Origin of the sequence: Duganella sacchari (assembly GCF_900143065.1) — a bacterium.
GTDB lineage: Bacteria > Pseudomonadota > Gammaproteobacteria > Burkholderiales > Burkholderiaceae_D > Rugamonas > Rugamonas sacchari.
This window is the reverse complement of record NZ_FRCX01000013.1, coordinates 1-56,673: the sequence shown is the minus strand read 5'-3', so window position 1 is coordinate 56,673 and position 56,673 is coordinate 1. Positions and strand designations below refer to the sequence as shown.

The window sequence follows — 56,673 nt, the reverse complement described above, 5'->3', positions numbered from 1 at the left end:
TGGCGCCTCGTCGGTGTATTGCATGACCAGCGGGTCGCCGTAAATCTCTAACAGGGGTGTGGCGTCGTTGTCAGCTATTCCCCGCAGGATCAGGCGTTCGCCCTGCAGTGTAGGCAGTTCGTGCATCAGGTCACCATGTTGCGCGGCGCGCCGTGTTGCCAGGCTTCGATATTGTCGATGAGTTGATCGACCAGCGTCTGCATCGCCTGCGAACTGGCCCAGGCAGAGTGCGGCGTGAGGATGAAGTTGGGCAGGCGCAGGTTGAGCAGCACGTTGTCGGCTGGCGGCGGCTCGGTAATCAATACATCGAAGCCGGCGCCCGCGATCAGGCCAGTGCGCAGCGCGTCGGCCAGCGCCTCTTCGTCGACCAGGCCACCGCGCGCGGTGTTGATCAGCAGGGCGCTGCGTTTCATGCGAATCAGTTCTTTGGCGCTGATCATGTTGCGGGTTTTGTCGGTCAGCGGCAGGTGTAGGCTGATGACGTCTGATGTCTCCAGCACTTCGTCGAAGCTGGCTTCACGCACGCCATCTGCGGCGGCATCCGGCAGCGGTGAACGGTTGTGGACGATGACTTCCATGCCGAACGCGCGTGCGATCTGCGCGGTGGCTTTGCCCAGCGCGCCGTAGCCAAACAGTCCCAGACGGCTGCCCGCCAGGTCGGAGATCGGATGGCCGAACAGGCAGAAACGTTCGGACTTCTGCCACAGGCCTGCTTCAATATCCGCGCGGTAGGCGACCAGCTGGCGGCGCAGGGCGAGGATCAGCGCAAACGTATGCTCCGGCAGCGTATTGACGGCGTAGTTGCGGATGTTGGTCACCGTGATGCCGCGCTCCCTGGCGGCGGCGAGGTCGATGATGTTGGTGCCGGTGGCCGCGACGGCGATCAGCTTCAGGTCCGGCAGTTGTGCAAGGTCGCTGGCGCTCAAGGCCACTTTGTTGGTGATGCAGATGGTGGCGCGCGCGTCGCGCAGGCGCTGCACGGCGTCGCCTGCGCTGGTGGCAGGATATTCCGTCCATTCATGTGCAAAGCCAGGCTTGCGGACATTGGCAATGACGCTGTCGCGGTCGAGGAATACGATGCGGTGTGCTTGGCTCATATGGCTACCTCAAAAGATGGGGCACGCGCGACGTTCTTCGGCAGGCGCATGCCAGGGTGATTGGAAAACAGTTCGGCGACCCACTCGACAAACACGCGAACCTTGGCTGACAGATGGCGGTTCTGTGGATACACCACGTGAATCGGCAGGGGATCGCTGACCCAGTCGTCGAGCACCGATTCAAAGCGGCCGTCTTTCAGCATCGGCTCCATCATCAGTTTCGACATTTGTACAATGCCCAGTCCCGCCAGTCCCGCCGCTGTGTAGGCGTTGCTGTCGTTGAGCGCGATATGGCCGGGCAGGGCGACCTGTACCCGCTCGCCATCGCGGGTAAAGTCCCAGTCGTAGATTTTACCGGTACGCGCGGAAAAATAATTCACGCAGCGGTGACGCAGCAAATCATTTGGATGTGTGGGGCGGCCGAACTGGTTCAGGTAGCCCGGCGTGGCGCAGGTGACGAAATGCAGGATACCGACGCGCCGCGCAATCAGGCTGGAGTCCCCAAGCGCACCGCCGCGCACCGCGCAATCCACGCCTTCTTCAATCAGGTCGACCGGCCGGTCGCTGCAACCCAGTTCCAGCTGGATGTCCGGATAGCGGGCGAAAAAATCGGACAGGGCAGGGACGATCACCTCGCTGGCCAGGCCGGTGGGCGCATCGACCCGCAACCGTCCGCTGGGACTGAGCCGGGTGCGCGACAGCGATTCCTCGGCCTCGCGCACGTCGGACAGGATGCGCAGGCAGCGCTCATAGTAAGCCGCACCGTCGGCCGTCACGCTGACGTGGCGCGTAGTCCGGTGCAGCAGCTTGACCGCCAGCGAGGTCTCCAGCGACTGGATCAGCGTGGACACCGTGGCTTTAGGTAGTTTCATGTTTTCGGCAGCACGGGTGAAGCCACCGGCATCCACCACCTGCACAAACACTTCCATCGCTTGAAGTTTATTCATCTTTGAGCCCCATTGTTCGGTATTCTGAACAATCAATTCATCTTTACCGTATTTATCGGATTGTAGAACAAGTTTAAGATTGCTGTACTGCACAAAGTAAAAGACGAAGAAAGGAGGACTTATCATGAAATATCGGGATGCAATTTTCGCAACGATGGCACTGGCGGCGACGTCGGTTGCACTGGCAGGCGTGGTATATACCGATGCCTATTCACACGCCGCGAAAGCGGAAGTTCATGGCGTTCGCGCCCTCACGCTGGTGGCCAGCGGTGACGAGATCGCGTGCGATCCTGCTACCATGTTGTCCTCCAACGAATCGGGAACGGTGCAACAATGAACAATCCAGTAGAGAAGCTGCCGACGCTGTCGGATCAACTGAAAGTCCGCAGCCTTGAGGTCAAGGGCGCGGAAGGTCCGTTGTCGGCGCGTCTCTACACCAGTGGCGATGCCGGGCCTAAGCGCGATACGCTGCTGGTCTTCTTCCACGCTGGCGGCTTTGTCGGCGGCGACCTGGAAGATGCGGACCTGTTCCTGCGCCACATGGCGGACGATAGCCAGCATGTTGCCGTGCTGGCGTCGGCCTACACGCTGGCCACCGAAAAGCCATTCCCGGCTGCGGTAGAAGATGCACACGCGGTGCTGGTCTGGGCCAAGAAGAACAAGGCCAAACTGGGCTGGACCGGCAAGCAGCTGCTGGTCGCGGGTATCGAAGCGGGCGCCAATCTGGCAGCCGTCTGCGCGCTGATGTCGCGCGACCGCGGCGGTCCGGCACTCGGCGGGCAAATCCTCATCATGCCGATGCTGGATCCGGGCCTGACCACCTGCTCGATGCGCGAACTGCAAGCGCCGGAACTGCTGGACGTGGCTGACGCTTGCGCCAAGGCCTACCGCGGTTATCTGCCCAATGCTGCCGACCGCACGCACCCTTACGCATCGCCGCTGCAGTCGAGTCGTTTGAAAAACCTGCCGCCGGCCTTGATCCTGTCAACCGAAGACGATCCGCTGCGCGACGAAGCGGAACAATACGGCGCCAAGCTGATTGGCTGCGGCGTCAAAACCACTGTCCGGCGTATGCAACCGGCGCCCCTGAACGATGCGGGGGCACGCAACGAATGTGCTTGTCGATGTCAAGCGCTGGGAGAAATCGCCAGCTTCATCGCTGGCCTGGAACGGTCTGAGACACCGCCAGCCGCATAGGATTCCCCAAACCCTAAGCAGTATCTGAGTTACGTCCCCACTGGCTTGCCGGCGGGGCGCTAGTACCGTGTTTTCTCGATTTTTCCTGAGACCGCCCGGTGCCGCCTTTTCTATTAATTATTTTCATACAAAAAGGATTTTAAATGAAAAACATTAAATCAATGACCGCTGTAGCCCGGCCACTGGCCGCCGCTATGGCGCTGGCGGGCCTGGCCGCAATTTCCCTGTCTGGCTGCGGTGAAGCAAATAGCAAAGCAGCTGAGGCACCGGCAGGTGCGGGCGGTCCGCCGATTTCGGCAGCGGCCGTGGTCGAGAAAACCATCACTGAAACCCAGGAGTTCTCGGGCCGCCTGGAAGCGATTGAACAAGTGCAGATCCGTCCGCGCGTTGGCGGCTTTATCACCGCCATCAACTTCAAACCTGGTTCGCAGGTGAAGAAGGGCGACGTGCTGTTCGTGATCGATCCACGTCCATTCCAGGCCGAAGCCAATCGCGCCGAAGCGGCCGCCAACTCGGCGCGCGCCAAAGCCGATCTGGCCAAGGTTGAACTGGTACGTTCCGAGAAACTGCTGGCTGACAAAGCCATCGCCCAGCGCGAATACGACGCTTCGGCATCGAGCTACAAACAGCTGGATGCAGATGCCCGCGCCTCGCAAGCCCAGTATGAAGCCGCGAAGCTGAACCTGAGCTACACCCAGGTGACGTCGCCGATCAACGGCCGTGTGTCAAAAGCGGAAATCACGCTGGGTAACCTGGTGGATGCGTCGGCAGTGCTGACCTCCGTGGTGTCGCTGGAGCAGATCTACGCATCGTTTGACGGTGACGAAGAAACCTATCTGCGCGTTGGCGCCGCTGCCCACAAAGGCACGCCGGCCATCGTCAAGATCGGCCTGGCCAACGAAACCGGCTTCCCGCATGAAGGCAAGCTGGAATTCGTCGACAACCAGCTGGACCCACGCAGCGGTTCGGTGCGCATGCGCGCCACCCTGACTAACGCCGATGGCTTGCTGGTACCAGGCCTTTTCGCCCGCGTCCAACTGGCCGGCACCACTGGCGCCAAGCCTGCGGTGCTGATCAACGAGCGCGCTGTCAACACGGACCAGAACCGCAAGTTCGTGTTCGTGGTCGACAAGGACAACAAGGCTGAGTACCGTCCGGTCACGCTGGGCCAGCAGATTGATGGCCTGCGCATCGTGCGTGATGGCCTGAAACCGGGCGAGAAGATCGTCGTGAACGGCCTGCAACGCGTGAAGCCAGGTGCGCCGCTGACCCCGACCATCGTGCCGATGGATTCGGACCCGCTGGCAGCCAACGTGGCCAAAAAAGAAGAGAAAGTCGCCATCGCTAAGACTGGCACTACCAAGGAATAATTAAATGAATATCTCTCGATTTTTCGTCGACAAGCCGATCTTCGCGGCGGTACTGTCGATCGTTATCTTTGTCGCCGGCTTGATATCGATTTTCAAGCTACCGATCTCGGAGTACCCGGACGTGGTGCCGCCATCCGTGGTGGTGCGTGCGCAGTATCCTGGTGCGAATCCGAAGATCATTGCGGAAACCGTGGCTGCACCGCTTGAGGAACAGATCAACGGTGTCGAGAACATGCTGTACATGTCCTCGCAAAACACCTCGGATGGCGCGCTGGCGCTGACCGTCACCTTCAAGATCGGCACCAACGTCGAGCAGGCGGAAACGCAAGTGCAGAACCGCGTTCAGCGCGCGCTGCCACGCCTGCCGGAAGAAGTGCGCCAGATCGGTGTGACGACCGTCAAGTCGTCGCCTAACCTGACCATGGTGGTCCACCTGAATTCGCCGAACGGCCGTTACGACGACCTGTATCTGCGCAATTACGCGGTGCTTAACATCAAGGACCAGTTGGCGCGTCTGCCTGGCATGGGCGAGGTACAGCTGTTCGGTTCCGGCGACTACGCGATGCGCGTCTGGCTCGATCCACAGAAAGTCGCCCAACGCGGTCTGACCGCTGGCGACGTGGTGGCGTCGATCCGCGAGCAGAACGTTCAGGTGGCAGCCGGTGTGATCGGCCAGGGACCAGCAAAAAATGCTGACTTCCAGCTGACCGTGAACACGCAAGGCCGTCTGCAGTCGGAAGAAGAATTCGGCAACATCATCCTGAAGACCAATGCCGACGGCGCGGTAACGCTGCTGAAGGACGTGGCTCGCCTGGAGATGGGTTCGAACTCCTACGCACTGCGCTCGCTGCTGAACAACAAATCGGCGGTGGCGATTCCAATTTTCGAAGCACCTAACGCGAATGCACTGCAGCTGTCGCATGATGTGCGCGAAACCATGGCCCGCCTGTCGAAAGATTTCCCGGAAGGCGTCGAATACAGCGTTGTATACGACCCGACCCAATTCGTGCGTGAGTCGATCAACGCCGTGATCCACACCCTGGTCGAAGCGATCATTCTGGTGGCGCTGGTGGTGATCATCTTCCTGCAAACCTGGCGCGCATCGGTGATTCCGCTGCTGGCTGTTCCGGTGTCGGTGGTAGGTACCTTTGCCGTGATGCTGGCCTTTGGCTTCTCGATCAACACGCTGTCGCTGTTCGGCCTTGTGCTGGCCATCGGTATCGTGGTCGATGATGCGATCGTGGTGGTGGAAAACGTCGAACGTAATATTCACGACGGTCTGAATCCACGCGATGCGACCATCCAGGCGATGAAAGAGGTGAGTGGTCCGATCATCGCGATTGCACTGGTACTGTGCGCCGTGTTTGTGCCGATCGCTTTCGTATCCGGTCTGTCGGGCCAGTTCTACAAGCAGTTCGCACTGACCATCGCGATTTCGACCGTGATCTCGGCATTCAGCTCGCTGACCCTGGCGCCGGCGCTGGCCGCATCGCTGCTGAAATCGCACGATGCACCGAAAGACGTGGTGACCCGTGGCATGGACAAGGTGTTTGGCGGTTTCTTCGCCTGGTTCAACCGCTTCTTCAACCGTGCCTCGCACAGCTATGAAACTGGCGTGACTGGCGTGCTGAAACGCAAAGGCTCGTCGCTGGTGGTGTATGCCGTGCTGGCGGTTGCTGCTGGCTTCATGTTCAAGCTGGTGCCTCCAGGCTTCGTGCCATCGCAGGACAAGCAGTACCTGATCGGCTTCGCACAGCTGCCTGACGCTGCATCGCTGGACCGTACCGACGCCGTGATCCGCAAGATGTCGGACATCGCCAAGGATATCCCTGGCGTGGAGAACTCGATCTCCTTCCCTGGCCTGTCGATCAACGGCTTCACCAATGCGCCTAACGCCGGTATCGTGTTCGTCGGCCTGGCGCCGTTCGACAAGCGTACGACCAAGGAAACCTCGGCCGATGCGATTGCCGCTGAAATCAACAAGCGTATGGGTTCGATCGAAGGCGCGTTTGTGATGGTGCTGGGTCCTCCACCTGTGAGTGGCCTGGGTACCACCGGTGGCTTCAAGCTGATGGTCGAAGACCGCGACAACCTGGGTTACGACGCGCTGTACAAAGCGGTGCAGGCAGTGCAGATGAAAGCATGGCAGAACCCGAAACTGGCTGGCGTCTTCTCGAGCTACCAGATCAACGTGCCGCAGCTGTTTGCTGACATCGACCGCGCCAAAGCCAAGCAACTGGGCGTGCCGCTGAATACGATTTACCAGACCTTGCAGATCAATCTGGGCTCGCTGTATGTGAATGACTTCAACCAGTTTGGCCGTACCTACCAGGTGCGTGTGCAGGCTGACCAGCAGTTCCGTTCGCACGCAGAAGACATCGCCCAGCTGAAAGTCCGCAACGACAAGGGTGAAATGATTCCGCTGTCCTCGCTGATGCGTGTGAAAGACAGCTATGGCCCGGACCGTGTACAGCGCTACAACGCTTACGTGGCAGCAGAGATCAACGGTGCACCGGCGCCTGGCGTATCGACTGGCGAAGCACAGGCCGAGATGACCAAGATCGTCAACGAAGTCCTGCCGAAAGGTATCAGCTACGAATGGACTGAGCTGGTGTATCAGGACATCCTGTCGGGTAACACCATGATTTACGTGTTCCCACTGTGCGTGCTGCTGGTGTTCCTGGTGCTGGCTGCGCAGTACGAAAGCTGGACCCTGCCGCTGGCGGTGATCCTGATTGTGCCGATGTCGATTCTGTGCGCGCTGATTGGCGTGAAACTGACCCACGGCGACAACAACGTGTTCACCCAGATTGCGCTGTTCGTGCTGGTTGGTCTGGCGTCGAAGAATGCGATTCTGATTGTGGAGTTTGCACGTGAACTGGAACACCATGGCCGTTCGATCGTTGAAGCTGCGCTGGAAGCCTGCCGTCTGCGTCTGCGTCCGATTCTGATGACGTCGATCGCATTCATCATGGGCGTGCTGCCACTGGTGTTCTCGCACGGTGCAGGTTCGGAAATGCGTCATGCAATGGGTGTGGCGGTGTTTGCCGGCATGCTGGGCGTGACCTTCTTCGGCCTGTTCCTGACGCCGGTGTTCTACGTCCTGCTGCGTACCCTGGCTGTGCGTCTGGAAAAGAAAAAACCAGCCGTGGTGGCGGAAGCTGCTCCGGCCAAACTGGAAGGGACTCACTAATATGAACAAGCTGCATATGATCGCAAAAGGTGTCGCGCCTATCCTGGCGGCCTTGCTGATGACCGCGTGCGCCGCACCGGAATTCAAGCAGCCTGCGATGGAAGTGCCGACCGCGTTCAAGGAATCGCAAGCGCCGAAGGCTGCGGTGAAAACCGCTGCCGACGGTAGCACCTGGAAACAGGCGCAGGCTGCGGAAGCGCAGCCACGCGGCGAATGGTGGCTGGCGTTCAACGATCCAGCGCTCAATGAGCTGGTCAACGAAGCTACCCGCGCCAACGCCAACCTGGCCGTGGCTGCGGCCCGCGTCAAGCAGGCCCGCGCCATCGCCGGCATCGCTGAAGCGGACCGTATTCCACAGGTAGGCGTTGCAGCCGGTGCCCAGCGCCTGCAGCAGTCGGATGTGGCGCTGGGGCTGCCAGCTGGTACGCCAGTGTCGCCGTCCAAGGTATTCAACGCCAACCTGACGGCGAGCTACGAGGTTGACCTGTTCGGCCGCGTCTCGTCGAACGTGGCGGCTGCGCGCGGTGATGCGGCTTCGGTAGAAGCGAATTACCGTTCGGTGCTGCTGTCGGTGCAAGCGGATGTGGCGCAGACGTACTTCCGTCTGCGTTCCACCGACGCTGAGCTGGAAACCTTGAACCGCACGGTGCAGACCCGCGAAGAAAACGTCAAAGTCAACCAGCGCCGTTTCGACCTGGGCGACATTGGCGAGTTCGATCTGTCGCGCGCCAAGACCGAGCTGGCGACCGCGAAAGCGGAAGCCATCGGCTTGCAGCGTCAGCGTGCGACCACCGAGCATGCGCTGGCGGTCCTGCTGGGCAAACCAGCGGCCACCTATACGGCTGGTAACAGCCCGCTGCTGGACAGCACCCTGCTGCCAGTGATTCCTGCCGGCCTGCCATCGACCCTGCTGGAGCGCCGTCCGGACATCGCCGCCGCACAGCGCGCGATGGAAGCGTCGAATGCACGGATCGGTGTCGCCCGTTCGGCGATGTTCCCATCGCTGATGCTGAACGCGAATGCGGGCGGCACGTCGGGTAATACCGTGGCCGATGTGTTCAAGTGGAGCAGCCGTTCGTGGCTGCTGGGCGCAGCGCTGTCGATGCCGCTGATCGATGGTGGACGTAACAGGTCCAACATCCAGCGCAGTGAAGCGGCGCTGGAAGAGTCGATTGGTACTTACCGCCAGAATGTGCTGACGGCGTTTGCGGAAGTGGAAGACAATCTGGCAGGTTTGCGTGTTCTGGCTGGCCAGACGGCGCAGATTGATGATGCCGTGGTGTCAGCCCGCCGCTCGGCTGATCTGGCGCAGAAGCTGTACACGGCCGGCCGTTCGAGCTATCTGGATCTGCTGGATGCACAGCGCAATCTGGCGTCGGTGGAACGCAGTGCGGTGCAGCTGCGTGGTACTCGCGCAGTGACCACGGTGGCGCTGATCCGCGCGCTGGGCGGTGGCTGGGGTGATACAGTAACGTCGCCAACCACGTTGGCGCAGAAGTAAAAACAAAAAGCGAACCGAAAGGTTCGCTTTTTTTTCGCGCTATTCCCGCTGGCGCGGGAGCGACGATGATTACTTGGTGGTGACTGGTGCTGGAGTGGCTGCGGCTTCGGCTTTTTCAGCTTTGGCGTGGGCTTTGGATTTGGTTTTTGCGGCTTTGGCGTGAGCGTCGGCCTTGTCAGCTTTTTCTTCAGCCTTGGCGACGGCGACGTCTTTTTTTGCATCGGCTTCTGCCTTGGCGGTCTTGGCTTCGGCTTTTACTTCAGCCTTGGTTTCTTTGGCGTCTGCTTTGGCGACAGCTTTGGTTTCCTTGGCTTCTGCCTTGGCAGCGGCAGGGGTTGCAGGAGCAGGGGCTTGTGCGAATGCAGCGGTAGCGAACAGGCCAGCGATCAGGGTAGCGATAACTTTTTTCATGATGTAATCCTTTGTGGAGGTTCAGGGCCCAGGACAATTCCTGCGTCTCTGAGCGTAAAACGCGTCCCGGTTTCTCATCGTTGACGGGCTTTACAATCGCTTACATGTTCGCCATCGCACAGTGATGGCGGGCGGACAGGCCTAGTCTGGCGATATGAAAGGCTCGCTCAAAACTTACAAGGCCAAGCGCAACTTCGCTATCACGCCGGAACCCGCTGAGGGCGGCGAGGAGGGTAGGGAGGCGCTGACCTTCGTGATCCAGAAGCACTGGGCTTCGCGCCTGCATTACGACTTCCGGCTTGAACTCGATGGCGTCATGATGAGTTGGGCCGTGCCTAAAGGTCCCAGTTACGACACGCACGACAAGCGCATGGCCGTGCATGTGGAAGACCACCCGATTTCCTATAACGACTTTGAAGGCACGATACCGCCCAAGCAGTATGGCGCGGGTAAGGTCATCATCTGGGACAAGGGCACATGGCGCCCGCTTGACGATCCGCGCAAGGCGCTCAAGGCCGGCAATTTGAAGTTCGAGATCAACGGCCACAAGATGCACGGCCGCTGGGTGCTGGTGCGGATGAAAGGCAAAGGCGAAAAGCAGGAACCGTGGCTGCTCATCAAGGAGAACGACGAGTACGCGCGCTCCGCTGACGAGTTCAGTGTGGTCGATGAAATGCCGGACAGCGTCAAAGCGCTACCGATGCCGGACGCACCGGGCGCTCCCGCCGCTGTCTCCGCAACCGCCGCACCGGTGGATGGCGCGGCAGCCGAACGCGCAGCGCCCAAGGCCGCGTTGCCTGAGTCGCTGTCGCCACAACTGGCGACGCTGGTCGATGCACCGCCATCGGGACCTGCCGACTGGCTGTTCGAAGTCAAGTTTGACGGCTACCGCCTGCTGGCCCGCATCGACGGCAAGGACATCCGCCTCATCACCCGCAACGGCAACGACTGGACGCACAAGCTGCAGCCGCTGCGCGACGAACTGGCCAGGCTCAAATTCCCATCCGGTTGGTATGACGGCGAAATCGTCGTCCATGATGATGAGGGCCGACCGGATTTCGGCCTGCTGCAAAACGCCTTCGACGAAGACAATCCCGGTAACATCGTCTACTTCCTGTTTGATCTGCCGTTCCACAATGGTCACGACCTGCGCGATACGCCGCTGGAGCAGCGCCGCGCCATTCTGGAAAAAGTGCTGGTCAAACGCCAGACCGATAATGTGCGCTTCAGTACCGCGCTCAATGCGCCGCCGCAGGACATGATCGCCGCCGCCTGCCAGATGGGGCTTGAGGGCATCATCGGCAAACGGCGCGATGCGCCATATAGTTCGCGCCGCAACGGCGCCTGGATCAAACTCAAATGCGGTCTGCGGCAGGAGTTCGTCATCGGTGGATATACCGATCCGCAAGGCTCGCGCAGCGGTTTCGGCTCACTCCTGCTTGGAACCTATGACAAGGACGGCAAGCTGCACTACGCGGGCAATGTCGGCAGCGGTTTTACCGCTGCTTCATTGAATGCGCTGAAATCCAGAATGGACAAGCTGCACGCCGATAAAAGTCCTTTCGCCCCCAGCCGCGAGATCGACAAGAAAGCCCATTGGCTCAAGCCTGCACTGGTTGCGGAAGTGAGTTTCGGCGAGTGGACGCATTCGGGCTCCATCCGGCACGCTGTCTTCAAAGGACTGCGCAAGGACAAGAAGGCCAGCGTTATCGTGCGCGAGGAGCCCAGGCACATCAAGGAGGAACCGGTCATGCAAACTGCGCTCAGTTCCATGAAAATTACCAACCCTGATCGCGTTATCGACAAGGAAAGCGGTGCGACAAAAATCGCGCTGATACGCTACTACGCGCTGGTGGCGGACCTGATGATTCCGCATCTGAAAGGCCGCCCGGTCTCGCTGGTGCGGGCGCCGGAAGGCGTCGGCGGCGAGTTGTTCTTCCAGAAGCACGCCGAAATTTCTCGCATGCCTGGCGTGAAGCAGTTCAAGCAGTCGCTCGATCCCGCGCATCCGCCCATGCTGGAAGTGCCATCGGAACAAGCGCTGTTATCCGCCGCGCAGATGAATGTGGTGGAGCTGCATACGCAGAACGCCAATGGCAGCAGCTACGAGAAACCCAACCGCATGGTATTCGACCTCGATCCCGGCAAGGGCGTTACCTGGCGTCAGGTACAGGAGGCTGCGGTATTGCTGCGCGCTTTCCTGGACCAACTGGGCCTGGCGGCGTTCCTGAAAACCAGCGGCGGCAAGGGCTTGCATGTGGTGGTGCCGGTGAAACCGGGTTACGGCTGGGATGACGTGAAGGACTTCTCGCAGGCGATCGTCGCCCATATGGCGGAGACGATACCGGAACGGCTGGTGTTGAAAAGCGGCCCGCGCAATCGCGTCGGCAAAATCTTCATCGACTACTTGCGCAATGGACGCGGCGCGACGACGGTGGCCGCATGGTCAGCGCGCACGCGGCCAGGCCTGGGTATCTCGGTGCCGATCACGTGGGAGGAACTGGATAGCCTGCATGGCGCCGATCAGTGGAACGTCAGCAATGTGCACACGCGCCTGGATGCCGGCAACGCGCCGTGGGACGATTACGCCAAATCGGCCAAGGGCCTCTCTGCCGCCATGAAGCTGATGAAGTTCAAGCCGGGCGCCAGCTGAGGCAAGGATAGTGAAGCTGCGGCGCTTACGCCGCCTTGGCGCGCGTGGTGGCGGATTTGGTCCGGCGCGCAGCAGTATGAGCGGCGGTTTTGCTTGTGCTGCTGGTACGGCGTGTGGTGGTGGACTTGGTGCTGCGCTTTTTCGGTGGCGCTTCTTCTTCCTCGTCCTCGGCGGCGGCTCGGCGCGGCTTGCCGCGTTTGCCCAGGCTATCCTGCAACAGCGCCACCAGATCGACCACATTCGAAGCCTTGGGCGCCGCAGCCTCCTTCTCGGGTGCGGTGATGGTCTTGGTCTGTCCGGCCTTGATCTTTTTCTTTACCAGTGCGAGCACGTCTTCCTTGTAGGTGTCGTGGTACTGCTCCGGCTTCCATTCCGCGCTCATGCCTTCCACCAGCGACAGCGCCATTTTGAGTTCCTTATCGCTGATGCCGGCGGCCTTCAAGGTCGCCGGCGGCAGCTTCAACTCTTCCGCGCTACGGATCTCGGTCGCATAGCGCAGTGTATTCAACACGATCTTGTCTTCCACGCACACCAGCGCGCACAGATGCTGCTTGGTACGCATCACCACCGTGGCGATGCCCAGCTTGCCGGCCTTGCGCAGAGTCTCGCGCAGCAGCGCATACACCTTGCCGCCGCCGCGCGAGGGCGCGAGATAGTAGGGCGTTTCATAGTAGGTGAGCGGCACGTCGGCCGCATCGACGAAGGCCATGATGTCGATGGTCTGCGTGGCCTCGACATTGGCGCGTTTCAGGTCTTCGTCCGAAAGCACCACATACTCGTCGTCTTCATATTCGTAACCCTTGACGATGTGATCCCAGCTGACCTCCTTGCCGCTGCTTTTGTTATAGCGCTTGTAGCCGATGGGCGAGAAGTCGCGCTTGTCCAGCATGGTCAGATCCAGGTCGTGCTCCTGCACGGCCGTGTACATTTCAACCGGAATGTAGACCAGCCCGAAACTGATCGCCCCTTTCCACAACGCGCGCGCGGCCATGGTCAGCTCCCCACCGAGCCGGTGACCGGCAACACGATGCCGGTGATGTAGCTGGAGCAGCAGGGCGCCGCCAGGAACACATATGACGGCGACAGTTCCTGCGGCTGGGCCGGACGTTTCATGTCCGTGGTCGCGCCAAACTGCGCCACTTTCTCTGCCGGCGCATCGGCGGGATTCAACGGAGTCCACACCGGCCCCGGCGCCACCGCGTTGACGCGTATGCCTTGCTCCAGCAGGTTGGAGGCCAGCGACATCGTGAATGCATGGATCGCACCCTTGGTGGTCGAATAGTCCAGCAGATGCTTCGAGCCCTCCAGCCCTGTCACCGAGCCTGTATTGATGATTGAAGCGCCGCGCTTGAGGTAAGGCAGGACGGCTTTGGCCATGTGGAAGTAGCCGTAGACATTGGTCTTCATGGTCAGGTCAAAGCGGTCTTCCGTCAAGTCAGTCAGTTTTTCCGCGTGTTCCTGGAAGGCTGCGTTGTTGACCAGGATGTCCAGGCGGCCAAAGCGTTCATGCGCCTGATGGACAGCATCGCGGCAGAACGCTGCATCGCGCACGTCGCCGCGGATCAGCAGGCAGGCCTGGCCTTCCGCTTCCACATAGCGCTTGGTGTCTTCCGCATCCTGGTCCTCGTTCAGGTAGACGATGGCCACATCCGCGCCTTCGCGCGCATACAGCACGGCGACGGCGCGGCCGATGCCGGAGTCACCACCGGTAATGATGGCCGCCATGCCGGCCAGTTTGCCGCTGCCGCAGTAGTCCGGCGCGAGAAATTCCGGTTTCTGCTGCATATCGGCTTCCAGCCCCGGTTTTTCCAGGTGCTGGGCCGGTAGCGGCGTGCCGGGGTAAACGTGTTCGGTGGTCTGGACCGGGCCCTGGTCCTTGACGGTACTCGCGCGCTGAGCCTGCTGGTCGGTCTGGTCCTGGCGCTGCTGAATTTCACGCTGCAAGCTGGCCGCGCCCGGATCTGCGCGGTTTTCCGAATTTGACATGGTGTTCTCCTTAACCCTTGAGAACACAGTATTGGTGCCGCTCCCATGGTTGACGGTGCGCTTGTTAACACATGCAGGCAAACCACGGATCGCAAAAAAAAATCTGATCTATAATGCAAAAAATATTGCTATTTATGAACTTTATGGCACACTAGGCAGGAGAGACATTTTTATAATTAGATCTAAAAACCAAAGCAGGGAGTAACATCATGGCGGATGCATTCAGCCGACCGAATAGCACAGGCGTGTTTTTTAATCCGAGCAGTGATCGCCGCGCGGAGTTTCAGTCCTGCTGTGGGGAATTGTTTTCGCAATTTACCCTCTGCGATAGCGTCGACAGCGCTGCCACTGCGGTGGCCAAGCGCGACACCGATCTGCTGATCCTCGACCTCACCGGGTTTGAACACCTGAACCAGCTGGCCGGCGTGGGCGCGCTGATCCGTAGCCGGTCCGGCAAGCCGATTTTGCTGCTGTGCACCTATGAACATAGCGCCTGGCTGCCGGAGCTGATGGCGTATGGCACGTTCGATTACCGTATTTGCCCTGTGCTCAACGATGAACTGCAACAGGCCGTCAAGCAGGCGCTAACGGTGCCGGGAGACCCTGCCGCCGCCATGCAGCAAACGCTGCTGGACAAGGAAAAAGAGCTGCGCGACCTGCTGGGCGTGCAGCGCAGCCTGCAACGCGCATTGGGCGGTATCGACAACATCAACACCATGGCGTCGCAGATCTGTCTGGCGCTGTGCAATTTCCCGGGCGTGCGCCATACCTCGCTGCTGCACATCAAGGAGCGCGGCGACCTGCAACTGGTGGCGCAGGAAGCGCGTAATCACCTGGACCTGGCGCGGCTGCTGCAGCGCCGCGACCGTTTGCTGCAGTCGCCGTTGCGCGATGTGTTCCCGCCGCTGATGGCGGTGTCGCGCGGCGAGATGGTGCTGCTGGATGCGCCAGAGAAGTCGGGCGATCCGGAGCTGGCCATGGCGCTGCATGACCGCAATGTCCGCATGGTGCTGGCGCTGCCGCTGCGCGCGGAACCGGGCGGACCTGAAATCGGCGCCATCTGCCTGATGTTCGACCGCCACGTCACGTTCTCGCGCGAGCAGTTTGCCTGCTTTGCCAGCCTGGCGCAATTTGTCAGCTTTGGCCTGGGCATGAGCGAATTGAAGCACCAGAACGATGCGCTGTCCGGCCAGCTGTCGCAAATGAGCACCGTGGACGCGATCACCGGCGCCGCCAATCGCCGCGCGGGCGAGGACATGCTGGACAATGAAATCCGCCGCGCACGCCGTTATGGCTTGCCATTGGCCGTGCTGTCGTTTGACGTTGGCAGCTTCCATTCGTCCAATGATTTATACGGTTCCGCCGTCGGCGATCCTGTCTTGCGCAAGATTGCCGAAACGGTGATGGGCCGCCTGCGTACCTCCGATATGCTGGCGCGCATGCGCGGTGAAGAATTCCTGATCGTGGCCACGCATACCACCGCAGCGGATGCGGTCCGTCTGGCGGAAAAACTGCGCGGCGCAATTGCCGAGGCGGACCTGCCGAGCGCCGGTTATGGCGCCACGGTCAGCATCAGCCTGGGCGTGACGCAAGTGGCGCCGGATGAGGGCAGTGCCATTGTGCTGGATCGTCTCGATGCGGCGCTGCACCGCGCCAAGCGCGCTGGCCGCAACTGCATCGAGGTTGCTGCTTAAATCTTCTCCAGTATCGTCGCGATACCCTGGCCGCCGCCGATGCACTGGGCGGCCAGTGCGTAGCGGCCGCCTGTCCGCGCCAGTAGCGATGCCGCCTTGCCCGTGATGCGCGCACCCGTTGCGCCCAGTGGATGGCCGATCGCCATGCCGCCCCCATCCAGATTCAACACCTCCGGCCGGATCCCGAGTTCGCGCACGCAGGCCAGCGCCTGCGAGGCAAAGGCTTCGTTGATTTCCGCGACATCGATATCCTCCGCCGTCAGGCCCGCCAGCCGCAGGGCTTTTTGCGTGGCCGGAATCGGGCCTATGCCCATCAGTGCGGGATCGCAGCCGACAGCGGCCATCGAAACAATGCGCGCGGTCGGTTGCAGGCCGTGCTGGCGGGCGAATGCCTCGGATGTTACCAGCACCGCCGACGCGCCATCGGTCAGCGGCGACGAAGTGCCGGCCGTGACCACGCCATGTTCCGGATCGAATACCGGCTTGAGTGACGCCAGCGCTTCCAGCGTGGTGCCAGGGCGGATACAGCCATCTTCGGCGATGACGTCGCCGTTGGCTGTGGTGATGGCGACGATTTCGTCCTTCAAGCGGCCCGCTTCGCGCGCGGCGGCGGCCTTCTGGTGCGATTGCAGCGCCAGCAGCTCCTGATCGGCGCGCGCCACTTCGTATTTGCGGGCGACGTTTTCGGCGGTGTCCCCCATGCTGATGTAGGCATCGGTATCGGCCAGCAGTTGCGGGTGAGGGGAGAAGTTGAAGCCACCTTGCGGCACCATGGTCATCGACTCCACGCCTACGCACAGATAGGCCTCGCCCAGTCCCGCCTCGATATTCGCGGCGGCGATGTGGATTGCCGACATCGACGAGCCGCAGAAGCGATTGATGGTCATGGCGCTGACCGCATGCGGGAATCCCGCCAGCAGCGAGACGATGCGCGCCAGGTTATTGCCTTGCGAGGACTCGGGATAAGCGCAGCCGAGGATAACGTCGTCCAGCAAGGCGGGATCGACGCCGGTACGCTGCATCAGGCCCTTGACTACCTGCGCGCCGAGGTCGTCGGGACGCACCTCGGCCAGCTTGCCTTTGCGGGAGAAATGAAAGGGCGAACGGGCATAGCCACTGATAACTGCTTTCATGATGCACCTTTAAATGATGATCGTAATGTTTGATATATTACGCCCATAATATATACTGTCAATAGTGTAGAAGTGGGAGACGATCATGAAAGTCAGCAGGGAACAGGTAGCGCTCAACCGTGAGCGCATCGTGGAAACAGCCGCACGGCTGTTCCGTGAAAAAGGGTATGACGGCATTGGTGTCGCCGATTTGATGAAGAGCGCTGGGCTGACGCATGGCGGTTTCTACGGCCATTTCGCGTCCAAAGAAGACCTGCTGGCAGAGGCCACCGCGCATGCGCTGAAAAAATCGGTCGAGCGCTGGGAGGGCTATCTGGCCGAAGGCCGGGAGGCGGCGATGGAGAAAATCACCGATGGCTACCTGACCATCAAGCATCGCGACCATCCAGAGAAAGGCTGCTCCGTCACCGCGCTGGGCGCGGATATCGCCCGCCTTGGCGGCAAGGCCCGTCACGCGATCGCGGAGGGCGCGGTCGGCCAGATGGCAGTGCTGGAACAGCTGATGACCGGGGACGACGCGGCCGAGCGCCGCAAGCAGGCGATTGCCACCTACGCCGCCATGGTCGGCGCCATCGTCCTGTCACGCGCGGTGGATGACGAAGCGCTGTCGGTGGAAATCCTGGAAGCCGTCAAGCAGTCGCTGACCGCATGACGCATTACGATTACATGTGGGCGGCATCCCCAGTGGGCAAACTGCAGCTGGTGGCCAAAGGCGACGTGCTGGCCGCCATACTGTGGGAAAACGAGCGCCCGAACCGCGTGCGGCTGGAACCCATGATCGAAAACCGCAGCAGCGCCGTGCTGGCGAAAGTGGCCGAGCAACTGGCCGAATACTTTGCCGGCCAGCGCAGCAGGTTCGAGGTCAAACTGGACTTCAAAGGGACGGATTTCCAGCAGCAGGTCTGGGCGGCGTTGCTGACGATACCGTTCGGCGAAACCAGGACCTACTCCCAGATCGCCAGACAGATCGGCAAACCTGCGGCGGTACGCGCCGTGGGCGCGGCGAACGGCCGCAACCCCATCTCCATCATCGCCCCATGCCACCGCGTGATTGGCGCCAGCGGCGAGCTGACTGGCTTTGCCGGCGGCCTGGCCGCCAAGCAAACGCTGTTGACCATCGAAGGTGCGCTGACTTGCTGAAATGTGCTTCGGCATTTTCATGCAACCGTTAAGCTACCGTTACTCTGCTGAGGTCTTCCAGGATTTTTTCCAATCGCAAGGCATCTGACACCATGAGCCTCTACCTTAAAATTAGCGCCAATTTTCGAACAGGCGTAACTTTACCGACAATAGAAGATCAATATTACGATCTGTGGAAGCTAGCGTCAGTTCTAGCGACAATCGGTCTTCCGATTAGCGATTGGTGTCCTCCCGCTGACACCCCTGCCAATTCACGCCTAAACGCCGCTTTTAACACGACTGGCCCGACCGATGCGGCCCTTGCTATCGCCAGGGCAGATAAGGACAGCCACGCGTCGGATTTGCGCACACTTGGCGTTTGGAATGGACAAGAAAATGCGGGAGGAACAACACTTACGACGATGTATAACACGGGCCGTATTCCCTCAAATCTGTCCTTGATCGAAGACGGCATTCGGGCTTTTGAGGATTATCAAAACGTAGTCGAGCTGGTACGTGGAATCGTGGATATCTGGAATCCTATGCTAATAAAAGTGACGCCATGGGGATATGACGACCACAAAATTTTCCAGGATCGTCCGCCAGTGGGATGGATGATTTATCTTCCCTTTGAATTAACACCTCAACAGGTCCCAGAGGCAGCGCAAGTCATCGTCATTGCGGACAAGCAGAAGAAGGGCGTATCAGGCACGCTCCTCGTTTCCACTACCGACGTCTTCTCTGCCGAAAATCCAGCACATGTCCAGATCGCAAATGCAATCGAAACCCGGCTCGTCGATCAAGATCTTTTGCCTACGCTGAGAGAGTTCTTGACCCAGTTTTGAACCATCTACTTGCTGCTCCATATGACGGAGTAGGGTGATTCTTAGACCGCCATACTATTGCTTATGACTTTTTGAAATAAGCTTATGAAAAATAATTATTTACGGTAAACTGACGGCATTTCCAAGTTGAGCCGTAACGAACAAAATGTTGCAATGGTTGAAGCGATACCGGCGTCACCAGCTCCCGGGCGATATCAGTGCCGGGCTGGTGGTGGCGATGATGATGATTCCGCAAGGTATGGCCTATGCGCTGGTGGCGGGGCTGCCGCCGGTGGTCGGGATCTATGCCAGCATTGCGCCGCCCATTGTCTACGCGCTGTTCGGCAGCAGCATGACGCAGTCGGTCGGCCCGATGGCCATTATCTCGCTCATGACCGCCGCTGCGATCGGCCCCATGGCTGCGCCGGGTTCTGCCCTGGCGGGCGTGCTGGCGGCGCAGCTGGCGCTGGTGGCCGGCGCGGTGCTGCTGCTGTGCGGCTTGCTGCGCATGGGCTTTCTGGCCAACTTTTTCTCCCGTCCTGTGATGAGCGGCTTTACGGTCGGCTCGGCCATTGTCATCGCGACCGATCAGTTGCGTACCTTGCTTGGCGCAGCGCTGCCGCAGGCCCATCTGCCCAGCGCAGCGCTGGGTGTGGGCGCGCTGCTGGTGCTGGTGCTGGCGCGGATGTATGGCGCGGCGCTGCTCAAACGCTGCGGCCTGCCACCCGTCGCTGCCGATATTGGCGCCAAGCTGGCGCCGATGTTTGTGGTCCTGGGCGGCATTCTGCTGATGGCGACGACAGGGCTGGCCGAGATGGGCATACGCACCACCGGCGCCGTGCCGGCTGGCCTGCCGCATCTGAATCTGGCGTCCTCCAGCGCGCATTGGCGCGCCTTGCTGCAACCGGGTTTGCTGATCGGCTTTATCGTGTTCCTGATGTCGATGTCAGGCGCGCAGGCGCTGGCGCTCAAGCGCAATGAAAAGCTGGTCAGCAATCATGAGCTGATCGGCCTCGGTGCGGCCAATGTGGCGAGCGCGTTGTCTGGCGGTTTTCCGGTGACGGGCAGCCTGTCGCGTTCCGCCGTGAATTTCGCCGCTGGCGCCAACACGCCGCTGGCGAGTTTGATCACGGCGATGCTGCTGGCCTGCGCATTGTTGGCGCCAACCGGCTGGCTGTCGCTGCTACCGTTGCCGGTGCTGGCGGCCACCATCATCGTTGCCGTGCTGGGCATGCTGGAGATGGGGATTTTGCACACCGCCTGGCAGTATGACCGCGGCGATGCGCTGGCGTGGGGCGCGACCTGCCTCGGCGTGCTGGTGCTGGGGGTGGAGGCGGGTGTGATCATCGGCGTGGCGCTGTCCATGGGCACCCTGATCTGGCGCGCCAGCCGTCCGCATATCGCGGTGCTGGGGCGCATCGCCGGCACCGAGCATTTCCGCAATATCGAGCGCTATCCGGCCGAAACCCAGCCAGAATTGCTGGCGCTGCGCATCGATGCCAATTTGTTCTTCGGTAACGTGGAAGCGGTGAGCGAACGCATCGAATGCGAGCTGGCCACGCACCACAGCGCGCGCGACCTGGTGCTGGTGATGTCGGCGGTCAGCTCTATCGATACGACCGCGCTGATGTCGCTGTCGGAGTTGAATCAAAGCGTCAAGCGGCGCGGCATCGGCCTGCACCTGGCCGAGGTGAAAGGGCCGGTCATGGATCGTCTACGCAATAGTACGTTCCTGCAGGAATTGAACGGTAAAGTCTTCCTGAGTACCGCTAATGCGTTCGATCAATTACATACTCATAAGGATGTTGCTTGAGCGCAAATTTACATAGACTTCAAGCTGGATTGAACCTATGATCTAAGTCGTAGCAGCAAAGATTAACCCCCAAAGAATGGTTTTCCGATGTTGGTCCGACTTGCCCGCCGTGCAGGAAAAGTATCGATCGCCGTATTCGTCAGCGTGACGCTCACCGCCGTGGTGACACTGGTTTTGACGACGTTTGCGCTGTATTTCTACCAGGTCGAACGCGCACAGCGCTGGGAGCAGCTGCATAAGACACTGGCCAACAGCGCCGACGAGCTGGCGTCCGCCGTGGCGCTGCCAGCCTGGAATTTCGACGAAACCCAAATCGTCACCATCATGAAGAGCGGTCTGAGTAACCGCGACCTGTATGCCAGCGCGGTGGCGCCGGTGGCCAGCAACCATCCTTTTATCCTCACCCGTAATGAACAGGCGCAGCTGGTGCCGGCGGAGCGCTTGCCGTCCGATCCCGAGCTGCTGTCCGAGCAGCGGCCCATCGTGGCGGGTGGGCAGAATATCGGCACCATTACCGTGTATGCCTCGCCGGCGGTGCTGATCGAGCAGCTGCGCCAGCGCCTGTACACCATCGCCGGCCTGATTTTCGTGCTGGACGTGACGCTGGTGCTGAGCCTTTATCTGCTGCTATGGCAGCTCATCCTCAAGCCTCTGACCAATATCGAGCGTTACGCGGCCAGCGTGAAAGCGGGCCAGAACCCGGGCGCCTCGCCGCCGCGCGACTGGTACACGGGCGAACTGAAAACACTGAATGCCTCGATCCGCGAGATGGTGCGGCTCATGGAGAGCCGCTACGTGGCCATGCATGCGAGCGAAGAGCGCCTGCAGATCGCCTCCGGTGCGGCGGCCATCGGCATCTGGGACTGGAATATCGCCACGGACGAAATGGTGTGGGACGAGCAGATGTACCGGCTGCATGGCCTGGAAGGCCGCAAGCTGGAAAAGCCCATGCACAGCTGGCGCAGCATGATCCATCCGGACGACGCGATTCCTACCGAAATGCTGCTGCAGCAGGCACTCAACGGCAGCGCGGAATTTGATGTGGAGTTCCGCCTGATCTGGCCTGACGGTTCGCTGCACTATCTGAAAGCGGACGCCATGATCTTCCGCGATGCGGACGGCCACCCTCAGCGCATGGTCGGCGTGAATTACGACGTCACGGCCAGCCGCACGGCGGAAGCGGAACTGCGCCGCCACCGCATCCATCTTGAGGAGCTGGTGGCCGAGCGTACCAACGCGCTGTCGGTGGCGGTGCGCCAGGCGCAGGCGGCGAACCGCGCCAAGTCCACCTTCCTGGCAAATATGAGCCATGAGCTGCGCACGCCGCTGAACTCCGTGATCGGTTTCTCGCGCCTGATGGCGGACTCCAAGAACATGCTGCCGGAAGAGAAGCGCAACCTGGCCATCATCCATCGCTCCGGCCAGCATCTGCTCACGCTGATTAACGATATTCTTGAACTGTCCAAGATCGAGGCTGGCCGCGCCGTGCTGCAAACGGAGGTGGTCAACCTCAACGACATGCTGCAGGAAGTCATGGACATGGTCAGCATGCGCGCCGGCCAGACCGGCGTGGAGCTGGTGCTGGACAGCGTCGGCCTGCCGGCCAGCGCGCGGGTGGACGGCACCAAGCTGCGCCAGGTGCTGCTGAATCTGATGTCGAACGCGGTCAAGTTCACCGCGCAGGGCAAGGTGACGCTGAAAGTGCGCTGCAGCGCGCGCAACGGCGCCTGTGAGTTGACGTTTTCCGTGATCGACAATGGTCCCGGCATTGCCACCGAAGACCAGTCGCGCATCTTTGAACCGTTCATCCAGGCCGATGGTCCGGGGGCTAAAGAGGGCACCGGCCTGGGGCTGACCATCTCGCGCGAATTCGTGCAGCTGATGGGCGGCACGCTGGCGCTGCAATCGGCGCCGGGCGAGGGCGCTACATTCTCGTTCACGGTGGCGGTGCAGGTCGCGGATGAGGCGCCGGTGGCCGGCGAGGATGAAGTCAGCCCTCTGCAACCGCAGCAGCGCCGCCGCATCCTGGTCGCCGATGACAACGCCGACGGCTGCGCGCTGCTGGAAAGCCTGCTTAAACCGCTGGGCTTCGAGATTGCCGCAGTCGGCGATGGCGCGCAGGCGCTGGCCATGGTGGATGTATGGCAGCCGGACCTGGTGTTCATGGACTGGCGCATGCCGACGCTGGACGGCATCAGCGCTACACGCCAGATCCGCGCCAACCCGGATATTCAACAGCCGCGCATCGTCATGTTGACAGCGTCCGCATTCACCGAAGAGCGCGAGGAGGCGCTGCACGCCGGCGCCGATGAATTCCTGCGCAAGCCGGTGGAACAGGAGCAGCTGTACGCCGTGCTGGAGCAGCAGCTCGACCTGCAGTTCGTGCGCCGTCATCACGGCGTGCGCCAGGCCGCGCCGCAGCCGCTGGCGGCGGAAGACCTGCGCCAGCTGGCGCCCGTGCTGCGCGCCGAACTGAAAACGGCTCTGCAGGAGCTGAATCTGTCGCGCGTGGCGCAGTTGCTGGCGCCATTGCCGCCGGCGCTGGGCGATGTGGTGGCGCGCATCGAGCATATGATTCAGCTGCACCAGTACCCGCAACTCTGCGCATTGCTGGATCAGGCGGGTACTGAATTGGTGGCCTCGGCCTGACCGGTATATCATAGAGAATGCAGCTAATCAGGCGAGAGAGTTTTTACATGCATCGGGATTTGTCGGAACAACAGACCAAGGGCGAAGTGCTGATCGTGGAGGACACGCCGGCCTCGCTCAAGCTACTCAGCGACCTGCTGACGGAAGCGGGGTACTACGTGCGCCAGGCGCCAAACGGCGAACTGGCCCTGTGGACCGCGCAATCGCGTCCGCCGGAACTGATTCTGCTCGACATCCGCATGCCCGGCATCGACGGCTTTGAAGTCTGCCGCCGTCTGAAAGCCACGCCGGAACTGAACCAGGTGCCGGTGATCTTCCTGTCCGCCCAACACGACACCGACGACAAGGTGCGCGGTTTTGAACTGGGCGCGGTCGACTTTATCGCCAAGCCGTTCCAGGCCGAGGAAATCCTGGCCCGTACCGACGCTCACGTCAAACTGGGCCGGGCGCAGAAAGCGCTGGCGGAAGAACGCGCCTTGCTGGAGCAGCGCGTGGCGGAGCGTACCGCCGAACTGGCGCGGGAGGTCGAACAGCGCCGCGCCAACGAGGAATTCCTGCGTCTCGCCAGCCAGGTGTTTGAGGCGACGCAGGACGCGATTGTGGTCACCGACCGCGACGCCCGCATCGTCGCCACCAATCCCGCCTTTACGCAGATCTCCGGCTACACCGCGCAGGAGGTGCTGGGGCAGAGTGTCGGCCTGCTGCATGCGGGCGATATGGATGCCAGCTCCTTCGCCACCATGGTGACTTCGGTGGTCAAAACCGGCCACTGGTCGGGCGAAATCCTGGCGCGCCGCAAGAATGGCGACACCTTTCCCGGCCTGCTCAGCGCTTCCGTGGTACGGGATGAACAGGGCCATGTCATCAACCACGTGGCGGTGTTCATGGACATCACCGAGCGCAAGGCCGAGCAGCACCTGATCGACTTCCTGTCCAACCACGACGCGCTGACCGGACTGCCGAACCGCATGCTGGCGCGCGAACGCTTCGTGCAGGTGCTGTCCACCGCGCGCCGCGATGGCCGTTGCGTCGCGCTCATGTGCCTGGACCTGGACCGCTTCAAGAGCATCAATGACTCGTACGGCCATGACATGGGCGACAAGGCGCTGCAGGTGGTGGCCAAGTACCTGAGCGAGACTGTACGTGAAGGGGATATCGTCAGCCGTCATGGCGGCGATGAATTCCAGATCATTGTGGCTGACGACGCGCAACTCAATGACACCATCGCGCTGGCGCAGAAAATCCTGGCTGGCCTGCGCAAGGAACTCATGATCGACGGCCAGCAGATCACCGTCACTTCCAGCATCGGCATCGCCGTCAGCCTCACCGATGGCGAGAGCTTCGATGAACTGGTGCGCAATGCCGATACGGCGCTGTTCCGCGCCAAGGAGATCGGCCGTGACAACTACGCCTTCTTCACCGAGCGCATGGATGCGGAAATCCGCGACAAGCTGGCGATCCAGAGTCAGCTGCGTGGGGCCATTGCGCGCGACGAGTTTGAAGTCCACTACCAGCCGCAGGTCTGCCTGAAGACCGGCGCCATGGTTGGCGCGGAGGCGCTGCTGCGCTGGGATAACGCGGTGCTGGGCAAGGTGCCGCCCAACCGCTTCATTCCGTTGGCCGAGGAATATGGCCTGGTCAACTCGATCGGTGAATGGGTGCTGGAGAGCGTGTGCGCGCAGATGAAAGTGTGGCATGAACAGGGGCTGGGCCAGATCAAGGTCGCGGTCAACCTGGCGGCGGGGCAGTTCGCTCACGATGCCACCGTGCCCTATGTGGAAAGCACGTTGCGCAAATATGGCCTGGCGCCGGAATATCTGGGCCTGGAAATCACCGAAGGCACGGTGATGGGCGATCCGAATAAAGCCGTGGCATCGCTGCGCCGCTTGAAGGACATTGGCGTCCACATTTCGCTGGACGACTTTGGTACGGGCTATTCCAGTCTCAGTTATCTGAAGCGCTTTCCGATTGACGTGCTGAAGATCGATAAATCCTTCGTCGATGATGTGACCACCAACAGCGCGGATTCGGCCATCGCGTTGTCCGTCATCTCGCTGGCGCACAACCTGAATATGCGCGTGATTGCGGAAGGTGTCGAGACGCGCGAGCAGGTGCAGTTCCTCGCCGAACATGGTTGCGATGAGATGCAGGGCTACTATTTCAGCCGCCCGCTAAACGCCGAAGGATTCAGCGCGCTGCTGCGCGAGCGCCGTAATTTGCAGGATATGTAAACCAACCTTTCTCCCTGGAGTGCTATGGAAAAGAAGTTCAGCGCCGCGATAGCCGGTGCATGCATGCTGTTGTGTCTTGGTGTCGCCAACGCTGCGGCGACGGCGGTTAAAGCAGGTCCGGCGGACGCCCAGTTCAAGGCGATCTACACCCAGGAGTGGAAGTGGCGTCTGAGCCAGAAGCAGGAAGACGGCGAGGACGACGACGACAGCGGCGTATCGCCCGCGCTGCCGCGTATCGATCTCGCCACGCAGAACAGCCGTACCGCGTATTGGCAGGGCGTGATGAAAAAGCTGGAGGGGATCAAGGAGTCGAAACTGTCGGCGCCGGAGCGCATCAACTACCAGGTGTACAAGGCGCAGATTGCCGCCTTCCTCGCCGCCCAGCAGTTCCGCGAATTTGAAAAACCGCTCAACGCCGACAGCGCCTTCTGGTCGAACATGGCCGGCACCGCGCGCCGAACCATGGCCACCGAGGCTGAGTACCGCGATTATGTGAAACAGCTGGCTGACGTGCCACGCTACTTCAACGACGAAATCGTCAACATGCGTGCCGGCCTGGCGCGCGGCTTCACGCCGCCGAAGGTCACGCTGGTTGGCCGCGACGCGTCCATCACCTCGGTGAGCGATGCGAAGACGCCGCAGGACACGGTGTTCTACCTGCCATTCAAGACCATGCCGGCCAGTATGCCGGCCGCCAAGCAGGAAGAGCTGCGCGCGCAGGGCGTGAAAGCGATTGAAACGGCGGTGGTCCCGGCCTATAAAAACCTGCTGAAGTTCATGCGCGAAGAGTATGTGCCCAAAGCGCGCGAGGAGCTGGCGGCGGAAAGCCTGCCGGATGGTAAAGCCTACTACCAGTCGAAGATCGTGGAGTTCACCACCACCTCGCTGAGCGCGGACCAGATCCACAACATCGGCCTGGAAGAAATGGCCAAGATCCGCGCCGAGATGCAGGACGTGATCAAGCAGGTTGATTTTAAAGGCGATCTGCCGGCCTTCCTGCAATTCCTGCGTACCGATCCGCAGTTCTACGCCAAAACGCCGGAGGAACTGCTGATGCGCTCTGCCTGGGTCGCCAAGAAATTTGACGGCAAAGTGGCGCAGTACTTTGGCTATCTGCCGCGCCGCCGCTTTGCGGTGATACCGGTGCCGGACGACCAGGCGCCGTTCTACACTTCGGGCCGCGGCGGTCCTGGCGTCTACCTGGTCAACACCTACAACCTGCCATCGCGCGCGCTGTACAGCATGCCGGCGCTGACGCTGCACGAATCGGCGCCGGGCCACGCGTTCCAGATGCCGGTGGCGATGGAGCAGAAGGGACGTCCACCATTCCGCAATGCCTACATCTCGGCTTTCGGCGAAGGCTGGGCGCTGTACAGCGAACGCCTGGGCGCCGAAATGGGCATGTATGAAACGCCGTACGAAGTATTTGGCATGCTCAGTTATCAGGCCTGGCGTGCTTCCCGCCTGGTGGTGGACACCGGCATCCACAGCAAGGGCTGGACCCGCAAACAGGCGCAGGACTACCTGCATGCCAACACCGCGCTGTCGGACCATGAAATTGAAACGGAGGTGGACCGCTATATTTCGTGGCCGGGCCAGGCGCTGTCCTACTACCTGGGCGAAATGAGCATCATCAACGCACGCAAGAAAGCGGAAAAGGCGCTGGGACAGAAGTTCGATATCCGCGCCTTCCACGACACGGTGCTGCAACTGGGATCGGTGCCGCTGCCCGTGCTGGAGGCGCGCGTCGACCAGTTCATCGCGGATGGCGGCAAGAGCCCGTACTCTAGTCTTGAGTGACAAAGTGCGTATTTCTTGAGGGTAAAGCTTCAGTAGAATTGCGCTCTTTTGACATTCTCCTGGTCTTCCCTTGAAAAAAACTGCCCTCGCATTTGCAATGACCAGCGCCATGCTGGTCATTCCCGTTTACGCTGCCGATCCGGCTGCAACGCCAGCCCCACCGCAGCTGCCAGAATTTCTGACCCCGGCGACGCTTGAGACGCTCAAGCAGGCCAGCCAGGAACTGACTGCCGCAACGGGCAGCGAACGGAATGTGGCCAAAATCTGGGAAAAATACGCCAGCTTTGAATTCTCGCCGGCATTGCGGCCGAAGCTGAAAGAGATGTTCGGCGCCGAACGTCCGTTCCCGATCACGCGTACCGACGGTCCTAAAGGCCAGATCAATTACATCGGCAAGCTGGCGCCTTACCTATACGTACAAGGCAATGGCACGGACTTCAACTGGTCCGAGATGACGCTCAAGCTGTCGACCGAAAAGACAGGCCGTAGCCTGACCATGGACATGCAGTGGCCATCGCTGGTGATGGCGCGTCCCGATCTTTCGGTCAGTCTGGAAAACATGACGCTGGTGGCGAAGCAGCAGCGCGCAGCGGATGGCGTGGATTACGGCGTTGCCAATTTCGGCGTTGGGCTGGTCTCCGTGCGCGATGTGACGGTTGGCGACAAGGACGCCAAAAAGCTGATGCGCTTTGAAGGCATTACCGCGCGTTCGGAAACTTCCCGTCGCGGCAATAACGTGGAAATTGCCTACCGTTCGACGGTCAACGCCATGGCGATAGGTGACGAGCGCGTGGATCACGCCAACTTCGCTTTCCGCCTCACCAATGTGCCGGTGAAGGTGATGGCTGATTTCAGCCGTTCCATGCGTGAGCAGAACGCCCAGAAGCTGGACCCGAAAGCGCAGCAAGAGCTGATGTTGAAGAATATGAAGGACCTCGGCAAGCGCGCGCTCCAGTCGGGCGCGGTGCTGCTCATCGACGATATCAGTGTCGGCTATCGCGGCAACGTCGCTGCGATAAAAGGCCGTGTGTCCTTCGCGAAGACGGTGGATGCCGACTTCCAGGACATCAAAGCGATTATGAAAAAGATCGTGGCGCACTTTGAAGTACGGGTGCCGGTTGCCCTGATCCGCGATGTCGGGCGCGCCATCTCGGCCCGTAGCGTGGATGCCAGTGCCGCCGACGCCGCGCGTCAGATCGATGCCGGCGCCGACGCCATGGTCAGCTTCGTGGTGGGCAAAGCCGTCAGCAGCGGCTTTGCCGTGGTGGAGAAGGACGAGTTGCGCTCGACCATCGACATCAAGGACGACAAGCTGTCGATCAACGGCAAGTCGATGGAGCTGCCGAAGAACCTGGGCATTAAAGCCGCACCGGAAGCGAAACCGGCGCCAGCGCCGGAAACCAAGCCGAATCCTTGAACTCAGGTGCGCAGCATATCGTTCGCAATCCAGTCCAGCACTGGCGGGCGATGGGGCTGCCATCCCAGCTGCGTGCGTGCGCGTTGGCCACGTACGCGGCTGTTGGAACCGAGGCCGTAGGAGGCCATCTCGTAACCCCATTCTTCCTTGGCCTGTTCCAGCGGCCAGTCCTGCGGCGGCGCCAGGTCCAGTGCCCTGGCGATCGCCGCGCTCATCTCGTTGAATGCCGCTTCGCCGCTTTCGACAAAATAGAACGCGCCCGCTTCGGTGTTTTCCAGTGCCAGCAGATACAGGTCAACCACATCGTCGATGTGCACATTCGACCAGATGTTGCGGCCCGGGCCGACGTGGCGCACGATGCCGCTCTTGCGCGCCTGCTTGAGCAAACGTGGCAGCTGAACGGAGTCGCGCGGCAGCGCGCCGTGACCGTAGATCAGCGTGTTGCACAGCACTGCGGAGCGCACGCCCTGGCTGGCCGCGTCCAGTACCAGCTTGTCGATGGCGACACGCGCGGCCTTGTCGGCGGTCGGCGCCGGCAGCTTGTCTTCGTAGTAGATCTGATCGGTGCCTTCGCCGCCCGAGGCGTCGCCGACGATGCTGGAGCCGCTGGTGTGCAGGAACACCTTGCCGGAACCGGCAAGGGCGTCGATAAAGGCTTCCACCGCAGCGCGGTTGTCGCTGCTGGCGGCGTTGATGACGGCATCGGCCGCCCGGGCCTGGGCCATCAGCAGATCACGGTCGGTGAGTGTGCCGAGTACACCGGTGACGCCGATCGTTTTCACTTCTTCCAGCTGTTCCGGCTTGCGCACCAGGCCAACCACTTCATGGCCAGCCTTGACCAGGCCTGCCGCAATCGAACTGCCGATAAAACCGGCCGCACCGGTGACGAATACTTTCATGTTCTGCTCCGAGATTCATTTCCTGAAGCAGAGAGTATGGGGACGCGGGCAGTCCACACCAATAGGGCGCCGGGCAAAGCTCCCTTGCGTCCGTTTCAACAATCAAAAATAGACGGTCGCGGTGATGGTCGATTTGTAGGTGTCTGGCTGCGGCGTCGACTGGGCCGGGATCACGCCGTAGACGGTAAGGTTCTGCAGGGCGCCGGTGCCGGTGCCGGACAGCGTATCCGTACCCTGGGTATTGCCCCAGTTGCCGCCGCCTGCGGTCAGGTTCAGATTGAAGGCCACGGTGCTGGTATTGGCGCCGGTCCCGCTCATCTGACGTGCAGCGACGCTGGAACCGGTGCCTGTGCCGGCGTTGAGGCCGATGTTATACGGCGTGGTATTGGTGCAGGTGACATTGAGCGTGCTGTTGACGTTGACGGCGGTTGCCAGCACACCCTGCGACTGGCCGAAGTCCAGCGTATTGGCGGCGATGGTGCAGTCGGCGATGATTTTCAGCGTGACGTCGAAGGTCGTCGTTTTGTTGCCGTTGCTGTAGACAGCGGCGCCACCGACCATCGGGGCCAGCATGGCAAGAACGGTTGCTGCGGCGGCGATACGGGTAGCGATGCGCGGCATGGCAATTCTCCAGTAAATAAGCTCGAAGGTTATTTACCGCTACGCTGGGGCGGTTTAAAACGGTACAGGGGAAGCTTGGGCGCGGGCTGGGGCGCCAGGGAATGCAGGATCGCGTCTATCAGCCAAGATTGTGGGCTGACGGCGGAGTGGGGTGTTAGAAGTAGACGGTCGCGGTGATCGTCGACTTGTACGTATCCGGTTGCGGCGTTGCCTGTGCCGGGATGTTGCCGTACACAGTAATGGTCTGCGACGAACCGGTGCCGGTGCCGGACTTGGTGTCGGTACCTTGCGTGTTACCCCAGTTGGTGGTGCCGGCTGCCTGGAACAGATTGAACGCGACGGTGCTGGTATTGGCGCCGGTGCCGCTCATCAAACGGGCTGCCACGGTCGACCCGGTGCCGGTACCGGCATTGAGGCCGATGTTGTACGGCGTGGTGTTGGTGCAGGTGACGTTCAGCGTGGTGTTGACGTTGACTGCCGTCGCCAGCACGCCTTGCGACTGGCCGAAGTCCAGCGTATTGGCGGCGATGGTGCAGTCGGCGATGATTTTCAGCGTGACGTCGAAGGTGGTCGTTTTGCTGCCGTTGCTGTAGACCGCGGCACCGCTCAGTACCGGCAATAGCGCCGCGCCGAAGGCGGTGGCAAGTGCGACGCGGGTGAGGAACTTGCTTTTCATGATGCTCTCCATTGGTGGGTAACTCGGAGCATGTTCACGACAACTTTTGTTTCCATGCCTCAATGGAACCAATTATTCCTCAACCGTAAAAACGCTGCTTTTGCTGCACGAGGCAATACTTTTGGCGGCGTAGAAACCGCGAAAATTATTTGCTGCCCGGCACTTTTTTACAACAGCGAAGTTGTGCTGGCGTAGAGAAAACTTCTTACATCGTGAACTTGGCGTTGACGGGAAGTACATTTCGCACGGCTTAGCCTCCGCACAGGGCCAGCATGAAATGCTGACCGTCTCAAACGAAACCGATGTCTCTAAGCTCTGTATATAGGATCAAAATGAATCGCCAAATTTCAGAAGAAGTGCTCAAAACAATGTCAGACGTTTGTGAACGCCTGAATGACTCCCTTATCCGGGTAAAAGATACGTGCCCGGAAAACGAATTTAAGGAATACCGGGAAGAGGTTAGCAAGATCATGACGGAATTGTATTATTGCATCATCCGACCTATCCACGATGCATACCCGGAATTGGAGCCAGAAGCACTGAAAGACAGCCGCAAGCCCAGAACACCCGATTAAAGCTCTTGCGTCACTAACAAGCGCATCAAGGACAGGTTTGTCGCTGCGGGGGGCTTGAGCCTGTGGGATGCACCAAGTTGGTGCTGTTTGCCATATCTCGGTGCAGCCTGCGCGCGCAGGAAGGAATTTATGCTGGCACGCTGATTGCATAGATCAACGGTTATTTAGCATCTCTGTTTCTATGCCCGACTGCACCGCACCGCGCGACGTAAACGCCAGCACTGGCCACAGTGCCTGGCAGGCCAGTCTCACCCTCGGTTTTGCCGACGATGCAGGCACCACGCGGTTGTTCAATAAAATCCATCACGGCCCGCTGCGTGTGCAGAAGGCGCTGTATCCGGAAGACGCCAAAGTCTGCCAAGCCATCGTGGTTCATCCACCGGGTGGCGTGGTCGGTGGCGATCAGCTGGAAATCGATATTGGCGTGGGTGATCGCGCGCACGCGTTCATCACTACACCTGGCGCGGCCAAGTGGTACCAGGCTAATGGCAAGGTATCGCAACAGACCGTGCACCTGCATGTGAACCAGGACGCGGCACTGGAATGGCTGCCGCAGGAAACAATCTTTTTTGATACCGCTAACGTGGTCCTGGAGCAGCACATAGAGCTGGCTGCAGGCGCGACCTTTATCGGTTGCGAGATTCTCTGCATGGGCCGGCGTGGATCGGGAGAGACGTTCGATAGCGGCAGGATACGCCAGCGCAGCAGCATCCGCCGCGAGGGGCGTCTGCTGTGGTGGGAACAGGGCGACATGCTGGGCGGGCAGTTGGGCAGCCCGCTGGCGCTGGATGGCCACACAGTCTGCGCCACGCTGATCGCCGCCGGCAAGCCGCTGCCTGCCGCCGTATTGAACGAGATCCGCACCGCTGCCGCCACCGACGGCGCACACCGCTTCGGCGTAACGCAGACCAAGGGCGTGCTGGTGGCACGCCATCTGGGCGACGACAGCGAAACCGCGCGCCGCCTCATGCTCACCGTGTGGCGCCATCTGCGCCCGCACCTGCTGGCGCGAGAAGCCGTGACGCCGCGCATCTGGCAAACCTGAACAGGAAACCGAATATGGATCTGAGTCCACGCGAAAAAGACAAGCTGTTGATTTTTACCGCAGGCCTGGTGGCGGAACGCCGCCTGGCCCGCGGCCTGAAGTTGAACTACCCGGAAGCGGTGGCGCTGATTACCTGCGCCATCATGGAAGGTGCCCGCGACGGCAAAACTGTCGCCCAACTGATGTCCGACGGCACGCGCATACTCGCGCGCGCCGACGTCATGGAGGGTATCCCCGAAATGATCCCTGACATCCAGGTCGAAGCGACGTTCCCGGATGGGAGCAAGCTTGTGACTGTCCACAACCCCATCCCATAAAGGAGTTCATCGTGATCCCTGGCGAATACATACTGGAAGAGGGCGAGATCGGCATGAACGAAGGCCGCGAGACGGAGACCGTGGTGGTAACCAACCGCGGTGACCGTCCGGTGCAGGTCGGATCGCATTTCCATTTTTTTGAAGTCAACACCGAGCTCAAGTTCGAGCGCTGGAAGGCCTATGGCAAGCGGCTGAACATCGCTGCTGGCACCGCTGTGCGCTTTGAGCCGGGCCAGCAGCGCACGGTGGAACTGGTCAAGCTGGGCGGCGAGCAGAAGGTATATGGATTCAACGGCAAAGTCATGGGAAAGCTGAGTTGATATGGTGACGATTTCGCGCCGCGCTTACGCCGAGATGTTCGGTCCCACTACCGGGGACCGCATCCGCCTGGCGGACACTGAACTGTTTATCGAAATCGAGAAGGACTACGCCACTTATGGCGAGGAAGTGAAGTTCGGCGGCGGCAAAGTGATCCGCGATGGCATGGGCCAGTCGCAGCGCGTGGCTGCTGAGGTGATGGATACGGTGATTACCAACGCCGTGATCGTCGATCATTGGGGCATCGTCAAGGCGGACATCGGCCTGAAAAGCGGCATGATCGCGGCCATCGGCAAAGCGGGCAATCCCGACATCCAGCCGAATGTGACCATGGCGATCGGCGGCGCCACCGAAATCATCGCGGGCGAAGGCATGATCGTGACGGCCGGCGGCGTGGATACGCACATCCACTTCATCTGCCCGCAGCAGATCGAGGAGGCGCTCATGAGCGGCGTCACCACCATGATCGGCGGCGGTACCGGGCCATCGGCGGGAACCTCGGCCACCACCTGCACGCCGGGGCCGTGGCATCTGCACGCGATGCTGCAGGCGGCGGACGCATTTCCGATGAACCTGGGCTTTCTCGGCAAGGGCAATGTGAGTTTGCCTGAACCGCTGGAAGAACAGATCCGTGCCGGCGCCATCGGCCTGAAGCTGCATGAGGACTGGGGCAGCACGCCGGCCGCCATCGACAACTGCCTGAGTGTGGCCGACAGGATGGATATTCAGGTCGCCATCCACACCGATACGCTCAACGAAGGTGGCTACCTTGCCGATACGCTGGCGGCGTTCAAGGACCGCACCATCCATACCTTCCACACGGAAGGTGCGGGTGGCGGCCATGCGCCCGACATCATTGCCGCCGTGGGCGAGGGCAATGTGCTGCCGTCCTCCACCAACCCCACGCGGCCGTACACGGTGAACACGCTGGACGAGCATCTGGATATGCTCATGGTGTGCCATCACCTGGATGCGGCGATCACGGAGGATGTGGCGTTCGCCGAATCGCGCATCCGCCGCGAGACTATCGCGGCGGAAGACATCCTGCACGACATCGGCGCGATTTCGATGATGTCGTCCGACTCCCAGGCCATGGGGCGGGTGGGGGAGGTCATCATGCGTACCTGGCAGACGGCGCACAAGATGAAAGTGCAGCGCGGGCCGCTCGCACCCGATTCTTCGCGCAGCGACAACTTCCGCGTCAAACGCTATATCGCCAAGTACACCATCAACCCGGCCATCACCCACGGTGTCGCGCATGCGGTAGGTTCGGTGGAGGTGGGCAAGATTGCGGATCTGGTGCTGTGGAAGCCGGCGTTCTTTGGCGTCAAGCCGCAGACGATACTGAAGGGCGGCATGATTGCGGCGGCGTTGATGGGCGATCCCAATGCGTCTATCCCGACGCCGCAGCCGGTGCATTACCGCCCGATGTTTGGCTCTTTTGGCGGCGGCTTGAAGAAGTCGTTCACCTTTGTTTCGCAGTCTGCTTACGATGCGGGCATCGGCGACCAGCTCCGGTTGAACAAGACGCTGATCGTGGCCCGCGGCATGCGCGCGCTGCGCAAGTCCGACATGATCCACAACGACCTCACGCCCCGGATGGAGGTCAATCCTGAAACCTATGAAGTGCGTGCCAACGGCGAACTGCTGGTGTGCGAGCCCGCTTCCCAGCTGCCGATGGCGCAGCGCTATTTCCTGTTCTGATGATGCTGACACTACATACCAAAATCCCGCATGCTGACGCCATCGCCGCGCAACTGGTGCTGCCTTATGAACTGCGCGAGAAATGCCGCCTGCGTGCGATGCTCGATACCGGCGAGGAGGTCGCTGTGTTCACCGTGCGCGGCACCGTGCTGCGTGACGGCGACCTGCTGACAGGCGAGGACCAGCGGGTGGTGCGCGTCATCGCCGCGCCGGAGCCGACCTACAAAGTCACCTGCGCGAATGCTCATGCGCTGCTGCGTTGCGCTTTCCATCTCGGGAACCGTCATACACAGGCGCAGGTAGGCGACGGTTTTTTGCGCATCCGCGCGGATGAGGTGTTGAAGGAAATGCTGGCCGGCCTGGGGGCAAGCGTGGTGGAGGAAATGGCGGCGTTTGAGCCGGAGTCCGGCGCCTACGGCGGCGGCCACGGTCACCATCATGACCACGGCCAGGGACCGTTGGCGCCGATTCCGCTGCGCCAGAAGATCCACCGTCCGGGCGATCTGAAATAAATGCAGGCCGCCGCGCTCCTCAACCTGCTGCAGTTCGCCAGCCCCGCGCTGCCGATCGGCGCCTACAGCTATTCGCAAGGGCTGGAGGCGGCGCTGGAGAATGGCGCGGTGCGCGATGCCGACAGCGCGCGCGCATGGATCGTCCGCCACCTGCATGAAGTGGTGGCGCAGTGGGAGGCGCCGATAACGTGGCGGCTGATGCAGGCGTGGTCGCGCCGCGACTGGCACGCGGTCGCCGAGTGGAGCGAAAAATTCATCGCCTCGCGCGACAGCAGCGAGTTCCGCGCCGAGACCATCCAGATGGGCTACTCGCTGACCAAGCTGGTGGCCGAATTGGATATTGCCGATGCCGACATGCTGGCGCAGTTGCAAGGCAAGCCCGAAGTCGGATTGCCGACAGCCTTCAGTTGCGCCGTCGCTGCGCTGGGCATCCCGCACCAGGAAGCCTTGTTGGCCATGCTGTTTGCGTGGGCGGAGAACCAGGTGCTGGTGTGCGTGAAGTCCGTACCGCTAGGGCAGGTGGCCGGCCAGCGCATGCTGTTGTCGCTGCGCGCGGAGCTTGAAGCCGCGGCCCGCTACGCGCAAACCGTCAGCGACGACGATATGTGCAACTGGGCGCCGGGCCTGTCGCTGCTCTCGATGCAGCATGAAGTGCAATACAGCCGTTTATACAGATCCTGAAAGAGCATAAAAATGACTACCTCCAATCCACTCCGCGTCGGCATCGGCGGCCCTGTCGGTTCGGGCAAGACCGCGCTGTGCGAAATGCTGTGCAAGGGCATGCGTGACCACTACGACATGGCCGTCATCACCAACGACATCTACACCAAGGAGGACATGGAAATCCTGCTGCGCGCCGATGCGCTGCCGGCCGAACGCCTGATGGGCGTGGAGACCGGCGGCTGCCCGCATACGGCCATCCGCGAAGATGCGTCGATCAACCTGGAGGCCATCGCCCGCATGCAGGCGGATTTTCCGGCCCTGGACCTGATCCTGGTGGAATCCGGCGGCGACAACCTGGCGGCGACCTTTAGTCCGGAGCTGTCGGACCTGACCATCTACGTGATCGATGTCGCTGGCGGCGAGAAGATTCCGCGCAAGGGAGGTCCGGGCATCACGCGCTCCGATCTGCTCATCATCAACAAGACCGACCTCGCGCCGCATGTGGGCGCGGACCTCGACGTCATGGCGCGCGACGCCAGGCAGCAGCGTGGCAGCCGTCCTTTTGTCTTCACCAACCTGCGCAGCGGCGAGGGCGTGACCCAGGTCATTGACTTCATCCGCGAACAAGGCCTGCTGGGCCAAACCCCACACCAGGAGCATGTATGAAAAAAATCGCCACCGCATTGGCGCTCAGCGTCACCGCTACCGCTGCTTTCGCCCACACCGGAACGGGCGTCCACACGCACGGTTTCCTGTCCGGCTTTCTGCATCCGCTCACCGGCCTCGATCACTTGCTGGCGATGCTGGCTGTTGGTGCGTGGAGTGTGCGGCAGCAGGGCGCCCGCTGGCTGCCGCTGGCATTCGTCGGCATGCTGCTGGTGGGAGTCGCTACTGGCGCAGCGGGACTGGTGGTGCCGGGTCTGGAAACCGGCATCGCGCTGACAGTGGCGTTGATGGGCGTACTGCTTGCTGTCGCCGCACGTCTGCCGGCTGCGCCGGATGTCGCCATGGTCGGCGCGTTTGCGCTCCTGCATGGCAATGCGCATGGCCATGAACTGCCGCACATGGCAAGCGCCATCGGCCTGCTGCTGTCCAGCTCGCTGCTGGTGTATGGTGGGAGTGTGCTGGGCCGCGTGAGCCCGGCGTTGGCCGTCAAAGCTGCGGGCGCCGTCATCGCCGTCACCGGCGTGATGCTGGCGGCGACGGCGTAAGCGGAGTTACTTGCGCTCTTCGCTGCGGCGTTCCTGCAGCACGACGGGCGCTTGGTTTTTGGGATACAGGCCGTGGTGGCCGGAGTAGATGGCGCGGATGGCGGCCATGTCGGCCTCCTGGTCGCCCGTCAGGTGCAGGTGGTCGACCACGCCCAGCGTCTTGTTCGGATAGTCGATGTAGACCAGGCACAAGGGCACCTTGGCTTCCAGCGCCAGGTGATAGAAGCCGCTTTTCCAATGCGGGCGATAGCTGCGCGTGGCCTCCGGCGTGATGGCCAGCCAGTACCAGTCGGCCGCGTTCATGCGTTCGGCTTGCGCGCGTATCATGCCTTGCGGCGCGCTGCGGTCTACGGGTTCGCCGCCCAGCGAACGGAACCAGCCGCCCAGCGGCGTCTTGAACAGCGAATCCTTGGCCAGCCAGCGGAACGGCAGGTTCAGCGCCCATTTGCCAAGCAGGCCGACAATAAAGTCCCAGTTCGTTGTGTGCGGATAGACCACTAAAATGCCGCGCGGACCGGGCAGCGGACGGTACAGCATGCGCCAGCCGGACAGATTCAGCATGCGCAGCGCAGCCCGCTGGCTCCAGTTCGGCAAGGCCGCTGGCTTGAGTTCAAATTCATTCATCTCACTGCATCCCGTTGTGTTTTGTTTTATTTTTACTATTGACAGGCTGTTATTCGCCCGCTTAAAAAAGCAGCGCGCATTCTATATTGGCCTCGACCGTGGCACAAGCTTGAACTTTTCTCATCATTTCCCGTCCAATAAGCATGACGACGAAATCGATACTCTGCGTGGGTGCCGGCGAACCTGGCTTGCCGGCGGCCTGGGAGGTGGTCCGTGCAGCTACGCCAACCGAAGCGCGCCGTCACTACAAGACGCGGCCATGCGCGGTTGGCCTGCTGCTGGTGCAGGAGGCGGATAGCTGCGCGGAGCTCGGCACCTTCCTGCTGGAGCACTGGAATATACACTGGACGGCGGTACTGCCGCCGTCGCTGGTGGCGCACTCATCCTGGCGCCAGCTATTGCGCGATCACTGCCACGACTACCATACCTGGCCGGCGGACAGTGTGCGCCTGCGGCACACCCTGGGCCACGCGCTGGGTATGGCCGCCTTGCGCGCCGACGGCGAACTGCCGACAGCTGCCGAGGCCACGCTGACCGGAGCGAGCGCGGCCATCATGCGGCTGCGGCGGCAGATTACCAAAGTGGCGGCAGCCAGCGCGCCGGTACTGATCTGGGGCGAGAGTGGCAGCGGCAAGGAGCTGGCGGCACAGGCCGTGCATGCACATTCGCCGCGCCGCAAGGGACCGTTCGTACCGATTAACTGCGGCGCCATTCCTGCCTCGCTGATTCAATCAGAACTGTTTGGCCACGAACGCGGCGCCTTCACCGGCGCCCTGCGCGAAAAGCGCGGACTGCTAGAAAGCGCGCAGGGAGGCTCGGTCTTCCTGGATGAGATTGGCGATCTGCCCATGGAGCTGCAGGCCAACCTGCTGCGCTTTTTACAGGAAAAGACCATCTACCGTGTTGGCGGCACGCGCAGCATTGCGGTGGATGTGCGGGTGATCGCAGCGTCGCACGTCAATCTGCTGCAAGCGGTGCAGCGCGGCGCCTTTCGCGAAGACCTGTATTACCGCCTGAACGTGCTGGCGCTGGACGTGCCGCCGCTGCGCGAGCGCAGGGACGACTTGCTGCCGTTGGCCGAACACTTCTTCCATACTTTTTCCGATGAACGGGCGCCGCGCGTGAAGGGCTTCAGCAGCCGCGCTGCCCAGGCCATCCGGGACTACGGCTGGCCCGGCAATGTGCGCGAGCTGATCAACCGCGTGCGCCGCGCCATGGTCATGGCGGAAGGTCGTCTGATCCTGCCCCAGGACCTGGGCCTGGCTGCGGCCACGGCAAAATGCGCGCCGTTGCAATTGGACGACGCCCGCGTCCGCGCCGAACGCGACGCGATAGACGCCAGCCTGCTGCGCGCGGGCCGCAACATCACGGTGGCGGCGCGTGACCTGGGCGTGTCCCGCATGACGCTATATCGGCTACTGGCCAAACATGGGATTCCTGCGCCGTCTCATGCGCGTTACAACGGTGCTCCCAGTGAGTGATGCTGCGATGGCGGCCGGTTTGTCACAGCGGTGTGACATTTAGCGGCAGGGATGCCGTGCCACCAGTCCCCTGTTGCTGTACTTATCCAGTGATATCAAGCGCTTGGCGCAGGTGGCACCAAGTTTGCGAAAGCAGCGTAGCCAGGAGTGTGTGCTCCTGGCGCATATTTATTCCACACTCAATCCCTTTCTTCAGGCAGGAGCAACTATGAAAAAATCATTAATCGGTGCGGCTATCGCGTTGGCATTCAGCGCGCAGGCGTATGCGCAGACGGCGACTACGCAGTCCGGCGCCGGGGCGCACGCTACTGACTCATCCAGTGCGGTTCAGGATAGCAGCACGAAAAACCAGAATAACAATAACAACAGCACCGGTGGCGCTGCGGCCAACGCGGTTGGTGGCGTGGCGGCCAACAACGGCGGCACGGCCACTTCTACGCTCAGCAATGCGTACAACCAGTCCAGCGCCAACGCCACCACCACGCTGAATGGCGCGGTCACGGGTAACTCCATTCAAGACATCGGCAATCGCGCGATTAACAACGGCGGCAGCACTGGTGGTGCGGGTTACGGCGGTGTGGGCGGCAATGCCACCGGTGGGAATGCCGCGGCCAGCGGCGGCAGCGGCGGCGCCAGTTATGGCGGTAGCGGCGCGGCCGCTGGTGCGGGCGGCAGTGCCAGCAATGGCAGTGCCTTCAATGGTTCGCCGTCGGTGGGCGGCAGCACGGGCGGTAGCGGCGGCGCGGGCGGTATCGCTTCCGGCGCCTATACCGGCGCCGGTGGTGCGGGCGGCGCGGGCGGACTGGGCGGTGCAGGTGGTTCGGCCGGCGACAGCTACGGCGGTAACGGCGGTGCGGGCGGCGCGACTGGTGCGGCCAGCGGCGGTGCGGGTGGCGGTGTTGGCGGATCGACCGGTGGTAGCGGCGGCGCGAGCGGCGGCGCCTATGGCAGCAACGGCGGCAATGGTGGCGGATCGGGTTCTGCGGGAACTGGCTATGGCGGTGCTGGCGGGACGGCGGGCGTCGGCGGTGCAGGCGCCAGCGGCGGTGGGGCCGGTAGCGGCTCCGGTAGTGCCAACAGTAGCGCCAGTGGCGGCGGTGCCGGCAGCGGCACGGCCAGTTCGGCCAATAGCACGACGCCGGGCGGCGCGGGTGGCATGCCGGTGGCGCAAACCGGTACTGCGGGGTCGGGCGCTTCGACCGGGGGGGCGGGCACGGCGGGTGACGGCATGGCCACCAGCGGTACCGCCACCGGGGGGGCTGGCGGCAGCGGCGCGGCAGGCGGTGCCAGTGGCGCCGGGGCGGCTGGCAGCGGCGGCGCCAGCACGGCGGGCAACGGTGCGGCAGGTGGTGCAGCCACCAGTGGTGCTGGCGGTGCTGGTGCGGCCGTGACGCAAAATGGCGGCACCGGTGCGACAGGCACCAGTGGTGCGGGTGGTGCAGGTGCTGTGGGCGGAACCGCCAGCAGCACCGGTGCATCTGGCGGTGCAGGCGCGACAGGCGCAGCCGGCGCCAGCAGCGGTGCGGCATCGAATACGGCGGGTACCGGTGCGGCGGGCGGTGCAGCTACCGGCGGCACGGCCAGCAATGGCAGTCCGACCAACGGTAGTGCCACGGCAGGTGCTGGCGGCGCTGGTGGTGCGGGCGGCGGCGGCAACACCGGCGGTGCAGGTGGCGCGGGTGGCACCAACACGGGTGGCGCGGCGACCGCTGGCGCGGCCGCTGGCGGTACCGGTGGTGCAGGCGGCGCAATCGCAGTCAATGCCGGCACCTTCAATATGTCGAATACCATGAGCAGCGTTGGACAGTCCGCTGCGGGCATCATGGTCGCGGCGCAGAACAGCGGCATCGCCTCGCTGGTACAGCAAAGCGTTAACGTGCAGTCCAATTTATCGGTCGGCCACTAAGCGCAACGTGGGGCGCGTGCATTGTGACGCGCCCCACCGCGCCACTCTCAGGGAGACGCTATGCAATCACTCAGTAAATTTCTCGGTGCCGGACTGCTATGCACCACGTGCTGGCAGAGCGGTGCTGCCGGTCCATTGGCAGCCGTGTCCGAGCCTGCGGCGGCCAGGCCGCTGTTGGTGCCTGTCGTGGAGGTCAAGGTCGCCGACCCGCCGGGATTCGACAGTGCACCTGCACCAGCAACACGCCTGGCGCGTTTGCGCGGCGGCGCCGACACGGTCAGCAACGATATGCAGTTGAACGGCGCGGTCAGTGGCAATGCCGCAGTGAATGTGGTCACGGGCGCCAACACGATCGGCAATGCCTCATTCAGTAATGCGTCCGGACTGCCGGTCGCGATCCAGAATTCCGGCGCCAATGTGCTGATACAGAACGCCACCATCATCAACATCCAGATGCAATGAAATCACTATCCCTTATTTTGTTGACCGCAGCGCTGTGCATGGGAGCGGCGACTGCGGCGGACCTGCCCAGCGTTGGCGGCGCGGGCTTTACGCTGCATGTGACCAGCCTCAAGGAAGCGCGCTTCCGCTCGACGGTGCATCAGCAGCACGATTTCAGTTGCGGCTCAGCCGCGCTGGCGACGCTGCTGAGCTACCACTACGACAAGCCCGTCAGCGAGGAGCAGGTATTCTCGGCCATGTACGCCGAGGGCGACCAGCAAAAAATCCAGCGCGAAGGATTCTCGCTGCTGGACATGAAGCGCTACCTGGCGCAGCTGGGCTTTATCGCCGACGGCTATCAGCAGCCGCTGCAAAAGCTGGCCGAGGCGCGCTTTCCGGCAATTGTGCGGATCGTCGATAATGGCTATCTGCATTTTGTCGTCATCAAAGGCATGGACCAGCAACGGGTGCTGATCGGCGATCCGGCCGGCGGCACGCGGGCGCTGCGCCGGGATGCGTTTGAAGCGATGTGGCCAGACCGGCTGCTGTTTGTGATCCATAACTGGGCCGGCCAGCCACACTTTAACCAGGTAGCGGAGTGGCGGCTGGCGCCGCAGGCACCGCTGGATGCCGCGATCAACCGTGGCAGCCTGACCGACCTGACCCTGCCCAAGAATGGCAGTGGCAACTATTAATAGGGAGGACTTCTTATGCCTACCCGTCATTGGCCCTGGCTGATGCTGCTGTTTTGCGGTGCGATGGCCTCCGCTGGTGCTGGCACACCGGATCCAACGGATGACTGGACTGCGGTGGATGACAGCCAGCTGGCGCAAGCGCGCGGCGGTTTTTCGCTGGGCGGCGGCCTGCAGGTTTCGCTAGGTGTTGAACGTTTGGTTTCGATCAATGGCAGTGTTGTAGCCAGTACCCATTTTTCCATCGCCGATATGACACAGTTGAGTGCTGCGGAAGCCGCGATGGCCAGCGATGCGCTGGCTGCCGTGGTGGTACAGAATGGCGCCGGCAACCTGGCCGAGCCGCTGTCCCCGCAGGGACTGGGCGCGCTGGTCATACAGAACAGCGTCAACGATCAGGCGATACGCAGCCAGACGACGATTAGCACCACCGTCAGCAATCTGGCCATGCTCAAGGCGGTGAATTTTGAAAGCAGTCTGCGCGATGCCTTGAGCGCTGCAATCGTCAAGTAATCCATCAAGGAGCGGCGATGCGTTCGAGTACGAAGCGGCAAGCCAGTGTGCTGGCGATGTTGTCATGGTGTGTGTGGGCGCAGGCGCAAAATCAGGTGGGGGAGGCGCCGGCTGGCGACAGCCGGCCGCCCGCCGTCGCCCCGCTGTTCGAGCAGCCCGGCGTGCTGACGCCGCGCGGTAAACTGGTGCTGGAGCCATCACTGCAGTTTGGCTATGCCTCCAGCAACCGGGTGGTACTGGTCGGGTACACCATCATCCCGGCGTTGTTGATCGGCCTGGTGGATGTGCGCGAGGTCAAGCGCAATACCACCACGGCTGCGCTGACCCTCCGCTACGGCCTGAGCCGGCGCGCCGAACTGGAAATCAAGCTGCCGTATGTGTACCGCAGCGACTCCACCGTGAGCCGCGAAGTGTTCACCGGCACTGGCGTCGACAATGTATTCGACACCAGCGGCAAAGGCATGGGGGATGCTGAACTGGGGCTGCGCTATCAGTTGAATGAGGGCGGCGGCGACCAGGCTTTTTACGTCGCCGGACTGCGCGTCAAATCGCGCACCGGGATCGATCCTTTCAATGTGGTGACGGATTGCAGCCCACGCTGCATCGGCCCCAACGTCACCGGCACAGGACTGCCGCTGGAGCTGCCCACCGGCTCTGGCTTCTATGCCTTGCAACCGAGCGTGACGTGGCTCTATCCCAGCGACCCGGCGATACTGTTTGGCAGCGTCAGCTACCTGCACAACTTCAAGCGCAGCGGCGTCAACCGCAAGGTCTTGAATGGCCAGTGGGAGCCCTTGGGAACCGTGGCGCCTGGCGATGTGTTTGGCTTTAACTTTGGCGTAGGCCTGGCGCTCAACGACCGTGCACTGATCAGCTTTGGCTACGACCATAGTTCCATCGCCCGCACGCGGCAGAACGGCGTGACGGTACCGGGATCGGTGCGTACCCAGCTGGGTACGCTGCTGGTAGGCTTTTCCTACCGGATCAACGAGAAGCGCACCGTGAATGTCACGGTGGGCGCTGGTCTCACCCGCGACACGCCGGACGTGCAGTTGTCGCTCCGGCTGCCGCTGACGTTTTAAAGCTTGTAGTTCAGCGTCAACGTAGCATTGCGCGGCGCACCGTAGGTGTTGCCGCCACCGGTCCAGCCTATGCCCTGCAGGTAAGTCTTGTCGAACACATTATTCACATTCAGGCGCAGGCTGAGGTGATCGTCGAACTGGTAGCCAGCATGCAGGCCGACCACGGCATAACCGCCTTGCTGAACGCTGGCATCGTCGGACGAGTAGACGGCATTTTGCGTGGTCACCGAGCCGCCTACGCGCCAGCGCTGCAAGTCGCCTGGCAGGCGATAGCTGGTGGAGGCCTTGAACTGGTGGCGCGGCAAATCAGGATCAAACAGCTTGCCGATGTTGGCGGCATTGGAGTCGGTCACATATTTGGCCGACACATAAGCATAGCCGGCGGTCGCCTGCCAGCCCGGTGTCAGCTCGCCGCTGACTTCAAACTCCATGCCCTTGCTTTCCACTTTGCCTGAGGCGCGCGAGCAGAATGTCGCGCCGCTACCCGGGCAAGGCGATGGGCCGCTGCGGTCTGTCATCGCACGGTTTTCCTGGCTGACCTGGAACACCGCCAGGCTGGCATTCAGCAGGCCGCCGAAATACTCGCCTTTGACGCCGGCTTCGTAATTGGTGCCGGTGACCGGCTTGAGCAGGTTGCCGTTCACATCCACCGCGCTTTGCGGCTGGAAGATCTGCGTCCAGCTGGCGTACAGTGAGTGCGTGGTGTTGAGGTCGTAGACGGCGCCGGCATAGGGCGTGATTTCGCGTGTGACCTTGTAGCCGTCGTGGCTGCGCTCATTGGTGTAGTCATACCAGCTGCTGCGGGCGCCAACGATTACCGACAGCGGATCGGTAACGCTGAACCGCGCCGCGCCATACAGGCCGGTTTCGCGCAAGGTGCTGACGGTGGCCCAGCGGTCGTAGTTGGCCACCGGGCGCGACGCCGCATAAGGATCCCAGTGGAAGGGATCGAGCGCCAGCGGCGTATCGCGCACGCCCCAGTCGCCATAGTTATTGTTGAACGCCTTGCGGCGGCTGACGCCGATAGACACTTCATGCGCGCGCCCCAGCAAGGAGAATGGACCGCCAACATTGGCGTCGAAGCTGCTTTGCTGGTTATCCAGTTTGTAGGCCTGGCTGTTTTGCGTATAGGCGCCTTCGCTGCCGCCGAAGGACGAGAAGATGGTATCGAGGTCCTGCCACTTCTTGATGGCCGACAGTCTGGCCTTCCAGCCCTTGCCAAAGCGCTGCTCCAGTTCTGCAAAGATGGTCTTGTCGGTCTGGTGCCAGAAATCGTAGGCGTTGCCCAGTGTGGTGGAGCGTGGCAGATTCAGTTGCGCGCCATTGTCGTGGGTCGGAAATTCCTGGTAGCCGCCAATATTTTTCAGCTTGCGATAATGCGCGCCGACGGTCAGCGTGGCGCCCGGCGCAATGTCGGCTTCGATAATGCCGTAGACATGTTGTATGCGGTCGTGCGCGACATCGTAGAAATTGTCTTTGTCCTGTACGCTGATGACGGTGCGGCCGCGCAGGGTTTTGGCTTCATTGAGCGCGTTGGCGGCGTCGAGCTGCAACTGGTAGTCGTTCCAGCGGCCGGCGCTGGCCGTCAGCGAGACTTGCTGATCGGCCGTCGGACGCTTGCGCACCATGTTGATGGCGGCAGACGGATTGCCGCTGCCGCTGGTCAGGCCATTGGCGCCGCGCACCACTTCAATGCGGTCGTAGATGACCAGATCGGCATTGTCGGCGTTGAACGTGCCATTGGCGCCCATGCTGGTGGGCAGGCCGTCAAGCAGCATATTGGTGATCGGGAAGCCGCGCGCACTGAAGCTGCCGGAATTGCCCGAGTAATAGCCTTTCTGCATCACCAGGCCGGTGATGTTTTTAACCGCATCGTCCAGCGTGACCAGTCCCTGGTCGTCAATCTGGTGGCGCGTCAGCACGCTGACCGATTGCGGCGTTTCGCGCAGCGACAATTCCATGCGGGTTGCCGTGGTCGCCGCCGATGCCGTGTACGAGCCCGTGCCTTCCGTTGTCAGTGGACGGCTGGCGCTGACGGTCACTGCCGGCAAGGCGGTTTCGTGGCCCGCTTGCGCTGCGGCCGTGACCGGACGCAGCACATAGCCATTCTCCACGCGCGCCGCTTCCAGGCCCGAGCCGGCCAGCAGTTCGGCAAAGCCATCTGGCACGAGGTAGACGCCGCGCAGGCCGGCGGTGTTTTTATAGTCAGTCTGCTCGGGTGTAAAAATCAGCGTCACGCCGGCCGTCATGGCAAAGCTGCGCAGGGCAGGGGCCAGCTGACCTGCCGGGATATTGAACTCCTGCACCTGCGCGCGCAATGCCGGCGTGTTCTGCGCTTGCGCTTGCGGCATGCTTGCACCCAGGCACAACATCAGGGAAATGGCGCAGGCAATCGGGCTGCGCTTGAAATGGTTTTGCATCGCTATTCCTCAAGTAAAAAACGGTCTTACTTGATAGGTGCCGCGAGATTTGAAATCGGGCAGAAAATAATTATTTTTTATCGACCGTGATCCAATACCGGCTCACCGAGCGGATCCGCACGGGCAAGGACGCTGGCAGCATGGCCAGAATCGCACTGGTGTCCTTGAGCGGGAATACGCCGGACAAGCGCAGCCCGGCGACGGCCGGATCGCAACGCAGGACGCCGCAGCGATAGCGGCCCAGCTCCATCAGGAAATCGTCCAGGCGCATATTGTCGGCAACCATGGCCCCCAGCGTCCAGGCGGCATGGTCGGCGGATGCGGGCAGGGCCGGGCCGATGTCGGCGGCGGTGAACCACGCGCGCTGGCCGGCACGCAGCAGGCGCACACTGCCCGTTGCGGCGGCGGGTGTCATTTCCACGGCGCTTTGCTGCACGGCGACCTCGGTGCGGCCATCCTGCTGACGCACGGTAAATGCGGTTCCCAGGGCGCGCACCCGGCCTTCTGCCGTCTGCACCAGCAAAGGCCGTTCTTTGTCGGTGGTGCGATGGCCGCTGATGACCCGGATCTCGCCAGCCACCAGCGTGAGCAGACGCTGCTTGCCGTCAAACCGCACGTTGACCGCACTACTGGTATTCAACAGCACGCGGGTGCCATCGGACAGCGTCCACTCCCGCTGCTCGCCCACGCCGGTATGTAGATCGGCAGCCAGCTGCTGCCATGGCTGCGAACGGGATCCGAACACGCCAGCACCGCCAGCGGCGCCGAGGCCCAGCAGCAATGCGATGCTTTTGCGCCGGCCCGGCGAAGCCGGTTTGCGCATCGGCGACAAGGCCTGATAGGCGGCAGCACCATGCAGCTGGTTGAAGCGCTCGCACACGGAATCGATGCACTGCCGGTTCGCGCGCGCCAGGTACTGCTTGACTGAACTGGTCGACACGTCGAGGCGCGCGGCAATCTGCTCATACGTCAGGCCTTCGAGCTGCGCCAGCAGAAAGGTTTCTTTGACGGCGGGCGGCAAGCCAGCCAGTGCCTGGTCGACTTCCTGCAGTGCCTGCAACGCCATCAGGCGCATTTCCGGTGCGGGCGTGCAGTCTGGTGGCAGGGCGGCGAGCGCCTCCAGGTAAGCGCTTTCCAGGATGTGGCGGCGATGGTGGTGGGCCAGCAGGCGCCTGGCGATCGTCGCCAGGAATGGCCGTGGTTCACGTATCTCCTCGACGTAGCCGGTGGTGATGACATTGACGAAGGTATCCTGCGCCAGATCCGACGCTTCGCTGCTGTTGTCGAGGCGACGGTGCAGCCAGCTTCTGAGCCAGGCGTGATGATCAAGATACAGCGTCTCGAAGGTAGGGGAGGGAAGCGGATTGACAGACACCGGCAAAAACGTAATGAGAATTATTTGCATTCATGTTAAGCGAGATCCGGCCGTTTGTCGATAGCAGAATGTGCAAGCAATGCTTTTGAGGTATGGTAGTGTTTCTGACATCAATCAAAAATAAGGGAAGTCATGTCCACGAGTATTTTGAAGCCTTTGGCCCTCATCGCCACCTTGCTGGCCGCGACAGCCGCGCACGCCGCCGCGCCGATGGCCCGTTTCCAGGCGCCTGGTTTTTATCGCACCACGCTGGGCGATTTTGAAGTCACGGTGCTCAACGACGGCACGCTGGACCTGCCGGTGGAAAAACTGCTGAAACAGCCGCCGGCCAAGACCATCGCTGCGCTGGACAAGTCGTTCCAGAAAAGCCCTTTGCAAACCTCGGTCAACGGCTTCCTGATTAACACGGGTACCAAGCTGGTGTTGATCGACACCGGCGCCGCCAGCCTGTTCGGCCCAACGCTGGGCCAGCTTGTGACCAATCTGAAAGCGTCCGGCTACAAGCCGGAGCAGGTCGATGAAGTCTACATCAGCCATATGCATGGCGACCACGTCGGTGGGTTGGCGTCCAATGAACAGCGCGTGTTCCCGAATGCGGTGGTGCGCGCGGGCAAGCTGGATGCGGACTACTATTTGAACCAGACCAATCTGGACAAGGCTTCCGGCGAAGCCAAGGATAATTTCCAGGGGCCGATGATGTCGATTAATCCCTACGTCAAGGCCGGCAAGTTCCAGCCTATCGTCGCCAATACCGAGCTGGTGCCGGGGATTAAATCCTACTTCAACGGCGGGCATACGCCAGGCCACATCACGTATGTGGTGGAAAGCAAAGGGCAGAAGCTGGTGTTACTGGGTGACCTGTTGCACGTGCAGGCGGTGCAGTTTGAAGATCCGGGCGTCGGCATCCAGTTCGACATGGACAGCAAAATTGCAATTGCCGAACGCAAGGAAGCGTTTGCCGCAGCGGCCAAGGATGGCTATTTGATTGGCGCGCCGCACCTGTCGTTCCCGGCGCTGGGCCATGTGCGCGTGAGCAGCAAAGGCGGCTACGTGTTCGTACCAGTGAACTACACGCAACCGCGTTAACCCTCAGCGATGGAGGGGGCTGACCCCGGACGGGGTCAGACCCCGCAGCCGTGCGGGCTGCGGGGTACTAATCAAGCCAGGGCAGGGTAGTCGGTATAACCAACTTCGCCCGGTGCATAGAAAGTATCGGCATTCCACTTGTTCAGCGGCGCATCGATTTCCAGGCGGCGCACCAGATCCGGGTTGGAAATGTAGTCCTTGCCAAATGCGATCGCATCCGCGTTGCCGCTATCCAGCACCTGCTGCGCAACGGACTTGTCCATCTTCTCATTCGCGATAAACACGCCGCCAAATTCCTTCTTCAGCAGCGGGCCCAGGCTATCGTCACCCACCGCTTCACGCGCAGCGATGAACGCAATCTTGCGCTTGCCCAGTTCGCGCGCCACATAGCCGAAGGTCTCGGCCGGGTTGGCATCGCCCATATCGTGCGAATCGCGGCGCGGCGCCAGGTGCATGCCGACACGGTCAGCGCCCCAGACTTCAATCACAGCATCGGTGACTTCCAGCATCAGACGTGCACGGTTTTCAACCGAACCGCCGTAGTTATCGGTACGCTGGTTGGTTTTACTTTGCAGGAACTGGTCCAGCAGATAGCCGTTGGCGCCGTGAATTTGTACGCCATCAAAGCCAGCCTTCTTGGCGTTCTCGGCAGCTTTTTTATAAGCAGCCACCACACCGGCCAGTTCCGAAGTCTCCAGCGCGCGCGGCACCGGGTACGGGCGTTGCGGACGCAGCAGGCTCACATGGCCTTCCGCTGCAATCGCGCTGGCCGACACGGGCGCTTCGCCGTTCAGGAAGCTTGGATCCGAGATACGGCCCACATGCCACAGCTGCGCGAAAATCACGCCGCCCTTGGCGTGCACGGCGGCGGTGACTTGCTTCCAGCCTTCCACCTGCTCATCGGACCACAGGCCCGGCGTATCGGCATAGCCCACGCCTTGTGGCGTGACGGCAGTGGCTTCGCTCAGGATCAGGCCGGCGGTAGCGCGTTGCTCGTAATACTTGGCCATCAGCGCGTTCGGCACGCGGCCGCCACCGATGGCGCGGGCACGGGTCAGGGGCGCCATGATGACGCGGTTTTTCAGTGTGATATCGCCGATGGTGATTGGATCGAACAGAGTTGGCATGGTAAGGCTCCCTATAGTTGCATTTGGTCGATGAAGGCCTTGATGACTTCTTCATCACGTTTAAAGTAATTCCACTGGCCTACGCGCTGCGACGTGACCAGCCCGGCCTTGACCAGCACGGCCAGGTGGGCAGACATCGTCGATTGCGACAGCCCGGCACGACGGTCAATCATGCCGGCGCATACGCCCAGGCTCAGCGGGTGTTGCTGTTCCGCGAAATACACCTCGGGCTCCTTCAGCCACGCCAGAATCTGGCGCCGCATCGGGTTGGCGAGGGCTTTGTGGATGGCGTCTATGTCCATGGTGGTCTATATGTATCGTGTTTTTCCGATTTCAATATCGGAATTCTACGATATAAATAAAAAGCGTGCTGGCGGCCAAAAAATCCTTTATGTTGTGAGAACATTGCTGGAAATTTAACGAGGATGGAATGTCGAGTCATTATCTGGATGTGGCGATAGGCCTGGCCTACACTTTCATGGCCACAAGCTTGCTGTGCAGTGCTACGCGGGAAGCGATCGCCTCGCTGTTCCAGACACGCGCCAAGATGCTGCTGGATGGGGTACTGACGCTGCTGCACGAACCGGAAGACAAGGCGCGGCTGCGCGGCATCTGGCCATCGGTCCAACGGCTGCTGCGACTGGAAGGCGGTTTCGGGCTGCAGAAGCTCAGTGACAAATCACTGACTGCCGAGGTGATGCAGCATCCCCTGATCACCGGGCTGGCGCAGCAAGGGCGCATGCCGTCCTACATTCCATCGGCGATTTTCGCGCGGGCGTTTGTATCCACGCTGACCACGCGTTACGGTAAAGGGCAGACAGCCGCCGTGTTGTTGAACAGCGTCGGCAATGAAGGGCTGACGCGCACGCTGCAAGCGATTATGGGAGAAGGGGAAGATGACGCGGCGGCGCTGGAAAATGCCGTCCGCATCTGGTACGACACCGTGATGGAGCGCACCAGTGGCTGGTACAAGCGCCGCTCGCAGTTCGTACTGTTCCTGATCGGCCTGTTTTACGCGAGCGCGATGAACATTGATGCGCTGCAGTTGTCGCAGCGTTTGTGGAACGATTCAGCGTTGACCGCGCAACTGGTGCAGAAGGCGCAAGCAGTCCAACCACCGGCACCTCCTGCCGTGCCGGCTGATACGACGGCTCAATCACAAGCCAAGCAGGCCAAGGCCCAAGCCCAGGAACTGCAAACGCTGCCAATCGGCTGGCCAGCCACGCGTTTCGACGAAGTAAGCGGCAAAGGCGCCGCAGCATTCATGATCGCACTGGTCTTCGCGTTGATGGGCTGGATGGCGACCGCATTTGCCGCTTCGCTCGGATCGCCATTCTGGTTCGACGGCATCGGCTGGCTGCTGGCGCTGCGCGGCACCGGCGCCAAGCCAGCCTCAGAGACAGCATCGTCTTCTGCACCGACGCTTACGCTGCCTAGCCTGCGTAGCTAGGTCGGCTGCTCAGACTAGACTGAGCGTCTACTATCTAAATTAAATGAATAGATCAGCGTGTACCATTGCCCACTTCACTTTCTGGCCCGCCAGCGACGGCAGCACAGTCAGCAGGTACCAATTCCTGCATGATAGGAGTGAATTGAACGTCTCTGACTTTCTCCGATAAGGCGACGACGATGATGGCGTCGGATGACTTCTTATTTGTAAAAAATGGGATGCGCATGTAGAGCTCCTTATCCTTGGGGGGCATTTTCAACTTGAGGGGCGCCAGCGATAAACGCATACTCTTTAACTTTCAGCGGCTGAACATTAGCTAAAGAAATTGATGACGCACTGACGCTCGCTACGACCTGCGTGAAGAATTGTTTTATTTCTTTGATGAAAAATGGGATAGGCATGTCAACCTCCTTTATCAATCCGGTTCATTTTCGAGCTGTGGAGCGCCAGCGATAAACGCATATTCTTCAGATTTCAGAGGCTGAACATTAGCTAAAGAAGTTGATGGCTCAGCGGCGCTGGTTGCGGTTGGCGTGAAGAATTGTTTTACTTCTTTGATGAAAAGTGGGATACGCAAAATTGGCCCTCAGTTTTAGCGCTGCGGAACTCAAGCTAGTAAAACTCAGGCTGGTTCCGAACGTGAATTGTTTGAAATGACAAATTATGTTTTTATAAATAGAGCGTAGCAGAGCTCTGCTGCAGATGCAACGAGGAAATTTGCATTGCGGAAAAATATCAATTCCGGTAGCATATAAGCAACTCAGTGGACGCGTGTGCGTCCACTTTTTTTGCCAGTGAAGAAAGAGTCTTGATGAGTCAATTGTTCCGGCCGGAAGCGGTTGCGCATAAGAACCAACGGCTACACGGAGCCATTGTCCTGGCAAGTACCTGGTCGTATCTGGCATTGACTTTGTTCTTCTGTATTATCGTCGTAGCAGTATTTATCTTTGCTTTTACTCACGGATTTACGCGTAAGGAAACCGTCAGCGGTATCGTGGTGCCTGATCGCGGAGTTGTACGCATCGCTGCGCCGCAATCAGGCGTCATCACCGGAATTCAGGCCAAAGAGGGGGATTTGCTACAGGTTGGCGATCCTGTGTTCGTGCTGACCAGCGAGCGCACCAGCACCAAAGGCGACACTCAAGCCGCGATCAATGAGGCGTTATCCTCCCGGATGGGGTATCTAAACAAAGAAATCCAACATCAGGGAGTGCAAAGCGGTAACAAAGAGAAAGAGATACATCAGCGCCTGGATAATCTTAATGCCAGTCTGAAACAACTGGACGGTGAATTGGCTTTACAACGGCGCAAAGCCGACATCCTGCGCGAGCTCGCCGCCAACTTAAATAGCCTTGCGGTTGAGGGCACTATTTCCCGAAATTCCGCCAGCCAAAAGACCGCAGAAATGCTTGAGCAGCAGGCCCGCATTTCTGCGATCGAAGGCCAGCGCCTGACCACTCAGCGCGAAATCGCTGCGCTAACCGCCTTGCAAGCAGATCTTCCATTGCAAAGTAGTCGCGAAGCCTCCACGCTCAAACGGAATATGGAAGAACTCAGGCAGGAAGCCAGCGAAAACGAAGCCAAACGTCAATTGGTCGTTCGGGCAGATGCAAGTGGCCGTCTGGCAGGCATCGTTGTCGACCAGGGGCAGCCAGTATCAATGGAGCAGCGCCTTGGAAGTTTGCTGCCTGCAGACAGCAAACTGGAAGCTGAACTGTATGTGCCTACTCGCGCCGCCGGCTTCATCCGCCCTGGCACGGAAGTCCTGTTGCGTTACGATGCTTTCCCCTATCAGAAATTTGGTCAGTTCCATGGCCGAATACGCGAGGTATCGATGACAACGATCTCGCCAATAGAATTGCAGCCAGCAGGCGCTGTGCAAGCTGGCCCAGGACATTCTGCAATGTTGACTGAACCAGTCTATCGTGTACGCGTTAGTCTGCATGCGCAGGACGTCGTCGCAGGGGGGCGATCATACTTGCTTAAACCGGGCATGCAGTTGTCCGCCACTTTAGTGCTTGAACATCGCACCTTGGTCGAATGGATATTAGAGCCGCTGCTCGGCATCACCAGCCGTTTATGATGGAGTTGTATTGAATGGATCGGATCGGATTGCGCCGCAAGGTGCCGATTTATTTGCAAACGGAAGCCAGCGAATGTGGTCTTTGTAGTTTGGCGATGGTGGCAGACTATCACGGCTATGAAACAGACTTGGCATCCTTGCGCTTACGCTTTTCTATTTCGCGCAAAGGGGCAACGCTCGAAAGCCTTATCCGAATCGCGCAGGCACTTAAACTTAGTACGCGGCCAGTCAAACTGGATATGCATAATTTGCCTCAGTTGAGGCTGCCGTGCATTATCCATTGGGACATGGATCACTTTGTCGTGCTGGTCTCCGTATCAGGGCGCCGCGCGGTTGTGCATGACCCTGCAATTGGCGTGCGTAGTTTTACGATGGCGGAGTTCAGCAAACACTTCACCGGTGTGGCAATGGAGTTGAGCCCTGCATCGGATTTTGTACCGGCTAAGCAAAAGCTGCACTTCACGCTGCGTGGTTTAATGGGCCATATCACTGGCCTCAAGCGTGGCCTGACGCAGATATTGCTGCTGGCATTGGGCCTGGAGGCAATATCGATTACTTTGCCGTTCTTCCTTCAATGGGTTGTGGACAATGCTCTGCTATCGGCTGATAAGGACTTGCTCACCACATTGGCTTTGGGCTTTGGACTGCTGATTCTGATTCAAGGCGCCATCGGTGCCGTACGCAACTGGTTCGTCGCTGCAATTAGCACGCAGCTTAACTTCCAATGGCTAGGTAACGTATTTGGGCACATGGTGAAGTTGCCGCTCGAATATTTTGAAAAGCGCCACGTCGGCAATATCATGTCGCGCTTCGGTTCCATCACCACTATTCAGAAGACTCTGACCGGTGGTTTTGTGCAAGCAATGGTGGACGGTGTCATGGTGGCCGGTACGTTTGGCATGATGCTGCTGTATAGCCAGCGACTCGCAGCTGTTTCCTTGCTCGCCGTGATCGTGTATGCCTTGATGCGCTGGGCCTTATTCCACGGCATGCGTACTGCAACCGCAGAGCAAATTATTCATGCGGCTAAGCAGACCACGCACTTCTTTGAAACCGCGAACGGTATCCAAAGCGTGCGACTGTTTGGCAAAGGCGAGCAGCGTCGCTCAGGTTGGTTGAATATCCTGGCCGAGCAATTCAATGCCGAACTACGAATCCACCGCATTCGGATCAGCCATGAAACTGCGCAGACCTTGCTGTTTGGCCTGGAGCGCGTGCTGATCGTATGGCTTGCTGCAATGGCAGTGCTGGACGGGGCGTTTACGACGGGCATGCTGTTTGCGTTTATCGCTTACAAGGATCAGTTCTCGACTCGTCTTGCAGCGTTAATTGATAAGGTCGTGGAATTCAACATGCTGAAGCTGCATGGTGAACGTGTGGCTGACATTGTATTGGCGGAAGCTGAGGCAGTCGGCCTGCACGACGCTGACGAAGTTGAGCTGGACGATGTCCCCCCTGGCATTGAGCTACGCGATATCGCATTCCGCTATTCACCCACGGAGCCTTATGTCTTTGAGAAGATCAATCTCAAAATTGAGGCTGGCGAGAGCGTGGCAATTACCGGCAGCTCAGGTGGGGGAAAAACCACTTTGGTTAAAGTAATGCTCGGCTTACTAACGCCCACACACGGTGAAGTGCTGGTTGGTGGACAGCCGATACATCGGGTCGGCCTCACCACCTATCGAAATATGGTTGCCACCGTCATGCAGGAAGACAGATTGTTCTCTGGCTCTGTGGCCGAGAACATCAGCTTCTTTGATCCTGTGCCGGAGTGGAATCGCATCAAGGAGTGCGCCCGGCTGGCTGCGGTGGCGACAGAAATCGAGAGTATGCCGATGGGCTACAACACGATTACTGGCGATAGCGGTGTCGGCATTAGCGGCGGGCAAAAACAGCGCATCTTGCTGGCGCGTGCACTCTACCGCCAGCCACGTATTTTGGTGCTGGATGAGGCCACCAGTGAACTCGACATCGATAACGAGAAAAGCGTCAATGCCACCATCCAGGCCATGGGGTTGACACGGATTGTGATTGCCCATCGCCCAGAAACCATAGCGAGCGCTGGGCGCATTGTCTTGCTCAAAGATGGCAAGCTGATCGATCCGAGCAAATCAGCTGCGAACAATGAAGGTGCCACCGCCCGTGCTGATCTTGTCGAGCCCGCATAAGATTATTTACTACGATGCGAGCATTGCGAGGACTGAATGGCGCGCTCGGTGATGCTGTCCATGCGCTTGATGGCCTCCGGCGTACAGGAGGCTTCGTTCACCAGATGCGGCTGCGGTTTTGCGTGCATCTCCTTGTAGCCCGTGACGACCAGCGCCGCTGCTGCGCAGGCCAGCAGTATCCAATTGAATTTTGTTTGCATTGTCAGGCGGCGAAGTGCAGCGCCAATCCGATCATGGCAGGCAGGGTTTGAATCAGCAGGATAGAGCGCTTCACCGTGACACCACCCCAGATACCCGCCACAGCAACGCAAGCCAGGCCGAACACCGTGAACGCCGAGGCGATCGCCGCATCCGGATGCAGAAGGCCGATCACCAGCGCCGCCACCAGGAAGCCGTTGTAGCAGCCTTGATTCGACATCGCCGGCTGGACGATATGAGCCTTCTCCTTACTCAGTCCAAAGACACGGCGACCGCGCGTATTGAACAATACTGTTTCCAGCAAGACGATGTAGACGTGTATCAGCGCCACGAGCGCGGTGACGATCTGTGCTGCTAACCCCGTTGGCCACTTCAAATTCCCCCACCCTTGGCCGGGTCAAATTCCCCCAGGCAGGACAGTCGGATTGTAGTTTAATCGACCGCAGCCGGG

Annotated in this window: 54 protein-coding genes and 1 pseudogene (1 of these 55 only partly in view); 35 read left to right on the top strand and 20 right to left on the bottom strand. The window is 60.8% G+C overall.

Annotated features, from left to right (window positions below; all coding sequences use genetic code 11):
- The 3 genes in view from BUA36_RS24290 to BUA36_RS24280 are tightly spaced (each overlapping or abutting the next) and all read right to left on the bottom strand, a layout consistent with a single transcriptional unit that may run on beyond the window.
- Window positions 1-126, bottom strand: the start of a protein-coding gene (locus tag BUA36_RS24290) for a GNAT family N-acetyltransferase (protein WP_072788362.1). It extends 423 nt beyond the left edge of the window; the window shows 126 of its 549 coding nt (coding positions 1-126); its start codon is at window positions 124-126; its stop codon lies off the left edge, out of view.
- Window positions 126-1,097 (bottom strand): D-2-hydroxyacid dehydrogenase, encoded by a 972-nt coding sequence (locus BUA36_RS24285; RefSeq protein WP_072788361.1) that lies wholly within the window; start codon window positions 1,095-1,097, stop codon window positions 126-128. Before BUA36_RS24285 ends, BUA36_RS24290 begins: the two co-directional genes overlap by 1 nt.
- Window positions 1,094-2,044 carry a LysR family transcriptional regulator gene (locus BUA36_RS24280; protein WP_072788360.1) on the bottom strand — a complete coding sequence of 317 codons (951 nt, stop codon included), beginning with the start codon at window positions 2,042-2,044 and terminating at the stop codon, window positions 1,094-1,096. The genes BUA36_RS24285 and BUA36_RS24280 overlap by 4 nt, the downstream gene beginning before the upstream one ends.
- Before the next feature lie 124 nt (window positions 2,045-2,168).
- Between BUA36_RS24280 and BUA36_RS24275 the strand changes: the two genes are divergently transcribed.
- From BUA36_RS24275 to BUA36_RS24255, 5 genes are all read left to right on the top strand, one after another.
- The gene (locus tag BUA36_RS24275) at window positions 2,169-2,381 is read left to right on the top strand and encodes a hypothetical protein (RefSeq protein WP_072788359.1); all 213 of its coding nucleotides are present in this window, start codon (window positions 2,169-2,171) and stop codon (window positions 2,379-2,381) included.
- Window positions 2,378-3,241: an alpha/beta hydrolase gene (locus BUA36_RS24270; RefSeq protein WP_072788358.1), complete on the top strand. Its 864-nt coding sequence runs from the start codon at window positions 2,378-2,380 to the stop codon at window positions 3,239-3,241. Before BUA36_RS24275 ends, BUA36_RS24270 begins: the two co-directional genes overlap by 4 nt.
- Before the next feature lie 143 nt (window positions 3,242-3,384).
- Entirely contained in the window at window positions 3,385-4,611 is a 1,227-nt protein-coding gene (locus BUA36_RS24265; RefSeq protein ID WP_072788356.1) for an efflux RND transporter periplasmic adaptor subunit, read from the top strand.
- A gap of 4 nt (window positions 4,612-4,615) precedes the next feature.
- The gene (locus BUA36_RS24260) at window positions 4,616-7,804 is read left to right on the top strand and encodes an efflux RND transporter permease subunit (protein WP_072788353.1); all 3,189 of its coding nucleotides are present in this window, start codon (window positions 4,616-4,618) and stop codon (window positions 7,802-7,804) included.
- 1 nt (window position 7,805) lies between these two features.
- Complete coding sequence (locus BUA36_RS24255; RefSeq protein ID WP_072788351.1) at window positions 7,806-9,305, top strand: efflux transporter outer membrane subunit; 1,500 nt, start codon at window positions 7,806-7,808, stop codon at window positions 9,303-9,305.
- Between the two features lie 69 nt (window positions 9,306-9,374).
- Here BUA36_RS24255 and BUA36_RS24250 read toward each other — a convergent pair whose 3' ends face one another.
- Window positions 9,375-9,716, bottom strand: coding sequence for a hypothetical protein (locus BUA36_RS24250; protein WP_072788349.1), 342 nt, complete (start codon window positions 9,714-9,716; stop codon window positions 9,375-9,377).
- 154 nt (window positions 9,717-9,870) lie between these two features.
- On the opposite strand from BUA36_RS24250, the gene ligD reads away from it, so the two are divergent.
- Window positions 9,871-12,369 carry a DNA ligase D gene (gene ligD, locus BUA36_RS24245; protein ID WP_072788347.1) on the top strand — a complete coding sequence of 833 codons (2,499 nt, stop codon included), beginning with the start codon at window positions 9,871-9,873 and terminating at the stop codon, window positions 12,367-12,369.
- Window positions 12,370-12,394: 25 nt separating this feature from the next.
- On the opposite strand, the gene ku is transcribed toward ligD, so the two are convergent.
- Together ku and BUA36_RS24235 are read right to left on the bottom strand one after the other, a co-directional pair.
- Window positions 12,395-13,360 (bottom strand): non-homologous end joining protein Ku, encoded by a 966-nt coding sequence (ku, locus tag BUA36_RS24240; RefSeq protein ID WP_072788345.1) that lies wholly within the window; start codon window positions 13,358-13,360, stop codon window positions 12,395-12,397.
- A gap of 2 nt (window positions 13,361-13,362) precedes the next feature.
- Window positions 13,363-14,355, bottom strand: a complete 993-nt coding sequence (locus BUA36_RS24235; RefSeq protein WP_072788342.1) for an SDR family oxidoreductase — start codon at window positions 14,353-14,355, stop codon at window positions 13,363-13,365.
- Between the two features lie 302 nt (window positions 14,356-14,657).
- Between BUA36_RS24235 and BUA36_RS24230 the strand changes: the two genes are divergently transcribed.
- Window positions 14,658-16,049, top strand: coding sequence for a GGDEF domain-containing response regulator (locus BUA36_RS24230; protein ID WP_229255797.1), 1,392 nt, complete (start codon window positions 14,658-14,660; stop codon window positions 16,047-16,049).
- Here BUA36_RS24230 and BUA36_RS24225 read toward each other — a convergent pair.
- The gene (locus tag BUA36_RS24225; RefSeq protein ID WP_072788336.1) at window positions 16,046-17,182 is read right to left on the bottom strand and encodes a thiolase family protein; all 1,137 of its coding nucleotides are present in this window, start codon (window positions 17,180-17,182) and stop codon (window positions 16,046-16,048) included. The genes BUA36_RS24230 and BUA36_RS24225 overlap by 4 nt on opposite strands.
- An 85-nt stretch (window positions 17,183-17,267) precedes the next feature.
- Between BUA36_RS24225 and BUA36_RS24220 the strand changes: the two genes are divergently transcribed.
- The 8 genes and pseudogenes from BUA36_RS24220 to BUA36_RS24185 all read left to right on the top strand — a co-directional run bounded on the left by BUA36_RS24220 (window position 17,268) and on the right by BUA36_RS24185 (window position 29,035).
- Window positions 17,268-17,834 carry a TetR/AcrR family transcriptional regulator gene (locus tag BUA36_RS24220; protein ID WP_072788335.1) on the top strand — a complete coding sequence of 189 codons (567 nt, stop codon included), beginning with the start codon at window positions 17,268-17,270 and terminating at the stop codon, window positions 17,832-17,834.
- A pseudogene (locus BUA36_RS24215) lies at window positions 17,831-18,316 on the top strand (methylated-DNA--[protein]-cysteine S-methyltransferase); the annotation flags it as partial. The gene BUA36_RS24220 and the pseudogene BUA36_RS24215, both read left to right, overlap by 4 nt.
- 98 nt (window positions 18,317-18,414) lie before the next feature.
- Window positions 18,415-19,146 (top strand): Imm52 family immunity protein, encoded by a 732-nt coding sequence (locus BUA36_RS24210; RefSeq protein ID WP_072788333.1) that lies wholly within the window; start codon window positions 18,415-18,417, stop codon window positions 19,144-19,146.
- 145 nt (window positions 19,147-19,291) lie between these two features.
- On the top strand, window positions 19,292-20,938 hold the full coding sequence (locus BUA36_RS24205) for a SulP family inorganic anion transporter (RefSeq protein WP_072788332.1): 1,647 nt from the start codon (window positions 19,292-19,294) through the stop codon (window positions 20,936-20,938).
- A gap of 87 nt (window positions 20,939-21,025) precedes the next feature.
- Window positions 21,026-23,587: an ATP-binding protein gene (locus tag BUA36_RS24200; protein ID WP_072788331.1), complete on the top strand. Its 2,562-nt coding sequence runs from the start codon at window positions 21,026-21,028 to the stop codon at window positions 23,585-23,587.
- Window positions 23,588-23,634: 47 nt separating this feature from the next.
- Entirely contained in the window at window positions 23,635-25,818 is a 2,184-nt protein-coding gene (locus tag BUA36_RS24195) for an EAL domain-containing response regulator (RefSeq protein WP_072788330.1), read from the top strand.
- 24 nt (window positions 25,819-25,842) lie between these two features.
- Window positions 25,843-27,618, top strand: a complete 1,776-nt coding sequence (locus tag BUA36_RS24190) for a DUF885 domain-containing protein (protein WP_072788328.1) — start codon at window positions 25,843-25,845, stop codon at window positions 27,616-27,618.
- Between the two features lie 70 nt (window positions 27,619-27,688).
- Window positions 27,689-29,035, top strand: coding sequence for a DUF945 family protein (locus tag BUA36_RS24185; RefSeq protein WP_139260680.1), 1,347 nt, complete (start codon window positions 27,689-27,691; stop codon window positions 29,033-29,035).
- A 2-nt stretch (window positions 29,036-29,037) separates the two neighbouring features.
- On the opposite strand, the gene BUA36_RS24180 is transcribed toward BUA36_RS24185, so the two are convergent.
- The 3 genes from BUA36_RS24180 to BUA36_RS24170 all read right to left on the bottom strand — a co-directional run bounded on the left by BUA36_RS24180 (window position 29,038) and on the right by BUA36_RS24170 (window position 31,231).
- Window positions 29,038-29,934, bottom strand: coding sequence for an NAD-dependent epimerase/dehydratase family protein (locus tag BUA36_RS24180; RefSeq protein ID WP_072788324.1), 897 nt, complete (start codon window positions 29,932-29,934; stop codon window positions 29,038-29,040).
- 102 nt (window positions 29,935-30,036) lie between these two features.
- Window positions 30,037-30,555, bottom strand: coding sequence for a Csu type fimbrial protein (locus BUA36_RS24175; protein WP_072788322.1), 519 nt, complete (start codon window positions 30,553-30,555; stop codon window positions 30,037-30,039).
- A 154-nt stretch (window positions 30,556-30,709) separates the two neighbouring features.
- Window positions 30,710-31,231: a Csu type fimbrial protein gene (locus BUA36_RS24170; protein ID WP_072788320.1), complete on the bottom strand. Its 522-nt coding sequence runs from the start codon at window positions 31,229-31,231 to the stop codon at window positions 30,710-30,712.
- Window positions 31,232-31,261: 30 nt separating this feature from the next.
- Here BUA36_RS24170 and BUA36_RS30825 point away from each other — a divergent pair, with 30 nt between their 5' ends.
- The 10 genes from BUA36_RS30825 (at window position 31,262) to BUA36_RS24125 (ending at window position 37,576) form a co-directional block, all read left to right on the top strand.
- Window positions 31,262-31,426 (top strand): hypothetical protein, encoded by a 165-nt coding sequence (locus tag BUA36_RS30825; RefSeq protein WP_167544329.1) that lies wholly within the window; start codon window positions 31,262-31,264, stop codon window positions 31,424-31,426.
- 137 nt (window positions 31,427-31,563) lie between these two features.
- Window positions 31,564-31,806: a hypothetical protein gene (locus tag BUA36_RS24165; protein WP_139260679.1), complete on the top strand. Its 243-nt coding sequence runs from the start codon at window positions 31,564-31,566 to the stop codon at window positions 31,804-31,806.
- Between the two features lie 181 nt (window positions 31,807-31,987).
- A complete protein-coding gene (locus tag BUA36_RS24160) occupies window positions 31,988-32,851 on the top strand; it encodes an urease accessory protein UreD (protein WP_072788316.1) in 864 nt (287 codons plus the stop codon).
- A 14-nt stretch (window positions 32,852-32,865) separates the two neighbouring features.
- On the top strand, window positions 32,866-33,168 hold the full coding sequence (locus tag BUA36_RS24155; protein ID WP_072788314.1) for an urease subunit gamma: 303 nt from the start codon (window positions 32,866-32,868) through the stop codon (window positions 33,166-33,168).
- 11 nt (window positions 33,169-33,179) lie between these two features.
- A complete protein-coding gene (locus BUA36_RS24150) occupies window positions 33,180-33,488 on the top strand; it encodes an urease subunit beta (protein WP_072788312.1) in 309 nt (102 codons plus the stop codon).
- Between the two features lies 1 nt (window position 33,489).
- On the top strand, window positions 33,490-35,190 hold the full coding sequence (ureC, locus tag BUA36_RS24145) for an urease subunit alpha (protein ID WP_072788309.1): 1,701 nt from the start codon (window positions 33,490-33,492) through the stop codon (window positions 35,188-35,190).
- Window positions 35,191-35,192: 2 nt separating this feature from the next.
- Entirely contained in the window at window positions 35,193-35,702 is a 510-nt protein-coding gene (ureE, locus tag BUA36_RS24140) for an urease accessory protein UreE (RefSeq protein ID WP_072788530.1), read from the top strand.
- A complete protein-coding gene (locus BUA36_RS24135; RefSeq protein ID WP_072788307.1) occupies window positions 35,703-36,383 on the top strand; it encodes an urease accessory protein UreF in 681 nt (226 codons plus the stop codon).
- Between the two features lie 6 nt (window positions 36,384-36,389).
- Window positions 36,390-37,031, top strand: coding sequence for an urease accessory protein UreG (gene ureG, locus BUA36_RS24130; protein ID WP_139260678.1), 642 nt, complete (start codon window positions 36,390-36,392; stop codon window positions 37,029-37,031).
- Window positions 37,028-37,576 (top strand): HupE/UreJ family protein, encoded by a 549-nt coding sequence (locus BUA36_RS24125; RefSeq protein WP_072788303.1) that lies wholly within the window; start codon window positions 37,028-37,030, stop codon window positions 37,574-37,576. Before ureG ends, BUA36_RS24125 begins: the two co-directional genes overlap by 4 nt.
- A gap of 6 nt (window positions 37,577-37,582) precedes the next feature.
- On the opposite strand, the gene BUA36_RS24120 is transcribed toward BUA36_RS24125, so the two are convergent.
- A complete protein-coding gene (locus BUA36_RS24120; RefSeq protein ID WP_072788301.1) occupies window positions 37,583-38,200 on the bottom strand; it encodes a 1-acyl-sn-glycerol-3-phosphate acyltransferase in 618 nt (205 codons plus the stop codon).
- A 143-nt stretch (window positions 38,201-38,343) separates the two neighbouring features.
- Between BUA36_RS24120 and BUA36_RS24115 the strand changes: the two genes are divergently transcribed.
- From BUA36_RS24115 to BUA36_RS24090, 6 genes are all read left to right on the top strand, one after another.
- Window positions 38,344-39,681 carry a sigma-54 dependent transcriptional regulator gene (locus BUA36_RS24115; RefSeq protein ID WP_072788299.1) on the top strand — a complete coding sequence of 446 codons (1,338 nt, stop codon included), beginning with the start codon at window positions 38,344-38,346 and terminating at the stop codon, window positions 39,679-39,681.
- A 208-nt stretch (window positions 39,682-39,889) separates the two neighbouring features.
- A complete protein-coding gene (locus tag BUA36_RS30820) occupies window positions 39,890-41,587 on the top strand; it encodes a hypothetical protein (protein WP_072788297.1) in 1,698 nt (565 codons plus the stop codon).
- Window positions 41,588-41,647: 60 nt separating this feature from the next.
- Window positions 41,648-42,049, top strand: coding sequence for a hypothetical protein (locus BUA36_RS24105; RefSeq protein ID WP_072788294.1), 402 nt, complete (start codon window positions 41,648-41,650; stop codon window positions 42,047-42,049).
- Entirely contained in the window at window positions 42,046-42,723 is a 678-nt protein-coding gene (locus tag BUA36_RS24100) for a C39 family peptidase (protein WP_072788292.1), read from the top strand. The genes BUA36_RS24105 and BUA36_RS24100 overlap by 4 nt, the downstream gene beginning before the upstream one ends.
- Window positions 42,724-42,738: 15 nt before the next feature.
- A complete protein-coding gene (locus BUA36_RS24095; RefSeq protein ID WP_229255796.1) occupies window positions 42,739-43,233 on the top strand; it encodes a hypothetical protein in 495 nt (164 codons plus the stop codon).
- 17 nt (window positions 43,234-43,250) lie between these two features.
- A complete protein-coding gene (locus BUA36_RS24090; RefSeq protein ID WP_072788288.1) occupies window positions 43,251-44,315 on the top strand; it encodes an acetate kinase in 1,065 nt (354 codons plus the stop codon).
- Here BUA36_RS24090 and BUA36_RS24085 read toward each other — a convergent pair.
- Window positions 44,312-46,735 carry a TonB-dependent siderophore receptor gene (locus BUA36_RS24085; RefSeq protein ID WP_072788286.1) on the bottom strand — a complete coding sequence of 808 codons (2,424 nt, stop codon included), beginning with the start codon at window positions 46,733-46,735 and terminating at the stop codon, window positions 44,312-44,314. The genes BUA36_RS24090 and BUA36_RS24085 overlap by 4 nt on opposite strands.
- A gap of 70 nt (window positions 46,736-46,805) precedes the next feature.
- The gene (locus BUA36_RS24080; protein ID WP_084560317.1) at window positions 46,806-48,140 is read right to left on the bottom strand and encodes a sigma-70 family RNA polymerase sigma factor; all 1,335 of its coding nucleotides are present in this window, start codon (window positions 48,138-48,140) and stop codon (window positions 46,806-46,808) included.
- 102 nt (window positions 48,141-48,242) lie between these two features.
- On the opposite strand from BUA36_RS24080, the gene BUA36_RS24075 reads away from it, so the two are divergent.
- Entirely contained in the window at window positions 48,243-49,196 is a 954-nt protein-coding gene (locus BUA36_RS24075; RefSeq protein WP_072788282.1) for an MBL fold metallo-hydrolase, read from the top strand.
- Window positions 49,197-49,267: 71 nt separating this feature from the next.
- Here the strand turns inward: BUA36_RS24075 and BUA36_RS24070 are convergent, their stop codons facing one another.
- Together BUA36_RS24070 and BUA36_RS24065 are read right to left on the bottom strand one after the other, a co-directional pair.
- Window positions 49,268-50,323, bottom strand: a complete 1,056-nt coding sequence (locus BUA36_RS24070; RefSeq protein ID WP_072788280.1) for an alkene reductase — start codon at window positions 50,321-50,323, stop codon at window positions 49,268-49,270.
- Window positions 50,324-50,334: 11 nt separating this feature from the next.
- The gene (locus tag BUA36_RS24065; protein WP_072788278.1) at window positions 50,335-50,625 is read right to left on the bottom strand and encodes an ArsR/SmtB family transcription factor; all 291 of its coding nucleotides are present in this window, start codon (window positions 50,623-50,625) and stop codon (window positions 50,335-50,337) included.
- A 128-nt stretch (window positions 50,626-50,753) separates the two neighbouring features.
- Between BUA36_RS24065 and BUA36_RS24060 the strand changes: the two genes are divergently transcribed.
- Complete coding sequence (locus BUA36_RS24060) at window positions 50,754-51,773, top strand: hypothetical protein (RefSeq protein ID WP_072788276.1); 1,020 nt, start codon at window positions 50,754-50,756, stop codon at window positions 51,771-51,773.
- 52 nt (window positions 51,774-51,825) lie between these two features.
- On the opposite strand, the gene BUA36_RS30815 is transcribed toward BUA36_RS24060, so the two are convergent.
- From BUA36_RS30815 to BUA36_RS30805, 3 genes are read right to left on the bottom strand one after another with little or no spacing between them, the layout of a single operon-like run.
- The gene (locus BUA36_RS30815) at window positions 51,826-51,999 is read right to left on the bottom strand and encodes a hypothetical protein (protein ID WP_167544328.1); all 174 of its coding nucleotides are present in this window, start codon (window positions 51,997-51,999) and stop codon (window positions 51,826-51,828) included.
- Between the two features lie 10 nt (window positions 52,000-52,009).
- Window positions 52,010-52,174 carry a hypothetical protein gene (locus tag BUA36_RS30810; protein ID WP_167544327.1) on the bottom strand — a complete coding sequence of 55 codons (165 nt, stop codon included), beginning with the start codon at window positions 52,172-52,174 and terminating at the stop codon, window positions 52,010-52,012.
- 14 nt (window positions 52,175-52,188) lie between these two features.
- Window positions 52,189-52,350, bottom strand: coding sequence for a hypothetical protein (locus tag BUA36_RS30805; RefSeq protein WP_167544326.1), 162 nt, complete (start codon window positions 52,348-52,350; stop codon window positions 52,189-52,191).
- Window positions 52,351-52,584: 234 nt separating this feature from the next.
- Here BUA36_RS30805 and BUA36_RS24045 point away from each other — a divergent pair, with 234 nt between their 5' ends.
- Together BUA36_RS24045 and BUA36_RS24040 are read left to right on the top strand one after the other, a co-directional pair.
- Complete coding sequence (locus BUA36_RS24045) at window positions 52,585-53,856, top strand: HlyD family secretion protein (protein WP_072788270.1); 1,272 nt, start codon at window positions 52,585-52,587, stop codon at window positions 53,854-53,856.
- A gap of 14 nt (window positions 53,857-53,870) precedes the next feature.
- Entirely contained in the window at window positions 53,871-56,024 is a 2,154-nt protein-coding gene (locus BUA36_RS24040) for a peptidase domain-containing ABC transporter (protein WP_072788267.1), read from the top strand.
- A gap of 2 nt (window positions 56,025-56,026) precedes the next feature.
- Here BUA36_RS24040 and trbK read toward each other — a convergent pair whose 3' ends face one another.
- Both trbK and BUA36_RS24030 read right to left on the bottom strand, forming a co-directional pair.
- Window positions 56,027-56,224, bottom strand: coding sequence for an entry exclusion lipoprotein TrbK (gene trbK / locus BUA36_RS24035; protein WP_072788265.1), 198 nt, complete (start codon window positions 56,222-56,224; stop codon window positions 56,027-56,029).
- 2 nt (window positions 56,225-56,226) lie between these two features.
- The gene (locus tag BUA36_RS24030; protein ID WP_072788263.1) at window positions 56,227-56,598 is read right to left on the bottom strand and encodes a DUF1304 domain-containing protein; all 372 of its coding nucleotides are present in this window, start codon (window positions 56,596-56,598) and stop codon (window positions 56,227-56,229) included.
- Window positions 56,599-56,673 lie beyond the last annotated feature (75 nt).

Coding starts and splice junctions, on each gene's coding strand:
- BUA36_RS24285 (WP_072788361.1), bottom strand. CDS start 1,097: ATGAGCCAAGCACACCGCATCGTATTCCTCGACCGCGACAGCGTCATT.
- BUA36_RS24280 (WP_072788360.1), bottom strand. CDS start 2,044: ATGAATAAACTTCAAGCGATGGAAGTGTTTGTGCAGGTGGTGGATGCC.
- BUA36_RS24275 (WP_072788359.1), top strand. CDS start 2,169: ATGAAATATCGGGATGCAATTTTCGCAACGATGGCACTGGCGGCGACG.
- BUA36_RS24270 (WP_072788358.1), top strand. CDS start 2,378: ATGAACAATCCAGTAGAGAAGCTGCCGACGCTGTCGGATCAACTGAAA.
- BUA36_RS24265 (WP_072788356.1), top strand. CDS start 3,385: ATGAAAAACATTAAATCAATGACCGCTGTAGCCCGGCCACTGGCCGCC.
- BUA36_RS24260 (WP_072788353.1), top strand. CDS start 4,616: ATGAATATCTCTCGATTTTTCGTCGACAAGCCGATCTTCGCGGCGGTA.
- BUA36_RS24255 (WP_072788351.1), top strand. CDS start 7,806: ATGAACAAGCTGCATATGATCGCAAAAGGTGTCGCGCCTATCCTGGCG.
- BUA36_RS24250 (WP_072788349.1), bottom strand. CDS start 9,716: ATGAAAAAAGTTATCGCTACCCTGATCGCTGGCCTGTTCGCTACCGCT.
- ligD (WP_072788347.1), top strand. CDS start 9,871: ATGAAAGGCTCGCTCAAAACTTACAAGGCCAAGCGCAACTTCGCTATC.
- ku (WP_072788345.1), bottom strand. CDS start 13,360: ATGGCCGCGCGCGCGTTGTGGAAAGGGGCGATCAGTTTCGGGCTGGTC.
- BUA36_RS24235 (WP_072788342.1), bottom strand. CDS start 14,355: ATGTCAAATTCGGAAAACCGCGCAGATCCGGGCGCGGCCAGCTTGCAG.
- BUA36_RS24225 (WP_072788336.1), bottom strand. CDS start 17,182: ATGAAAGCAGTTATCAGTGGCTATGCCCGTTCGCCCTTTCATTTCTCC.
- BUA36_RS24220 (WP_072788335.1), top strand. CDS start 17,268: ATGAAAGTCAGCAGGGAACAGGTAGCGCTCAACCGTGAGCGCATCGTG.
- BUA36_RS24210 (WP_072788333.1), top strand. CDS start 18,415: ATGAGCCTCTACCTTAAAATTAGCGCCAATTTTCGAACAGGCGTAACT.
- BUA36_RS24205 (WP_072788332.1), top strand. CDS start 19,292: ATGTTGCAATGGTTGAAGCGATACCGGCGTCACCAGCTCCCGGGCGAT.
- BUA36_RS24200 (WP_072788331.1), top strand. CDS start 21,026: ATGTTGGTCCGACTTGCCCGCCGTGCAGGAAAAGTATCGATCGCCGTA.
- BUA36_RS24195 (WP_072788330.1), top strand. CDS start 23,635: ATGCATCGGGATTTGTCGGAACAACAGACCAAGGGCGAAGTGCTGATC.
- BUA36_RS24190 (WP_072788328.1), top strand. CDS start 25,843: ATGGAAAAGAAGTTCAGCGCCGCGATAGCCGGTGCATGCATGCTGTTG.
- BUA36_RS24180 (WP_072788324.1), bottom strand. CDS start 29,934: ATGAAAGTATTCGTCACCGGTGCGGCCGGTTTTATCGGCAGTTCGATT.
- BUA36_RS24175 (WP_072788322.1), bottom strand. CDS start 30,555: ATGCCGCGCATCGCTACCCGTATCGCCGCCGCAGCAACCGTTCTTGCC.
- BUA36_RS24170 (WP_072788320.1), bottom strand. CDS start 31,231: ATGAAAAGCAAGTTCCTCACCCGCGTCGCACTTGCCACCGCCTTCGGC.
- BUA36_RS30825 (WP_167544329.1), top strand. CDS start 31,262: ATGTTCACGACAACTTTTGTTTCCATGCCTCAATGGAACCAATTATTC.
- BUA36_RS24165 (WP_139260679.1), top strand. CDS start 31,564: ATGAATCGCCAAATTTCAGAAGAAGTGCTCAAAACAATGTCAGACGTT.
- BUA36_RS24160 (WP_072788316.1), top strand. CDS start 31,988: ATGCCCGACTGCACCGCACCGCGCGACGTAAACGCCAGCACTGGCCAC.
- BUA36_RS24155 (WP_072788314.1), top strand. CDS start 32,866: ATGGATCTGAGTCCACGCGAAAAAGACAAGCTGTTGATTTTTACCGCA.
- ureC (WP_072788309.1), top strand. CDS start 33,490: ATGGTGACGATTTCGCGCCGCGCTTACGCCGAGATGTTCGGTCCCACT.
- ureE (WP_072788530.1), top strand. CDS start 35,193: ATGCTGACACTACATACCAAAATCCCGCATGCTGACGCCATCGCCGCG.
- BUA36_RS24135 (WP_072788307.1), top strand. CDS start 35,703: ATGCAGGCCGCCGCGCTCCTCAACCTGCTGCAGTTCGCCAGCCCCGCG.
- BUA36_RS24125 (WP_072788303.1), top strand. CDS start 37,028: ATGAAAAAAATCGCCACCGCATTGGCGCTCAGCGTCACCGCTACCGCT.
- BUA36_RS24120 (WP_072788301.1), bottom strand. CDS start 38,200: ATGAATGAATTTGAACTCAAGCCAGCGGCCTTGCCGAACTGGAGCCAG.
- BUA36_RS24115 (WP_072788299.1), top strand. CDS start 38,344: ATGACGACGAAATCGATACTCTGCGTGGGTGCCGGCGAACCTGGCTTG.
- BUA36_RS30820 (WP_072788297.1), top strand. CDS start 39,890: ATGAAAAAATCATTAATCGGTGCGGCTATCGCGTTGGCATTCAGCGCG.
- BUA36_RS24105 (WP_072788294.1), top strand. CDS start 41,648: ATGCAATCACTCAGTAAATTTCTCGGTGCCGGACTGCTATGCACCACG.
- BUA36_RS24100 (WP_072788292.1), top strand. CDS start 42,046: ATGAAATCACTATCCCTTATTTTGTTGACCGCAGCGCTGTGCATGGGA.
- BUA36_RS24095 (WP_229255796.1), top strand. CDS start 42,739: ATGCCTACCCGTCATTGGCCCTGGCTGATGCTGCTGTTTTGCGGTGCG.
- BUA36_RS24090 (WP_072788288.1), top strand. CDS start 43,251: ATGCGTTCGAGTACGAAGCGGCAAGCCAGTGTGCTGGCGATGTTGTCA.
- BUA36_RS24085 (WP_072788286.1), bottom strand. CDS start 46,735: ATGCAAAACCATTTCAAGCGCAGCCCGATTGCCTGCGCCATTTCCCTG.
- BUA36_RS24080 (WP_084560317.1), bottom strand. CDS start 48,140: ATGCAAATAATTCTCATTACGTTTTTGCCGGTGTCTGTCAATCCGCTT.
- BUA36_RS24075 (WP_072788282.1), top strand. CDS start 48,243: ATGTCCACGAGTATTTTGAAGCCTTTGGCCCTCATCGCCACCTTGCTG.
- BUA36_RS24070 (WP_072788280.1), bottom strand. CDS start 50,323: ATGCCAACTCTGTTCGATCCAATCACCATCGGCGATATCACACTGAAA.
- BUA36_RS24065 (WP_072788278.1), bottom strand. CDS start 50,625: ATGGACATAGACGCCATCCACAAAGCCCTCGCCAACCCGATGCGGCGC.
- BUA36_RS24060 (WP_072788276.1), top strand. CDS start 50,754: ATGTCGAGTCATTATCTGGATGTGGCGATAGGCCTGGCCTACACTTTC.
- BUA36_RS30815 (WP_167544328.1), bottom strand. CDS start 51,999: ATGCGCATCCCATTTTTTACAAATAAGAAGTCATCCGACGCCATCATC.
- BUA36_RS30810 (WP_167544327.1), bottom strand. CDS start 52,174: ATGCCTATCCCATTTTTCATCAAAGAAATAAAACAATTCTTCACGCAG.
- BUA36_RS24045 (WP_072788270.1), top strand. CDS start 52,585: ATGAGTCAATTGTTCCGGCCGGAAGCGGTTGCGCATAAGAACCAACGG.
- BUA36_RS24040 (WP_072788267.1), top strand. CDS start 53,871: ATGGATCGGATCGGATTGCGCCGCAAGGTGCCGATTTATTTGCAAACG.
- trbK (WP_072788265.1), bottom strand. CDS start 56,224: ATGCAAACAAAATTCAATTGGATACTGCTGGCCTGCGCAGCAGCGGCG.